The organism is Nocardia transvalensis (assembly GCF_015477765.1).
Taxonomy (GTDB): Bacteria; Actinomycetota; Actinomycetes; order Mycobacteriales; family Mycobacteriaceae; genus Nocardia; species Nocardia transvalensis_A.
Genome location: NZ_JADLQQ010000008.1, coordinates 1 through 56934, shown reverse-complemented (window position 1 = coordinate 56934; position 56934 = coordinate 1). Strand labels below are relative to the sequence as shown.

The 56934-nt window shown below is 67.9% G+C and carries 56 protein-coding genes, 3 tRNA genes and 1 pseudogene (1 of these 60 only partly in view); 26 read left to right on the top strand and 34 right to left on the bottom strand.

Annotation, left to right across the window (positions count from 1 at the left end; all coding sequences use genetic code 11):
- Window positions 1-259: the 5' portion of a trigger factor gene (tig, locus tag IU452_RS23810; protein WP_416382358.1), read on the bottom strand. The gene continues 1115 nt to the left of window position 1, outside the view; the window shows 259 of its 1374 coding nt (coding positions 1-259); the start codon lies at window positions 257-259; the stop codon falls past the left edge of the window.
- A 141-nt stretch (window positions 260-400) separates the two neighbouring features.
- Window positions 401-967 carry an FKBP-type peptidyl-prolyl cis-trans isomerase gene (locus IU452_RS23805; protein WP_195111376.1) on the bottom strand — a complete coding sequence of 189 codons (567 nt, stop codon included), beginning with the start codon at window positions 965-967 and terminating at the stop codon, window positions 401-403.
- Between the two features lie 141 nt (window positions 968-1108).
- Here IU452_RS23805 and IU452_RS23800 point away from each other — a divergent pair, with 141 nt between their 5' ends.
- The 4 genes from IU452_RS23800 to IU452_RS23785 all read left to right on the top strand — a co-directional run bounded on the left by IU452_RS23800 (window position 1109) and on the right by IU452_RS23785 (window position 8483).
- Entirely contained in the window at window positions 1109-3565 is a 2457-nt protein-coding gene (locus IU452_RS23800; RefSeq protein ID WP_416382366.1) for a phosphoketolase, read from the top strand.
- 136 nt (window positions 3566-3701) lie between these two features.
- A complete protein-coding gene (locus IU452_RS23795; protein ID WP_195111374.1) occupies window positions 3702-4301 on the top strand; it encodes a hypothetical protein in 600 nt (199 codons plus the stop codon).
- Between the two features lie 47 nt (window positions 4302-4348).
- On the top strand, window positions 4349-5911 hold the full coding sequence (locus IU452_RS23790) for a 3' terminal RNA ribose 2'-O-methyltransferase Hen1 (RefSeq protein ID WP_195111373.1): 1563 nt from the start codon (window positions 4349-4351) through the stop codon (window positions 5909-5911).
- Entirely contained in the window at window positions 5904-8483 is a 2580-nt protein-coding gene (locus IU452_RS23785; RefSeq protein ID WP_324192789.1) for a polynucleotide kinase-phosphatase, read from the top strand. The genes IU452_RS23790 and IU452_RS23785 overlap by 8 nt, the downstream gene beginning before the upstream one ends.
- Here the strand turns inward: IU452_RS23785 and IU452_RS23780 are convergent.
- The gene (locus tag IU452_RS23780) at window positions 8480-8890 is read right to left on the bottom strand and encodes a DUF6463 family protein (protein WP_195111371.1); all 411 of its coding nucleotides are present in this window, start codon (window positions 8888-8890) and stop codon (window positions 8480-8482) included. The genes IU452_RS23785 and IU452_RS23780 overlap by 4 nt on opposite strands.
- Before the next feature lie 149 nt (window positions 8891-9039).
- Between IU452_RS23780 and IU452_RS23775 the strand changes: the two genes are divergently transcribed.
- Window positions 9040-9630 (top strand): TetR/AcrR family transcriptional regulator, encoded by a 591-nt coding sequence (locus IU452_RS23775; protein ID WP_195111370.1) that lies wholly within the window; start codon window positions 9040-9042, stop codon window positions 9628-9630.
- A 4-nt stretch (window positions 9631-9634) separates the two neighbouring features.
- On the opposite strand, the gene IU452_RS23770 is transcribed toward IU452_RS23775, so the two are convergent.
- The 4 genes from IU452_RS23770 to IU452_RS23755 all read right to left on the bottom strand — a co-directional run bounded on the left by IU452_RS23770 (window position 9635) and on the right by IU452_RS23755 (window position 11286).
- Window positions 9635-10102 (bottom strand): NUDIX domain-containing protein, encoded by a 468-nt coding sequence (locus tag IU452_RS23770; RefSeq protein ID WP_195111369.1) that lies wholly within the window; start codon window positions 10100-10102, stop codon window positions 9635-9637.
- Between the two features lie 30 nt (window positions 10103-10132).
- Window positions 10133-10936: a DUF4389 domain-containing protein gene (locus tag IU452_RS23765; protein WP_195111368.1), complete on the bottom strand. Its 804-nt coding sequence runs from the start codon at window positions 10934-10936 to the stop codon at window positions 10133-10135.
- Between the two features lie 185 nt (window positions 10937-11121).
- Window positions 11122-11195 (bottom strand) — tRNA-Pro (locus IU452_RS23760).
- Window positions 11196-11215: 20 nt separating this feature from the next.
- Window positions 11216-11286: transfer RNA gene (locus IU452_RS23755), tRNA-Gly, on the bottom strand.
- A gap of 395 nt (window positions 11287-11681) precedes the next feature.
- Here IU452_RS23755 and IU452_RS23750 point away from each other — a divergent pair.
- Entirely contained in the window at window positions 11682-12686 is a 1005-nt protein-coding gene (locus tag IU452_RS23750) for a GGDEF domain-containing protein (protein WP_195111367.1), read from the top strand.
- A 33-nt stretch (window positions 12687-12719) separates the two neighbouring features.
- Window positions 12720-13592 (top strand): GA module-containing protein, encoded by an 873-nt coding sequence (locus tag IU452_RS23745; protein WP_195111697.1) that lies wholly within the window; start codon window positions 12720-12722, stop codon window positions 13590-13592.
- An 11-nt stretch (window positions 13593-13603) separates the two neighbouring features.
- On the opposite strand, the gene IU452_RS23740 is transcribed toward IU452_RS23745, so the two are convergent.
- Window positions 13604-14419 carry an Fpg/Nei family DNA glycosylase gene (locus IU452_RS23740; RefSeq protein WP_195111366.1) on the bottom strand — a complete coding sequence of 272 codons (816 nt, stop codon included), beginning with the start codon at window positions 14417-14419 and terminating at the stop codon, window positions 13604-13606.
- A 107-nt stretch (window positions 14420-14526) separates the two neighbouring features.
- Entirely contained in the window at window positions 14527-14997 is a 471-nt protein-coding gene (locus IU452_RS23735) for a ribose-5-phosphate isomerase (RefSeq protein WP_195111365.1), read from the bottom strand.
- A 258-nt stretch (window positions 14998-15255) separates the two neighbouring features.
- On the opposite strand from IU452_RS23735, the gene IU452_RS23730 reads away from it, so the two are divergent.
- On the top strand, window positions 15256-16146 hold the full coding sequence (locus IU452_RS23730; protein WP_228818694.1) for a M48 family metallopeptidase: 891 nt from the start codon (window positions 15256-15258) through the stop codon (window positions 16144-16146).
- On the opposite strand, the gene IU452_RS23725 is transcribed toward IU452_RS23730, so the two are convergent.
- Window positions 16143-16793, bottom strand: a complete 651-nt coding sequence (locus IU452_RS23725) for a DsbA family protein (RefSeq protein WP_195111364.1) — start codon at window positions 16791-16793, stop codon at window positions 16143-16145. The two genes, IU452_RS23730 and IU452_RS23725, sit on opposite strands and share 4 nt — an antisense overlap.
- Before the next feature lie 178 nt (window positions 16794-16971).
- On the opposite strand from IU452_RS23725, the gene IU452_RS23720 reads away from it, so the two are divergent.
- A complete protein-coding gene (locus tag IU452_RS23720; RefSeq protein WP_195111363.1) occupies window positions 16972-18192 on the top strand; it encodes an NAD(P)/FAD-dependent oxidoreductase in 1221 nt (406 codons plus the stop codon).
- A gap of 3 nt (window positions 18193-18195) precedes the next feature.
- Here IU452_RS23720 and IU452_RS23715 read toward each other — a convergent pair whose 3' ends face one another.
- Window positions 18196-19116: an AraC family transcriptional regulator gene (locus IU452_RS23715; RefSeq protein WP_324192788.1), complete on the bottom strand. Its 921-nt coding sequence runs from the start codon at window positions 19114-19116 to the stop codon at window positions 18196-18198.
- A gap of 110 nt (window positions 19117-19226) precedes the next feature.
- Between IU452_RS23715 and IU452_RS23710 the strand changes: the two genes are divergently transcribed.
- Window positions 19227-19907: an NAD(P)H oxidoreductase gene (locus tag IU452_RS23710; protein ID WP_195111362.1), complete on the top strand. Its 681-nt coding sequence runs from the start codon at window positions 19227-19229 to the stop codon at window positions 19905-19907.
- A gap of 9 nt (window positions 19908-19916) precedes the next feature.
- On the opposite strand, the gene IU452_RS23705 is transcribed toward IU452_RS23710, so the two are convergent.
- Complete coding sequence (locus IU452_RS23705; RefSeq protein WP_228818654.1) at window positions 19917-20741, bottom strand: phosphoribosylaminoimidazolesuccinocarboxamide synthase; 825 nt, start codon at window positions 20739-20741, stop codon at window positions 19917-19919.
- Between the two features lie 209 nt (window positions 20742-20950).
- Here IU452_RS23705 and pepN point away from each other — a divergent pair, with 209 nt between their 5' ends.
- The 3 genes from pepN to IU452_RS23690 all read left to right on the top strand — a co-directional run bounded on the left by pepN (window position 20951) and on the right by IU452_RS23690 (window position 24890).
- Window positions 20951-23539, top strand: a complete 2589-nt coding sequence (pepN, locus tag IU452_RS23700) for an aminopeptidase N (RefSeq protein ID WP_195111360.1) — start codon at window positions 20951-20953, stop codon at window positions 23537-23539.
- A 155-nt stretch (window positions 23540-23694) separates the two neighbouring features.
- On the top strand, window positions 23695-24300 hold the full coding sequence (locus IU452_RS23695; RefSeq protein WP_195111359.1) for a ClpP family protease: 606 nt from the start codon (window positions 23695-23697) through the stop codon (window positions 24298-24300).
- Window positions 24297-24890, top strand: coding sequence for a ClpP family protease (locus tag IU452_RS23690; RefSeq protein ID WP_195111358.1), 594 nt, complete (start codon window positions 24297-24299; stop codon window positions 24888-24890). The genes IU452_RS23695 and IU452_RS23690 overlap by 4 nt, the downstream gene beginning before the upstream one ends.
- Before the next feature lie 206 nt (window positions 24891-25096).
- On the opposite strand, the gene IU452_RS23685 is transcribed toward IU452_RS23690, so the two are convergent.
- The 5 genes from IU452_RS23685 to IU452_RS23665 all read right to left on the bottom strand — a co-directional run bounded on the left by IU452_RS23685 (window position 25097) and on the right by IU452_RS23665 (window position 28623).
- Window positions 25097-25567, bottom strand: coding sequence for a helix-turn-helix domain-containing protein (locus IU452_RS23685; protein ID WP_195111357.1), 471 nt, complete (start codon window positions 25565-25567; stop codon window positions 25097-25099).
- A 143-nt stretch (window positions 25568-25710) separates the two neighbouring features.
- Window positions 25711-26181 carry a DUF5130 domain-containing protein gene (locus IU452_RS23680; protein WP_416382357.1) on the bottom strand — a complete coding sequence of 157 codons (471 nt, stop codon included), beginning with the start codon at window positions 26179-26181 and terminating at the stop codon, window positions 25711-25713.
- Window positions 26168-26446, bottom strand: a complete 279-nt coding sequence (locus IU452_RS23675; protein ID WP_195111355.1) for a hypothetical protein — start codon at window positions 26444-26446, stop codon at window positions 26168-26170. The genes IU452_RS23680 and IU452_RS23675 overlap by 14 nt, the downstream gene beginning before the upstream one ends.
- A 31-nt stretch (window positions 26447-26477) precedes the next feature.
- Window positions 26478-28085: an alpha-amylase family glycosyl hydrolase gene (locus tag IU452_RS23670; protein ID WP_195111354.1), complete on the bottom strand. Its 1608-nt coding sequence runs from the start codon at window positions 28083-28085 to the stop codon at window positions 26478-26480.
- Between the two features lie 133 nt (window positions 28086-28218).
- Window positions 28219-28623, bottom strand: coding sequence for a globin (locus IU452_RS23665; RefSeq protein ID WP_195111353.1), 405 nt, complete (start codon window positions 28621-28623; stop codon window positions 28219-28221).
- Window positions 28624-29005: 382 nt separating this feature from the next.
- On the opposite strand from IU452_RS23665, the gene IU452_RS23660 reads away from it, so the two are divergent.
- Window positions 29006-29698, top strand: a complete 693-nt coding sequence (locus tag IU452_RS23660; protein ID WP_228818653.1) for an HNH endonuclease — start codon at window positions 29006-29008, stop codon at window positions 29696-29698.
- A gap of 1 nt (window position 29699) precedes the next feature.
- Here the strand turns inward: IU452_RS23660 and IU452_RS23655 are convergent, their stop codons facing one another.
- Window positions 29700-29954: a hypothetical protein gene (locus tag IU452_RS23655; RefSeq protein ID WP_195111351.1), complete on the bottom strand. Its 255-nt coding sequence runs from the start codon at window positions 29952-29954 to the stop codon at window positions 29700-29702.
- Window positions 29955-30058: 104 nt separating this feature from the next.
- Entirely contained in the window at window positions 30059-30631 is a 573-nt protein-coding gene (locus tag IU452_RS23650; protein ID WP_195111350.1) for a helix-turn-helix domain-containing protein, read from the bottom strand.
- A 76-nt stretch (window positions 30632-30707) separates the two neighbouring features.
- On the opposite strand from IU452_RS23650, the gene IU452_RS23645 reads away from it, so the two are divergent.
- Both IU452_RS23645 and IU452_RS23640 read left to right on the top strand, forming a co-directional pair.
- Window positions 30708-31448 (top strand): AzlC family ABC transporter permease, encoded by a 741-nt coding sequence (locus IU452_RS23645; protein WP_195111349.1) that lies wholly within the window; start codon window positions 30708-30710, stop codon window positions 31446-31448.
- 42 nt (window positions 31449-31490) lie between these two features.
- Entirely contained in the window at window positions 31491-31805 is a 315-nt protein-coding gene (locus IU452_RS23640) for an AzlD domain-containing protein (RefSeq protein ID WP_195111348.1), read from the top strand.
- Between the two features lie 125 nt (window positions 31806-31930).
- Here the strand turns inward: IU452_RS23640 and IU452_RS23635 are convergent, their stop codons facing one another.
- The 6 genes from IU452_RS23635 to IU452_RS23610 all read right to left on the bottom strand — a co-directional run bounded on the left by IU452_RS23635 (window position 31931) and on the right by IU452_RS23610 (window position 41635).
- Window positions 31931-32578, bottom strand: coding sequence for a hypothetical protein (locus IU452_RS23635; protein ID WP_195111347.1), 648 nt, complete (start codon window positions 32576-32578; stop codon window positions 31931-31933).
- Window positions 32579-32677: 99 nt separating this feature from the next.
- On the bottom strand, window positions 32678-33364 hold the full coding sequence (locus tag IU452_RS23630; RefSeq protein WP_195111346.1) for a hypothetical protein: 687 nt from the start codon (window positions 33362-33364) through the stop codon (window positions 32678-32680).
- Window positions 33365-33410: 46 nt separating this feature from the next.
- Window positions 33411-33863, bottom strand: a complete 453-nt coding sequence (locus IU452_RS23625) for an acyl-CoA thioesterase (RefSeq protein ID WP_267467641.1) — start codon at window positions 33861-33863, stop codon at window positions 33411-33413.
- A 293-nt stretch (window positions 33864-34156) separates the two neighbouring features.
- Window positions 34157-39055: an NAD-glutamate dehydrogenase gene (locus IU452_RS23620; RefSeq protein WP_195111345.1), complete on the bottom strand. Its 4899-nt coding sequence runs from the start codon at window positions 39053-39055 to the stop codon at window positions 34157-34159.
- A 348-nt stretch (window positions 39056-39403) separates the two neighbouring features.
- Window positions 39404-41080: an energy-dependent translational throttle protein EttA gene (gene ettA, locus IU452_RS23615; RefSeq protein ID WP_195111344.1), complete on the bottom strand. Its 1677-nt coding sequence runs from the start codon at window positions 41078-41080 to the stop codon at window positions 39404-39406.
- Between the two features lie 78 nt (window positions 41081-41158).
- Entirely contained in the window at window positions 41159-41635 is a 477-nt protein-coding gene (locus tag IU452_RS23610; RefSeq protein ID WP_195111343.1) for a single-stranded DNA-binding protein, read from the bottom strand.
- 223 nt (window positions 41636-41858) lie between these two features.
- Between IU452_RS23610 and IU452_RS23605 the strand changes: the two genes are divergently transcribed.
- Complete coding sequence (locus tag IU452_RS23605) at window positions 41859-42305, top strand: protease inhibitor I42 family protein (RefSeq protein ID WP_195111342.1); 447 nt, start codon at window positions 41859-41861, stop codon at window positions 42303-42305.
- Window positions 42306-42311: 6 nt separating this feature from the next.
- Here IU452_RS23605 and IU452_RS23600 read toward each other — a convergent pair whose 3' ends face one another.
- The 4 genes from IU452_RS23600 to IU452_RS23585 all read right to left on the bottom strand — a co-directional run bounded on the left by IU452_RS23600 (window position 42312) and on the right by IU452_RS23585 (window position 47472).
- Window positions 42312-43721, bottom strand: a complete 1410-nt coding sequence (locus IU452_RS23600; RefSeq protein ID WP_195111341.1) for a lipase family protein — start codon at window positions 43719-43721, stop codon at window positions 42312-42314.
- Between the two features lie 114 nt (window positions 43722-43835).
- Window positions 43836-44468, bottom strand: coding sequence for a TetR/AcrR family transcriptional regulator (locus tag IU452_RS23595; protein WP_195111340.1), 633 nt, complete (start codon window positions 44466-44468; stop codon window positions 43836-43838).
- Between the two features lie 14 nt (window positions 44469-44482).
- The gene (locus IU452_RS23590; protein WP_195111339.1) at window positions 44483-45412 is read right to left on the bottom strand and encodes a threonine/serine dehydratase; all 930 of its coding nucleotides are present in this window, start codon (window positions 45410-45412) and stop codon (window positions 44483-44485) included.
- Between the two features lie 23 nt (window positions 45413-45435).
- Entirely contained in the window at window positions 45436-47472 is a 2037-nt protein-coding gene (locus tag IU452_RS23585) for a cytochrome c oxidase assembly protein (protein WP_195111338.1), read from the bottom strand.
- 186 nt (window positions 47473-47658) lie between these two features.
- Between IU452_RS23585 and IU452_RS23580 the strand changes: the two genes are divergently transcribed.
- The 6 genes from IU452_RS23580 to IU452_RS23555 all read left to right on the top strand — a co-directional run bounded on the left by IU452_RS23580 (window position 47659) and on the right by IU452_RS23555 (window position 50766).
- Window positions 47659-47732, top strand: a tRNA-Arg gene (locus IU452_RS23580).
- An 801-nt stretch (window positions 47733-48533) separates the two neighbouring features.
- Entirely contained in the window at window positions 48534-49100 is a 567-nt protein-coding gene (locus IU452_RS23575; RefSeq protein ID WP_195111337.1) for a hypothetical protein, read from the top strand.
- A 98-nt stretch (window positions 49101-49198) separates the two neighbouring features.
- The gene (locus tag IU452_RS23570; protein WP_228818652.1) at window positions 49199-49624 is read left to right on the top strand and encodes a DUF488 domain-containing protein; all 426 of its coding nucleotides are present in this window, start codon (window positions 49199-49201) and stop codon (window positions 49622-49624) included.
- Window positions 49625-49677: 53 nt separating this feature from the next.
- Entirely contained in the window at window positions 49678-49896 is a 219-nt protein-coding gene (locus IU452_RS23565) for a hypothetical protein (protein ID WP_195111335.1), read from the top strand.
- A 189-nt stretch (window positions 49897-50085) separates the two neighbouring features.
- Window positions 50086-50496 (top strand): DUF7144 family membrane protein, encoded by a 411-nt coding sequence (locus IU452_RS23560; RefSeq protein ID WP_195111334.1) that lies wholly within the window; start codon window positions 50086-50088, stop codon window positions 50494-50496.
- A gap of 60 nt (window positions 50497-50556) precedes the next feature.
- The gene (locus IU452_RS23555) at window positions 50557-50766 is read left to right on the top strand and encodes a hypothetical protein (RefSeq protein ID WP_195111333.1); all 210 of its coding nucleotides are present in this window, start codon (window positions 50557-50559) and stop codon (window positions 50764-50766) included.
- 303 nt (window positions 50767-51069) lie between these two features.
- On the opposite strand, the gene IU452_RS23550 is transcribed toward IU452_RS23555, so the two are convergent.
- The 3 genes from IU452_RS23550 to IU452_RS23540 form a co-directional block, all read right to left on the bottom strand.
- Window positions 51070-52164, bottom strand: coding sequence for a lactonase family protein (locus IU452_RS23550; protein ID WP_195111332.1), 1095 nt, complete (start codon window positions 52162-52164; stop codon window positions 51070-51072).
- 186 nt (window positions 52165-52350) lie between these two features.
- Window positions 52351-52977 (bottom strand): alpha/beta hydrolase, encoded by a 627-nt coding sequence (locus IU452_RS23545; RefSeq protein WP_228818687.1) that lies wholly within the window; start codon window positions 52975-52977, stop codon window positions 52351-52353.
- A gap of 109 nt (window positions 52978-53086) precedes the next feature.
- Complete coding sequence (locus IU452_RS23540) at window positions 53087-53884, bottom strand: aminotransferase class IV family protein (protein WP_195111330.1); 798 nt, start codon at window positions 53882-53884, stop codon at window positions 53087-53089.
- A 64-nt stretch (window positions 53885-53948) separates the two neighbouring features.
- On the opposite strand from IU452_RS23540, the gene IU452_RS23535 reads away from it, so the two are divergent.
- Together IU452_RS23535 and IU452_RS23530 are read left to right on the top strand one after the other, a co-directional pair.
- On the top strand, window positions 53949-54308 hold the full coding sequence (locus IU452_RS23535; protein ID WP_195111329.1) for a MerR family transcriptional regulator: 360 nt from the start codon (window positions 53949-53951) through the stop codon (window positions 54306-54308).
- 36 nt (window positions 54309-54344) lie between these two features.
- Entirely contained in the window at window positions 54345-54995 is a 651-nt protein-coding gene (locus IU452_RS23530; RefSeq protein ID WP_195111328.1) for a formylglycine-generating enzyme family protein, read from the top strand.
- 41 nt (window positions 54996-55036) lie between these two features.
- Here the strand turns inward: IU452_RS23530 and pnuC are convergent.
- Window positions 55037-55621, bottom strand: a pseudogene (gene pnuC, locus IU452_RS23525) (nicotinamide riboside transporter PnuC); the annotation flags it as partial.
- Window positions 55622-55654: 33 nt separating this feature from the next.
- A complete protein-coding gene (locus IU452_RS23520; protein ID WP_195111327.1) occupies window positions 55655-56293 on the bottom strand; it encodes a class I SAM-dependent methyltransferase in 639 nt (212 codons plus the stop codon).
- A 528-nt stretch (window positions 56294-56821) separates the two neighbouring features.
- Between IU452_RS23520 and IU452_RS23515 the strand changes: the two genes are divergently transcribed.
- A partial coding sequence (locus IU452_RS23515; protein WP_195111326.1) for a 3,4-dihydroxy-2-butanone-4-phosphate synthase occupies window positions 56822-56934 on the top strand: 113 nt, incomplete at its 3' end.

Sequence of the window (56934 nt, the reverse complement as noted above, 5' to 3'; positions counted from 1 at the left end):
CCTTCACGTCGGAGGTGGTGACGGCCTCGCTGTAGCGCGCGGGCAGGGCGTCGTTGACGACCTGCTCGAGGATCGCGCCACGGCCCAGGCGGGCCTCCAGCAGCTTGGCCGGTGCCTTGCCCGGGCGGAAGCCGGGGATGCGCACCTGCTTGGCCAGCGCCTTGTAGGCCCGCTCGAAGTCCGGCTTCAGCTCCTCGAAGGGCACCTCGACATTGATGCGGACCCGGGTCGGGCTCAGCTGCTCGACGGTGCTCTTCACGGACATGCTCCTTGTTCGTTGTTCTCTGAGTTCTCTGTTGACGTCTTCGGTCCCCCCGATCGCATCCCGACCAGGTTAGTAGACCTGGCCGGGCAGCCTGTAATCGGCTGGGCGCAGCGACCTCAGGAGTTCACAGGTTTCTCAGCCGACCTTGACGGCGTCGGTGACGAACACCAACGTTTCGTTGGGTTTGACCGGGCCCTTGCCCTGCGGGCCGTAGGCCAGATCGGGCGGGATGATCAGCAGGCGGCGGCCGCCCTGTTTCACGCCGACCAGGCCGTCGTCCCAGCCCTTGATGACCGTGCCGCTGCCCAACTGCAGCGGGAGCGGTTGGCCGGAGTCGAAGGAGCTGTCGAGTTTCTTGTGATCCGACCAGGTGACCAGCGTGTAATTCATGCTCAGCTGCTGTCCGGCCGCCGCGCCCGGGCCGGTGCCCTCGACCAGATCCTTGGTGATCAATTTCTTGGGCGGGTCGCAGGTGTCGGGGATGGTGATGGTCGGCGCCTCACCGAAACCGCCGGTGGTCTTGACATCCTCGGCGGTGCATTCGCGTCCGTGCGTCGTGGGCTGCTCGGCCGCGGCCGAGGCGTGCGATGCCGTGGGCGACGGTGACGGCGCACTCTTGTCGTCACCGTTGCCGCAGGCAGTGAGCGCAACGGCGGCTGCCGCGAGCGCGGTCGAGCCGATGATCCTGGCCAGTGTCTGCATGGGCGGCAACCCTAATGGACGCGGCGCCCCCGATGGGCAGTGCCACGGTCGCCGCTGCCCGGTAGCCTGACTGACGAGGCACTCCCATCCCACCCGGCCCGTCCAGCGACGACCCATGTGAGGAGTCCGCGCATGACCCAAATGGCAAGTGCCGGTGGCGATACCTCGGCCGACAATGTCGGCAGTCACGGCGGTCGCACCGTCGCACCCGAGCCCTATCGGCTCCGAGACACGCCCGGTCCGCTCGATCACGATCGGCTCGCCGACCTCGACGCCTGGTGGCGGGCGGCGAACTATCTGTCGGTAGGGCAGATCTATTTGATGGACAACCCCCTGCTGCACACGCCGCTGGAACCCGAGCACATCAAACCGCGGCTGCTCGGTCATTTCGGCACCGTGCCCGGACTGAACCTGGTGTGGGCGCACGCCAATCGGGCGATTCTCGCGCGCGATCTGAACGCGGTCTTCGTCGCCGGGCCCGGACACGGTGGGCCGGGCCCCAACGCGTGCGGTTGGCTGGAGGGCACGTATTCCGAGCTGTACAGCCATGTTCCGCGCGACGGCGAGGGGATGCGGGAGTTCTTCCGGCAGTTCTCGTTTCCCGGCGGGGTGCCCAGCCACTGCGCGCCCGAGACGCCCGGCTCCTTCCACGAGGGCGGTGAGCTGGGGTATTCGCTGCTGCACGCGTTCGGTGCGGCGCTGGACAATCCGGATCTGACGGTGTTCTGCGTGATCGGCGACGGGGAGGCGGAGACCGGGCCACTGGCCGGAAGCTGGCATGCGAACAAGTTCCTGAATCCGGAGCGCGACGGCGCGGTGCTGCCGATTCTGGCGCTCAACCAGTACAAGATCGCCAATCCCACCCTGCTGGCGCGCATTCCGAAACCCGAGCTGCTGTCGCTGCTGCGGGGCTGCGGCTACGAACCGATCCTGGTCTCCGGCCACGAGCCGGCGGCGGTCCATCAATCGATGGCGGCGGCGATGGATGCCTGCCTGGATCGCATCGCCGACATTCAGCAGGCGGCCCGCGGGGGCACCGACGGCATCCGCCCGTTCTGGCCGATGATCGTGCTGCAGACCCCCAAGGGCTGGACCTGCCCGCCGCTGGTCGACGGCGACCGGGTGGAGGGCACCTTCCGCGCCCACCAGGTGCCGCTGCCGGGTGCACGCTCGGATGCGACCCATCGCGCGGTCCTGGAGCAGTGGCTGCGGTCGTATCGGCCCGAGGAGTTGTTCGACGAGCGGGGCTGTCCCGTCCCGCAATTGCTGCGGATGAATCCCGCCGGCGATCGGCGGATGAGCGCCAACCCGGTGGCCAACGGCGGTGCGCTGCTGCGGGATCTGCGGCTGCCCGATTGGCGCCAGTACGGCGTGGAGGTCGGCTCGCCGGGCGCGTCCAAGCACGAGGCGACGCGGGTGCTGGGCGGCTGGTTGCGCGATGTGACCGCGGCCAATCCGGACAACTTCCTCACCTTCGCCCCGGACGAGCTGGCCAGCAATCGGTTGCAGGATGTGCTGACGGTGACCGGACGCGACTGGCAGGCCGACATCGGCGAGGACGACGTGAAATTGGATCGCACCGGCCGCGTCGTCGAGGTGCTGTCCGAGCACATGTGCCAGGGGCTGCTGGAGGGCTATCTGCTCACCGGCCGCCACGGGGTCTTCACCTGTTACGAGGCCTTCATCCATATCGTCGACGCCATGTTCAACCAGCACGCGAAGTGGTTGGACGCCAGCGCCGCGGTGCCGTGGCGGCGGCCGATTCCGAGCCTGAACTATCTGCTGTCGTCGCATGTGTGGCGCCAGGACCACAACGGATTCACCCATCAGGATCCGGGCTTCCTCGATGTGGTGATGAACAAGAAGCCCTCGATCGTGCGGGTCTATCTGCCGCCGGACGCGAATACGCTGCTGTCCACCTACGACCACTGCCTACGCTCGCGGCATTACGTGAATGTGGTGGTGGCGGGCAAACAGCCGCAACAGGATTGGCTGTCGGTGCCGGAGGCCGCGGCGCACTGCGCGCGGGGTGCGGGCATCTGGGAGTGGGCCGGGCACAACGACGAGGTGGGCACCACGCCGGACGTGGTCTTGGCCTGCGCCGGTGACGTGCCGACGCTGGAGACCCTGGCCGCCGCGGCGATCCTGCGGGAACGCCTGCCGCAGCTGCGCATTCGCGTGATCAACGTGGTGGACCTGATGCGCCTGCTGCCGCGCGAGGAACATCCGCACGGCCTGCCCGACCGCGAATTCGACACCCTGTTCACCACCGACCGGCCGGTCATCTTCGCCTTCCACGGCTACCCCTGGCTGATCCACCGGCTCACCTATCGCCGCGCCAACCACCCCGGCCTGCACGTGCGCGGCTACAAGGAGAACGGCACCACCACCACACCTTTCGACATGGTGATGCTCAACGACCTCGACCGCTTCCACCTGGTCATGGACGTCATCGACCGGGTCCCCGGCCTCCGGACCCAGGCCGCGGGCCTACGCCAGGAAATGGCCGACGCCCGCCTAGCGGCCCGCTCCTGGACCCGCGAATACGGCGAAGACATCCCCGAGGTCGCCAACTGGACCTGGCCCCACCCCCGCTGACCCCCCTAATTTCCTGGCATGCTTTTCGCCAGGAACTCAATAAGAATGAAAGTTTTCCAGCAAAACGGGTCGGGCGGTTATAAGCTCCTGGCCGTACGGTCGGGGACGGCGGTATGGATGAGGATTGGAAAACCGCATGGAGCTGCGCAGTACCGGCACTGTGAACCCGGTCCCCGGGCCTGCCGATCCCGCCCCGACCGGCACGACCTCGTTCGCGCTGCGATTCATCGGCTACCTATATGCCGTGGGGTTGCGTGATGCCTTCGCCGACCTGATCGCCCGCCACGAACCGTTGCGCACGGTGTATCCGACGCCCGAGGCCGACACCGCACATCTGGTGCTGTCGGTGGCGACCGCGCCGGTACCCCGGCTGGTACCCGTCCCGGCCTCGCGCGCCGAAACATCCCGTGCGGTGGCGGAATTCGTCGTCCACGACTTCGAACCCGCCGAATCGGCGCCGGTGCGGGCCCAGCTGTTCCGCATCGTCGGCCGACCGGACGACGACCCCGAACATCTGTTGGTCGTGGTGATGCAGCGCCGCGCCGCCGACCGGGTGACCCCGGCCCGGCTGGCGCACGACCTGATGACCGCCTACGCCGCCCGCCGCCGCAATCTCCCGCCGCGCTGGGAGACGACGCGGCCGGCCGACCACCTGCACGTCCACGAGCTACGCCGGGTCGAACTCATCGAGCCCGCCGACGCGGGCCCGGCGGGGCGGTCGACGACCGGCGCCTGAGCCGGAAATCGGTTGCCGCCGGTACGTTGCCGGGCGACGATCGGTCGGTGTTGTTCACGATCACCTGCACCCGTCCGGACGGGGCCGACTGGCCCGCCACCGATCTGGGCTTTCTCCTGCACAAGAATCCCGCCCGGGTACAGGCGTTCGAACAGTCCTACGGCACCGCACACGTGCTGTATCCGGAGGCGACCGACCGGCGTTGCACCGCGGCGCTGCTGCTGGAGATCGATCCGATCCGTCTGGTGCGTGGAAAGTCCCGGAACGCACCGGAATTCAGCCTCGGCCAGTACGTCAACGACCGGCCGTACGCGGCGTCCTCACTGCTGGCGGTGGCGATTTCGACGGTATTCGGTACCGCGCTGCACGGCCGCTGCGCCCAGCGCCCGGAGCTGGCCGCCACCGCGCTGCCGTTGCGTATCGAACTTCCGGCCGTACCGTGCAAGGGCGGTCCGGAGGCGGCCCATCGCGTGTTCGCCCCGCTGGGCTGGCAGGTGACGGCCACACCGCTGCCGTTGGATCCGGCATTTCCGGAGTGGGGCGAATCCCATTACATCCGACTGGAACTGGTCGCGACGCTGCGCTTGGCCGAGGCCCTGTCGCACCTGTATGTCCTGCTGCCGGTGCTCGACGGCAGCAAGCACTACTGGCTGTCGCCCGACGAGATAGACAAACTCCTACGCGCGGGCGAAGGCTGGCTGGCCACCCACCCCGACCGCGCCTGGATCACCCGCCGCTATCTGGCCCGCCGCCACTCCCTGGTGCGCACGGCCCTGGCCCGCCTCGCCGAGATCGACGACACCGATCCGGCGGTGTTGGGCGCGGTCGAGGAGGCCACCGACGACGTGGACGAGCCGCAGGCAGTCGCAACGGAAAAGGCCGAACAGGAGGCGACCGTCGCGCAGAGGCAGCCGTCGCTGGCGGTGGCCCGGCGCGCGGCCGTCGTGCAGACCTTGCGCGAGCTCGGGGCCCGCCGGGTCGTCGACCTCGGCTGCGGCGAGGGCGCCCTGCTGCGAGAGCTGCTGGCACACAAGGAGTTCAGCGAGATCGTGGGAGTGGATGTGTCGATGCGCGCCCTGCATGTGGCGCAGCGGCGGTTGCAGCGGCTACCCGAACGGATGACCCAGCGGGTCCGGGTGCGCCAGGGTTCGCTCACCTACACCGACGCCTCCCTGCGCGGATACGACGCCGCGGTCCTCATGGAGGTCGTCGAGCACATCGATCCGCCCCGGCTCGCCGCACTCGAGTATGCCGTCTTCGGATCGGCAGCACCCGGCGCGGTGGTGGTGACGACTCCCAACGGCGAGTACAACACGCTCTACGACGGATTGCCGGCCGGAAGGTTCCGCCACCACGATCACCGATTCGAGTGGACCCGAGCGGAATTCGCCACATGGGCCGAACGTGTTGCCGAGACGTACGGGTATACAGTGCGTTTCGAGCCGATAGGGGCCGTCGATCCCGTGTTTGGATCTCCCACGCAAATGGCGGTGTTCACCCGTTCCGGTGCTGCACCCACCGATGCGGTCGAGATCCCCGCGCCGGTGGGTACAGATCCGGACCGACGGCGGGCCGAAACGATGGGGGTTGAGGAGGGGCGTCGTGACTGAATTGGCTGTGCCGGAGTTGGCGTTGGTGGTGTTGGTGGGGTGCACAGGGTCGGGGAAGTCTTCGTTTGCGCGGAGGCATTTTCCGGGGACGGCGATTGTGTCGTCGGATGTGTGCCGGGGGATCGTCAGCGATGACGAGAACGATCAGGGGGCGACCGAGGATGCGTTCGCGCTGCTGCATCACATTGTGGGCGTGCGGCTGCGGCGTGGGCTGCGGACCGTTGTCGATGCCACGAATGTGCAGCCGGTGGCGCGGCGGGAGTTGGTGCGGGTGGCGCGCGAACACGATGTGCTGCCGGTCGCCATCGTGCTCGACGTGCCCGACCAGGTGTGCCTGGAGCGCAACGCCCACCGGCCCGACCGGGCCCATCTGGGCCGCCATGTCGTCGCCCGCCAGCAGCGCGACCTGCGGCGCAGTCTGCGCTCGCTGGAGCGCGAGGGCTTCCGCAAGATCCATGTGCTGCGCGGGGTCGAGGAGATCGAGACGGCCACGATCGTCGACGAGAAGGCCTGGAACGACAAGCGGGAGCTGACCGGCCCGTTCGACGTGATCGGCGACGTGCACGGATGCCGCGCCGAATTGGAGACCCTGCTCGGCACGCTCGGCTACCGGCTGCGCCACGACGACGGCGGCCGCCCGATCGACGCCGACCATCCCGAGGGCCGCACCGCGGTATTCGTCGGCGACCTGGTCGACCGGGGCCCGGACACCCCCGGTGTGCTGCGCTTGGTCATGGGCATGGTGGCGGCCGGACATGCGTTGTGCGTCACCGGCAATCATGAACACAAGCTGGTGCGCGCACTGGACGGCAAGAAGGTCCGCATCGCCCACGGACTGGCCGAATCGCTGGCCCAGCTGGACACGGAAACCGAGGAATTCCGTAAGGCCGCCCACGAATTCTGCCGCGGCCTGGTCAGCCACTACGTCCTCGACGGCGGCAACCTCGTGGTGGCGCACGCCGGGCTGAAGCAGGAGTACCACGGCCGCGCGTCGGGCCGGGTGCGCTCGTTCGCGATGTTCGGCGAAACCACCGGGGAGACGGACGAATACGGGCTGCCGGTGCGCTATCCGTGGGCCGAGGACTACCGCGGCCGCGCCATGGTGCTGTACGGGCACACCCCGGTGACCGAACTGCGCTGGGTGAACAACACGCTGTGCCTGGACACCGCGGTCGTGTTCGGCGGACGGCTCACCGCTTTGCGCTATCCGGAGCGCGAACCCGTTTCGGTTCCCGCACAGCAGGTTTGGTACGAGCCGGTACGTCCGCTGCAGGCCACCACCGTGGCGACAGGCCAGGGCGTGGTGCGCCGGGATCCGGGCGTGCTCGATCTGGACGACGTCATCGGCCGCCGCGTGGTGGAGACCCGCCACCTCGGCCGCGTCGGCGTGCAGCAGGAGAACGCCGGTGCGGCCCTGGAGGTGATGAGCCGCTTCGCCGTCGACCCCCGCTGGCTGATATACCTCCCGCCCACCATGTCCCCCTGTGCCACAGCGGATTCCGGCGCTCTGCTCGAACATCCGGCGCAGGCATTCGACTACTACCGCGGCGAAGGCGTGTCGACGGTGGTGTGCGAGGAGAAGCACATGGGTTCGCGGGCAATCGCCGTGATCGCCCGCTCCGCCCGGGCTGCCCGCGACCGCTTCGGCATCACCGACGGCAGCTCCGGCGCGCTCTATACCCGCACCGGTCGTCCGTTCTTCGACGATCCGGACCACACCGAGGCCGTGCTGGCCCGCGTGCGCGCCGCGGCCGAATCGGCCGGATTGTTCGAGGAATTGGGTACGCCCTGGCTGGCGCTGGATACGGAGCTGATGCCGTGGTCGGTCAAGGCGATGGGCCTGCTGCGCGACCAGTACGCCGCCGTCGGGGCCGCCGCCCGCGCCGCCCTGGACACTGCCACCGAGGTGCTGACCGCGGTCGCGGCCCGAGGCTTGGACGTCGGCGACCTCGCCGACCGCACGGCGGCCCGCCGCGCCGACGCCGAGGCGTTCACCACCGCCTACGGTCGCTACTGCTGGCCGGTGGACGGCCTGCGCGGGTTGCGCCTGGCACCGTTCCAGATCCTGGCCGCCGAGGGCACGAATTACGCTGCCCGCGACCACGGCTGGCATCTCGAGCGCCTCGACGCCCTGGTCGCCGCCGACCCCGAGCTGTTCACCACCACCCGCCGCGTCACCGTGGATCTGTCCGCACCGGAGGGCGAGGCGGCCGCGACCGCCTGGTGGGCCGAGCTGACCACCGCCGGTGGTGAGGGCATGGTGGTCAAGCCGTTCGACGCCTTGGTGCGCGGAACGTCCACCGGCAGCGGCCGTCTCGTGCAGCCCGGGGTGAAATGCCGTGGCCCGGAATACCTCCGGATCATCTACGGCCCGGAATATCTGCGTCCGGACAACCTGAAGCGCCTGCGCGCCCGCGGCCTCGGCCGCAAACGCTCGCTGGCCCTGCGCGAATACGCCCTCGGCCTGGAGGCGCTGGACCGTTTCGTCACCGGCGAACCGCTCTGGCGCGTCCACGAGGCCGTCTTCGCCGTCCTGGCCCTGGAATCCGAACCCGTCGACCCGCGCCTCTAGGCGCTCTGGGCGGCTCGCGGCACGGCGTCGCCGCGGCGTGCGGCGCGCCGGGCTGCGACCAGCAGCAGGATGGTTGCGACCGCGAAGATCGGCGAGGGCGTGGGGCCCTCGATGATGAAACCGATGACGGTCCAGACCAACAGCGTCCACCCGAGAAACGCCGGCGGCGTGATGCCGCGGCGGTCCATCCACAGGACGAGCAGGCCGATCAGAACCATCGACGGGCCGAAGCTGTTCAAAGACAACCAGTACGCGCTGTTCGCCGGGCTCATCGCGGAGAGGTCCTCCCCCCAGAGCTCCCCGCTGAACCAGTCTCCGGCGTAGCGCCCGGCATGTTCCAGCGTCAGGGCGAGGATTGTGTGCGCGGCTCCGAACAGCGCGATGATCCAACCAGCCCACTTGATCATGTGAACTCTCCGTTCTCTGCGCGCCACCGCGCTCCGTCCGGGCCGTCTCGGCAACCCGGTCCGACTCTGATATACGGTGGCGTATAACAACGAGGCTAACGCCTGATATACGGTGGCGTATAGAAGGAAAAAGGTGAGAGGAGTCACCGATGGGCGTGGCCCGCACGCCGCCCGAGGCGTGGATCGAGCAGGGCTTGCAGACACTGGCCACACGCGGTGTGGGCGCGGTCCGGATCGAGGTCCTGGCCAAAGAGATGGGCGTGACCAAGGGCGGGTTCTACGGCTACTTCACCGATAGGCAGGCACTGCTGGAGGCCATGCTGGACGAGTGGGAGCGCCAGAGCACCGACGAGGTCCTCGGCCGCGTCGCGGCCGAGGAGGACCCGCGGACCAAGATCCTGCTGGCCAGCCAACTGCCCGTCTGGGATCGCCTGATGGCGATCGACCTGGCGATCCGCGACTGGGCCCGGCGGGACGAGGCGGTGGCCACGCGGCTGCGCCGGGTGGACGATCGGCGGATGGCCTGGCTGCGCGAGACGATCGGCAGCTTCTGTTCCGACCCGGACGAGGTCGAGGCCCGCAGCCTGCTCGCCTTCTGCCTGGCCCTCGGCAATCAGTTCCTGACCGCCGACCACAACGGCCGCACCCGGGACGAGGTCGTCGCCCGCGCATCCGAGATCGTGCTCGACCTCTCACCGCGGACAGCATCGGCCGAGCAACGGCCCGAGCCGAATTCCTGACCGATCAGCCCAACTGCTCGGTGAGCCGATCCAGAAACGGCCGCTGCCCGGCGACGAGTTTGTCGCGGGCGAACTCGGGCGCGAACCACTCGGCACGGTCGATCTCCGGGAACTTCCGGAACCGTCCCGAACGCGGCGGCCACTCCATCTCGAAGGTCCCCGGAATCACCTGTGCCGGGTCGAGATCGCCTTCCACCGCCCACACGACGACCCGTTTGCGGCTGCGCCCGCTGCCGTACTCCGCCTCCCCCAACGCAATCCACTCCCCCTCCGGCACCGGCAGCCCCAACTCCTCGGCGAACTCCCGCGCCGCGGCCACCCGCGCGTCCTCGGTGTCGGGCTCGTACTCGCCCTTGGGAATCGACCAGGCCCCGGCGTCCTTGCGCGCCCACAGCGGCCCGCCCATATGCCCGAGCAGCACCTGCACCTCGGGTTGCCGCCGAAAGAGCAGAACTCCCGCGCTGAACTTCATGCTTCAGCAGTCTGCCGCACCGGCAGACGGCTACCGCCCGGACGCCTCGGTCACCTCGCTCGAGGAGTCGCCGGAATCGTCATCGGACGACACCGAACTGCTGGTCCCTTGCGCGATAATGCCGAGGATCAAGAACACCACCAGCAGCACCTTGCCCGCGGTGGACACCAGCAGAGGACGGGTCGGGCCGGCCGACGGCACGGCAGGCATGCCCATGGCCGGTGCCCGGTCTCCGAAGATGCCCCACGGATAGGTCGGGGTCAGCAGGGACATGTAGACCATCGTCCGGAAATGGAACCGCAGCACCGCCGCCGTCGCCTCGAACAGTGGCCCCGGCTGGCGGCCGAGGATCAGCGTGATCAACCACAGGATCAGACCCGCCGTCCACCACCCGGCGACCAGCAGATCGCTCACCACCAGCACCGGTATCCCCAGGATGAGGCGAAACAGCACCGCGAGCCGGTTCAGCGGGGTCGGCTCGGGAAACCACGGCCGGACCGGATACTCCTGCGGCATCGTGTCGAAGGTGAACGGCGGATACGCGTCGACCAGCAGCAGCACATAGGCCTCCACCCGCACCCAGTAGGCGGCCACACTGCGCAGGAATTCACTGCACCAGTCCGGCAGGCGGCCCAGGATCAGCGCGGCGAACCAGCCGATGATCACCACCACGGTGGCGGCAATACCCAGCAACCAGACCACGATCAGCTGCGGCAGGGCCAGCAGCAGGCGCAGCAGAATGGTCCACCGGCGCTGCCGCTCGGGCGGAAGGACATCCAATTCCACCGGCAGTGGTGAATCGCCAGCAAACAGCGGTTCCGACGCGATCGTCATCCTGCACCTACCTTCGCAGCCGAACGAAAGACCTCATCCCTCTGACAAAGGCGACCGGCACGCGGCGGGAGGCGCCGCGGCGGATCAACCGAGACCCACAGTAGGCAGGAGGCTAGCAAATCGCGGGAAACCACGCCGGACGGGCCGGAATCCACGGCGGCCGGATGAGAAGAAGTCGAACCGAGTCGGGGTGACAGGATTTGAACCTGCGACCCTCCGCTCCCAAAGCGGATGCGCTACCAAGCTGCGCTACACCCCGAACTACCCCGGAGGGGTCGGAGCGGGCGACGGGAATCGAACCCGCACCATCAGCTTGGAAGGCTGAGGTTCTACCATTGAACTACGCCCGCAGGCATACGACATCGATGGGATCGCCACGATGCCGTCTGCGCCTGAGACTGTACCGAACCTCACTGACCGAACGCCAATCGGCTCGTCGACCGCCGCATGCCCGACCTCTGATCGGCGAGTTGTGCGCGACACGCTGGCATGCGGTGTAACACAAGTGGCGCGGGATCGATCACACTCTCGATCGCCATTCGCGAGACATCGGAACAGGTTGCAAAACATCGTTTTTCGATGTCGGGTGGCTTGCTAGGATCCTTTTTGCCGGACGGGGGTATCTGGAAAGGGGGCGGTGAGCGTGCGCCGATGGTGTACTGGACCGCATGGCAGTGAGCACGATCCGGAGGGCGTGACCGGCGGGGGCGCCGGCGCAGACACCGTCTGCGCGGGGTGAGCGCCGATGCCCGCCGAGCTGGATACGCAGACCACCGCGGCCATCGCCGCGACCGCACGGGACTGGACCCGCGCCGTCTACACCGGCAGCGGCCTGACCGTGCCGCCCGAACATCTGGAACAGGTATTCGCCGGGATCATCGAGGAACTGCTGCGGCTGGCCGGGTCGGAACCGTTCCCGGTGCCGGCCGCCCGCGCCATCGGCCGCCGGCTCGTCGAGGCGCCGTTCGACCGGACCCGGATGCTGGCGCCGGCGACCCGCGCGCTGCTGGGTTTCGCACCCGGCGAGCCGGGTTCGCTGGTCGGGACGCGGTGGCCGTTCGTGGCCAGCCATGCCATCGATGCCTATGCCGAGGCTATGCAGCAGCGTGCGCTGGCCCAGCAGAAACGCAATCTGACCGAGGCCGTCACGGTACGGGTGCAGGAGATCGCGGCCCTGCAGCACCGGCTGCGGCACGAGGCCACCCACGACGCGCTGACCAATCTCGCGAACCGGTCACTGCTGCAGGAGCGGGTCCGGCTCATGGCGACCGACCGATCGCGCGGCGTCGGGCTGCTGCTCTTGGATCTCGACGATTTCAAGCAGATCAACGACGGCCACGGTCATGCGGTCGGCGATGAAGTCCTGGTGGAGATCTCGCGCCGGCTGCGCGCGGCCTGCCCGGACGAGACGGTCGTGTGTCGTTACGGCGGAGACGAATTCGTGCTCGCGCTGCCCGCCCGCCGCAATACCCTCGGCGAGGTCGCCATGCGGGTCCTCGCGGCGCTGCACGATCCGGTGCGGACGGCGGCCGGGCCGGTCCCGGTCTCGGCCAGTATCGGCACCGCATTCTGTCCGGCCGGGCGCTCCTGCGACTTCTCCGACCTGCTACGCAGCGCCGACCGCGCGATGTATTCGGCCAAGACGGCGGGTAAGCGGCGATTCGCGCTGTCGGAGATCGACGGGGATTCGGTCGAGCCGGGTGGTTTCGTGGCCGCCCGGCTGAGCTACGACGCGGCCGTCGCCGGGTGAGCAACAGCACAGCAATCATCACGGGCGCGTAGGCTGGGTGATGTGTCGCTTTTGTTGATCCTTCTGGTCGTCGTACTGGTGGTATTCGTGGCGGTCATCCTCGTCGGCCGCTCGTCACGCAATCGCGAGGCGGCGCGATTGGCCGATGCCAAGGCCGACGCCCGCCGACTCATCGAACGGCTCGGCGGACAGGTCTACAACCTGACCGGCACCGACGAGGCATCCAAACAGGCCCTCGCCGACGCCGGTGAACGGCTGAACGCGGCCGGTTCCCAGATCGAGCAGGCCACCACTGTGACGCAGGCGCGGCTGGCCAAGGAGACCGCGGTGGAGGGGCTTTACTACGTGCGCGCCGCTCGCACCGCCATGGGCCTGGATCCCGGACCTGCGGTGCCGGAACTGGACGGCCAGCGCTCGGCCGGCAAGGTCACCGAGGAGCGCTCCATCGACTTCGAGGGCCGGCACATCGAGGCCTCGCCCAACCCGTCGCCGCAGACCCCGAACTACTACCCCGGCGGCCGTGTCGCCGGTCGTCCGGTGCCCGCCGGCTGGTACTCCGAACCGTGGTGGAAGACAGCGCTGGTGGCCGGTGCCTGGGGTGTGGGCTCGGTGCTGCTGTTCGACGCCCTGTTCAGCGGGATGTCCGGAGTTGCCTACGGCGCAACCGGATTCGAGAACGGTTACGGCCAAGGCTTCGACGCCGGATTCGATGCCGGGCAACAGGCCGACGCGGGCCAGGGCGCCTACGACCCCGGCGCCGCCGATCAGGGCTCCTTCGACCAGGGCAGCTCCGACCAAGGCGCCTACGACCAGGGCGGTTTCGACAACGCCGACTTCGGCAGCGGATTCGACGGCGGCGGCTTCGACAGCGGTTTCGACGGCGGGGGCTTCGACGGAGGCTTCTGACCGTCTCCTGATCAGCTCGGTTGGCAGGTGGGGCACCAGAACAGGTTTCGGCCGTCCAGGACGGAATGCAGGACGGTGGAACCGCAGATTCGGCACGGCTCGCCCGCCCGCCGGTACACGTAGGTGCGTGGTTTGCCCTCGGCGTAGGACGGTGCGCCGCGATCGTGTTCGGGGCGGACGACCACGATCTTGCCGCGCCGCACCCCGGTACGCATGAGGGCGACCAGGTCGGTCCACAGCTCGTCCCAGTCGGCGGCGGTCAGCTCGCGGCCGGGCCGGTGCGGGGAGATTCCGTGGCGGAACAGCAATTCCGCCCGGTAGACGTTGCCGACCCCGGCGACCACGGCCTGATCCATCAGCAACGCCCCGATCGGGCGGGCCGAACGGCGGATGCGCTGCCAGGCTCGGTCCGGATCGGCGGTGCGGCGCAGCGGGTCCGGGCCCAGCCGCGCGGTCAGCGCGCCCACCTCCGGCTCGTGCAGCACCTCGCACGCGGTGGGTCCGCGCAGGTCCGTCCCGTACAGCTGCGCGGCGGCCCGCCCCGCCCCGATCATCCGCATCCGCACCTGACCGACCGGATCCGACAGCGGCGCAGGCGATTCGGTGAACGTCCCGTACAACCCGAGATGCACGTGCACGACGAGCCCCGAATCGTAGTAGTGCAGCAGATGTTTCCCCCACGCCTCGGCCCGCACCAGCACCCGCCCATCCACGAGCGCGGCCCCGTCGGCGAAGCGCCCCTGCGGGCTCGACACCCGCACCACGCCCCCGGCGAACCGCCTGTGATGCAGCTTCGCCAGCCGATGCAATGTATGTCCCTCGGGCATGGGTGGGATCACCTCCGTGCGCGGACAGCCGCACCCTTTCCCGCGCTTCGCACCCGCTGCGAACGGCCACAGCGGGTGCGAATGCGAAGAAAGGGTGCGGCGATCGGTCAGTTGCCGATGGCTGGGGCCTCGCCTGTCTTCTCGTACTCGGAGATGATGTCGATGCGGCGCTGGTGGCGCGCCTCGCCCGACCACGGGGTGGCGATGAAGGCGTCGACGATGGCCAGTGCGTCCTCGAGCGAGTGCATCCGGCCGCCGATGCCGATCAGCTGCGCATTGTTGTGCTCGCGCGCCAGCCGCGCGGTCTCCACGCTCCACGCCAGCGCACACCGGGCGCCGGGGACCTTGTTGGCGGCGATCTGCTCGCCGTTGCCGCTGCCGCCGAAGACGAGGCCGAGGCTGCCCGGGTCGGCGACCACCCGACGGGCCGCGTCGATGCAGAAGGCCGGGTAGTCGTCGGCGGCGTCGTATTCGCGGGCGCCGCAGTCGAAGACCTCGTGGCCGGCTCGCTGCAGGTGGTCCTTGACGTGGTTCTTCAGTTCGAAACCGGCATGATCGGCACCGAGATATACGCGCATGCCTGTGATTGTGTCAGGCGTCCGAGAGATGGCTCACCTCGGGATGAGCGGCCCGTCACTAGAGTGCACGGCATGCAGTCCGACGATCAGTGGGGACAACCATCGCCGCAGCCCGGGCCCTCGCCCGGGTGGAATCCCGTGACCGGGATGGCGGGCTGGGATCCGCGCCTCGGCCCGCCCGGGTGGGGCCCGCAGCCGCCGTACGCCCCGCCGCAGATCCCGCCCCATCAGCACACCCGCGGTCTGTCGCCGTACGGGATGCCCGCGCGGCACAGCTGGGAGAACGCGCTGCTGGTGGTGGTCATCATGCTGACCGTCGTGGCGTATCTGTTCGTCGTGCTGCTGCTGTTGATCGGCTACGTCGACCAGTACGTCGTGGCGTTGATCCTGGCGCCGGTGCTGCTGTGGTTCGGCCGTGGCGCGAACTATGCGATGCAGCGGGCCAATGCGGTCAAGATGTCGCCCACCCAATTTCCGGAGGGCTACCGGATGGTGGTGGAGGCGGCGGGCCGCTTCGGCATGAAGACGGTGCCCGATGCGTATGTGGTGCTGGGCAACGGCCAGATCAATGCCTTCGCCTCCGGGCACGGATTCCGCCGCTACGTGGTGGTCTACAGCGATCTGTTCGAGGTCGGCGGGCAGGCTCGCGACCCCGAGGCGCTGGCGTTCATCATCGGGCACGAGGTCGGCCACATCGCCGCCGGGCACACCTCCTACTGGCGGCAGCTGGGCATGTTCCTGGTGCCGTTCCTGCCGGTCCTCGGCGATGCGCTGCTGCGTTCGCAGGAGTACACCGCCGACAACCACGGCTTCTGCAACCGGTATGTGGGGGCGCCCGGCGCGATGCGGGTGCTCGCGGGCGGCAAGTACCTGAATTCGCTGGTGAATTTCGACGAGATGGCCAACCGCGCGCCGCAGGAGAAGGGCTTTTTCATCTGGGTCGTCAACGCCGTCTCCAGCCACCCCGTATTGACCTGGCGCATGTGGGCGCTGCGCGACCGCAGCCAGCACGGGCGCCTGTTCCTGCGCCCGAGCGCGCCCACGGCGCCGCACTATGCCACCCCGCCCGGCTACCCGCCGCCGGCCCATCCCCAAGCCGGCGGCGGATACGGGGAGGTCCCGGCCCTACCGCCACAGCAGCCGCACTAGTCGAACCGGTATTCCTCGGTGCGGGTGCGCTTGAGTTCGAAGAAGTGCGGGTAGGAGGCGAGGGTTACCGAGGCGTCCCAGAGCTTGCCCGCTTCCTCGCCGCGGGGGATGCGGGAGAGCACCGGGCCGAAGAAGGCGACGTCGTTGATGTGGATGGTGGGGGTGCCGACATCCGGGCCTACCTTGTCCATCCCGGCGTGATGGCTCTTGCGCAGGGCCTCGTCGTATTCGGTGCTACCAGCGGCCCGGGCGAGGTCGGCGGGCAGGCCCACCTCGGCGAGGGAGTCGGCGATGACCGCGGCCAGCTTCTCGGCCCGGTTCTCCCGCTTGTATTCGGCGCTGCGGTTGTGGATGCGGGTGCCCATCGCGGTGTAGAGCGGCGACAGCACCTTGTCACCGTGTTGCTGGGCGGCGGCGATCAAGACCCGCACCGGAGCCCAGCCGCTCTTGGCCAGCTCCGCGTACGGCTCTTCGTGCGCGCGGTCCTCGTTGAGCACCGCCAGGCTCATGACGTGGAAGCGGGTCTCGATATCACGGACCTTCTCGACCTCGAGGATCCAGCGGGAGGTGATCCAGCACCACGGACACAGCGGGTCGAACCAGAAGTCCACGCGGTCCTTGGTGCCGGTTGTGGTCGCGTCGCTCAAGTCGTCGTCCTCTCGCACAGTGAAGCGTCGGCGGCTCGTCGCCGCCTCGAATTTGATCAACAACGGAAACTTCCGGATATTTCCCGAGCGGGCGGATCGACCGCAGTAGGGTCGAAGCCTGTTCCGGTATTGCTTTCGGCCGGGATCGACCTGGTTGCCGTTGCACGGAGGTTCATCCATGACCACTCAGTCCAGGTTCGTCATCGTCGGCGGCGGGCTGGCCGCGGCCAAGCTCGCGGAAGCGTTGCGCGCCAACGACTTCGCGGGGACGCTCACCCTGATCTCGGAGGAGGAGCGGCTGCCCTACGAGCGCCCGCCGCTGTCCAAGGAACATCTGCTGGGCAAGAAGGCGCTGCCCGACTTCACCGTGCACCCCGGCCACTGGTATCGCGATCACCACGTCGACGTCCGGCTCGGCTGCACCGTGACGAGTATCGACCGCGCCTCGAAAACCGTTGCGCTCCCGGACGGTTCGACCCTCCCCTACGACAAGCTCGCCCTGGCCACCGGCTCGCGGCCGCGGCGGCTGCCGGTGCCCGGCGCCGACGCCGACGGCGTGTACATGCTGCGGACCATCGAAAACTCCGATGCCCTGATCGACCTGTTCGGCTCGGCGCGGCGGCTGGCGGTGGTCGGCGCCGGATGGATCGGCCTCGAGGTCGCCGCGGCCGCCCGCATCGCGGGGCTCGAGGTCTCGATGTTCGAGGTCGAGCAGGTGCCGCTGCAGGCCGCCCTGGGTACCCAGATGGGCGACGTGTTCGCGCAGCTGCATCGCGAGCACGGGGTGAATCTGCTGTGCGGGGCGAAGGTCGCCGAAATTCTCACCACCGAGGGCAAGGCCACCGGGGTGCGCCTGGACGACGACACCGTCTTCGCGGCCGATGCGGTGCTGGTGGCGGTGGGCGCGCGGCCGAATGTGGAGCTGGCCGCCGACGCCGGGCTGGAGGTGGACGGCGGGGTGCTGGTGGACGAGAGCCTGGCGACCGGCGACCCCGATATCGTGGCCGTCGGCGATATCGCCAACCAGCAGCATCCGGTGCTGGGACGGCGAATCCGCGTGGAGCACTGGGCCACCGCGCTCAACCAGCCGGCGGCGGCCGCGCTGACCATGCTGGGTAAGCCGTCGACCTACGATCGGCTGCCGTATTTCTTCACCGACCAGTACGACCTGGGCATGGAATACACCGGCTACGTCGACCCGGCGCAGTCCGCCACCGTCGTCGTGCGCGGCGACCTGAACGGCCGCGAATTCGTGGCCTTCTGGCTGGATTCGGGCAATCGGGTGCTGGCAGGGATGAACGTCAATGTCTGGGATGTCACCGATCGCATCAAGGAGCTGATCCTCGCGGGCAATCCGGTGGACCCCCAGCAACTTGCCGACACCTCGATCCCACTGTGACGGTCACGCCGTCCGGAACGCCGAAGGGCTCACTCCCCGATAGCGTTTGAACGCCGCGCTGAATCCGAACGGGTCGGCATACCCGACCGTCCGGGCCACCTGCGCCACGGTCAGTTCGGAGTCGGCGAGCAGTTCCTCGGCCTCGTCCATGCGGTATTCGGTGAGATAGCGCAGCGGCGGCTCGCCCATCACCTCGCCGAAACGCTTGGCGAACAACGCTCGCGACACCCCGGCCTCCGCGGCCAGCGCCGCCACCGTCCACGGCCGGGCCGGGCGGTTGTGGATGGCCTCCAGGGCCGGTCCGACCACGGGATCGGCCAAGCCGCGATACCAGCCGGGCGCCGCGGCACCGGCCCGGGCGAACCACGACCGCAGCGTGCACACCAGCCCCCAGTCCAGCAGCCGATCCATCAGGGCCTGCGCCCCGGCCGGCTGCTCGGCGGCGTCGATCGCGGTCGCCTCCAGCCAACCGCACACCTCCGGGTCGTCCCCCACCACCAGCGCGGGCGGCAGCGTCCGCAGCAGGCGCTCGTGCCGACGGCCCGCCGCCCGGTAGGCGCCGACGATCAGGAACGACGCCCCCGCTTCGCCTGCGGCCCGGTGTATTCCGCGCAACTGCCGCAGATCCCGGGCGCCGTCCAGGAAGCAGGCGATCTCATATTCCTCGTGCGGCCGGTCCACCGACTCGGGATGGTCGGCAAGCAGGAACGGTTCGGGCCCACGCACGATCGCACTGTCACCGGGGCGCACCGGAATCCGGCTGCCGTCCGCGAGCAGTAAGGTGCCGCCGCCGAGCAGCACGGTGACCATGGTGAGCGGGGCGCGGTCGGCGAAGCGAATGGTCCATGGCGCCTCCAGCACCGCATGGGTGACCACCGACCCCTCCGCGCGAATGCCGCCCAGCAGTGCACTCAAAGGATCCACTCGGTCCAGAGTAGACGATCTCCTATCTGCCAGAGCGTTTCTCCCATGGATCGTCCACGCGAGAGCCGGTGTACTCGACAGCACAGTCATTCGATCCGTAGGAGGACTCCGTGCCGCAGACCGCAACAGCACCGACCGCGCTCGTGGTCGTCGCCCATCACCGCTCCGATTCGCTCAGCGCACATATCGCCCGCCGTGCGACGAGTCGACTGGAGGCGGCCGGATATCGCATCGACCTGCTCGATCTGCAGGCCGAGGGCTTCGATCCCCGGATGACGGTGGCCGACGAGCCCGAGTGGGGCAACCGGGACAAGGCCTATTCGGCGGAGGTGCGCGAACATTGGCGGCGCCTGCTGGCCGCCGAGGTGGTCGTCGTCGTGTTCCCCATCTACTGGGTGAGCGTCCCGGCGCTGCTCAAAGGATGGATCGATCGGGTGTGGAACTACGGATTCGCCTATGGCCGAAGCAAACCCCGGCTGGCCGGTAAGCGCATCCTCTGGTTGGGCCTGGCCGGTGCCGCGGGCGACGATCCACTGGTCGACACCATGACGACGATGCTCGACGCCCAACTCGGCGAGGGCCTGGCCTACTACTGCGGGTTCAGCCACTCGACGGTGCGCGTGCTGCCCGATGCCGAGGACCGGCCGCAGCGCGTGGACTCCGCGGGCAATTTCGTGGTCGGCGAGCAGCGCACCGGCGCCGCGCGTGCGGCGCACTACGCCGAATTCGAGAACACGGCCGACGGCTACGTCGATGCGTTCCTGACCGTCGGCGAGCGCGTCCCGGCGTGATCGGCCGGATCAGCGCCACTCGCGGCCGGTGATGCGCTCGTAGGCCTCGACGTACTTCCGGCGCGTCGCCGCGACGATATCGGCGGGAATCTCCGGACCCGGCGGTTCCTTGTCCCAGCCGGTCGAGGTCGCCCAGTCCCGGACGAACTGCTTGTCGAACGAGCGCTGAGGGCGGCCCGGCTCCCATTCGTCGGCGGGCCAGTATCGCGACGAGTCGCTGGTCAGCACCTCGTCGCCGAGGGTGAGGACATCGCCGTCCCAACCGAATTCGAGTTTGGTGTCGGCGATGATCACCCCGCGCTCGGCGGCGTAGGCGGCACCGCGGGTGTACACGTCGAGGGTCAGCTCGCGCAGGCGCTCGGCGACCTCGCGGCCCTCCTGCGCCACCACATCCTCGAAGGTGATGGGCTCGTCGTGGCCCTGTGCGGCCTTCGTGGTGGGCGTGAAGATGGGCTCGGGCAGGCTGTCGCCCTCCCGCAGGTCCGGCGGCAGCGCGATCCCGGACACCGAGCCGGTGCGCTGGTACTCCTTCAGTCCGGACCCGGACAGGTAGCCGCGGGCGATGCATTCGACCTGGACCATCTTCAACGGCTTGGCCCGGATCGCACGGCCGGCGAACTCGGCGGGCACGTCGGTGGTGGACAGGATGTGGTTGGGCACATCGGAGAAGTACTCGAACCACCAGTTCGACAGCTGGGTGAGCAGCGCGCCCTTGTCCGGAATCGGTGTCGGCAGCACCACGTCGTACACCGACACCCGGTCCGAGGCGACCAGGATCAGCGAATCACCATCCTCGTACAGGTCACGCACCTTGCCTGCGTGGATGTGCTGCAACTGTCCTCCTCCGATACCTGCCGCTGCGACGACGCCCCAGCCTACCGAGGTGCCGGTCGGCGGCGGCGCCCGGATATGTACGCGCCCGAATGGAAGTTCACGTGGCATTCTGGGCAGCGTTGCGCCCGCACCCGGGCCACCCGCCGACGGGTGCCGGACCCGCACGACAGGCAGTCCGGCACAGTTCTCCGACCAGCGAAGGAGTGTCCTTGTCCGCACCGAACCTCACCCGTGATCAGGCGATCGCCCGCGCCGCGACGATCAGGGTGGAGAACTATCGCGTCGAACTCGATCTCACCGGCCAGCCCACGGGTCCGGACACCGGATCCGCCGACACCTTCTTCTCGCGGTCCACGGTGACGTTCACCGCCACCCCCGGTGCGGAAACCTTCGTCGACATCGTCGCGGCGGGCGTACGCTCGGCGGTCCTCAACGGGGAGCCGCTCCGGATCGACGACTACGATGAGTCGAAGGGGCTGACCCTGACCGGTCTGGCCGAACGCAACGAGCTGGTGGTGGAGGCCGACTGCGAGTATTCGCACACCGGTGAGGGTCTGCACCGGTTCGTGGATCCGACCGACAACAAGGTCTATCTGTATTCGCAGTTCGAAACCGCCGACGCCAAGCGGATGTTCGCCTGCTTCGACCAGCCCGACCTCAAGGCGACCTACGACATGGTGGTCACCGCGCCGCAGGACTGGGAGGTCATCTCCAACGGGGCCTGCATCGAGACCCGCAAGCTCGGCACTGTCGTGACACACACCTTCGCCACCACCCCGCGCATGAGCACCTATCTGGTGGCGCTGATCGCCGGGCCCTACGCGAAGTGGACCGACACCTACACCGACGAGCACACCACCATCCCGCTCGGCATCTACTGCCGGGCCTCGCTGGCCCAGTACATGGACGCCGAACGGCTGTTCACCGAGACCAAGCAGGGTTTCGGGTTCTATCACCGCAATTTCGGGGTGCCCTACGCATTCGGCAAGTACGACCAGCTGTTCGTGCCGGAATTCAATGCCGGGGCCATGGAGAATGCGGGTGCGGTCACCTTCCTCGAGGATTATGTGTTCCGCTCCAAGGTGACTCGCGCCTCCTACGAGCGCCGGTGCGAGACGGTGCTGCACGAGATGGCGCACATGTGGTTCGGCGATCTGGTCACCATGAAGTGGTGGGACGATCTGTGGTTGAACGAGTCGTTCGCCACCTTCGCCTCGGTGCTGTGCCAGTCCCAGGCCACCGAATACACCAGCGCCTGGACCACGTTCGCGAATGTGGAGAAGTCGTGGGCATACCGGCAGGATCAGCTGCCCTCCACGCATCCGATCGCCGCCGATATTCCGGATCTGCACGCGGTGGAGGTCAACTTCGACGGCATCACCTACGCCAAGGGCGCTTCGGTGCTCAAGCAGCTGGTCGCCTATGTGGGGCTGGAGCCGTTCCTGGCCGGACTGCGGGCCTACTTCGCCGAGCATGCCTACGGCAACGCCACTTTCGACGATCTGGTGGGTGCGCTGGAAAAGGCTTCCGGGCGTGACCTTTCCGGCTGGGGTGCGCAGTGGTTGAAGACCACCGGCCTGAACATCCTGCGTCCCGACTTCGAGGTGGCCGACGGCAAGTTCACCCGGTTCGCCGTGGTGCAGGAGGGAGCCGAACCGGGTGCCGGTGAGCGGCGCGTGCACCGGCTGGCCATCGGCGTCTACGACGAGCGCGACGGAAAGCTGGTGCGTACCGAGCGCGTCGAGCTCGATGTCGATCCGGCCGAGCGCACCGAGGTGCCGGAGCTGGTGGGCGTGGAGCGCGGCAAGCTGGTGCTGGTCAACGACGACGATCTCACCTACTGCTCGGTGCGGCTGGATCCCGAGTCGCTGGACACCGTGGTGGCGCGCATCGCCGATATCGCCGAATCGCTGCCGCGGACGCTGTGCTGGTCGGCGGCATGGGAAATGACCCGCCAGGCCGAGATGCGGGCCCGCGACTTCGTCGCCCTGGTGCAGCGCGGTGTGGGTGCCGAGTCGGAAATCGGTGTGGTGCAACGACTTCTGCTGCAGGCGCAGACCGCGCTGGCCAGTTACGCCGAACCGGCCTGGGCGGCGGAATCCGGCTGGCCGCAGTTCGCCGACCGGCTGCTGGAGCTGGCCCGAGAGGCCGCGCCGGGGTCGGATCATCAGCTCGCGTTCGTCAATTCGCTCACCGGAGCGCTGTTGTCGCCCTGGCACATCGAGGTGCTGCGCGAGCTGCTCGACGCCGATCCGGCGACGGTGGGCCTGCCCGGCCTGGTGGTCGACACCGACCTGCGCTGGCGCCTGGTGCAGGCGCTGGCCGCCGCCGGTGAGATCGACGCCGAGGGCCTGGAGACCCCGTTCATCGACGCCGAACTGAAGCGCGACCCGACCGCGGCCGGGCGCCGCCAGGCCGCTGCGGCCGCGGCCGCCCGCCCCCAGGCCGAGGTGAAGGAAAAGGCCTGGGACACGGTCATGAACGACGATTCGCTGCCCAACATCACCACTCGCGCCATCGTCAACGGCTTCGCCCCGGTCGGCCAGTCCGAGCTGCTGCTGCCCTACGTCGAGCGGTACTTCGCGGAGATCCCGGCGATCTGGGAACGTCGCTCCAGCGAGGTCGCCCAGACCGTCGTCGTCGGCCTGTACCCCCACTGGGCCATCTCCGACAAGGCCGTAGCCACCGCCGACAGGTTCCTCTCCGAAGACCACCCCCCGTCCCTGCGCCGCTTGGTCACCGAAGGCAAGGCAGGCATCGAACGCTCCCTGCGCGCCAGGGCATTCGACGCCCGCTGACCCCTCGCCGAACGCGCCCCGTGCACCCGCCCGGGGCGCGTTCGCGTATCCGCGCCACCTGCCATGACGCCAGGCCCCGCCTCGCTGCTGTGGGCAGATCTGCTGTGGGCAGCGTGGGGCGGCTTTTCCGGCAGGGGTCGGGCACGGTGGGAAACATGACCGAAGAAAACAAGGCTCCGCTGTTCAGTTGGCGGGCAAGGGAACAACTGCTCAGTCGCCGCATTCTGGTCCTGGACGGCCCGCTGGACGACGACAACGGGACGCTGCTGACGACGCAGATCCTGACCCTCGCGGCCGAGAATCCGGAGGCGGGGATTTCGCTGTGGATCCACTCCCCCGGCGGATCGGTGTCGTCGATGCTCGCCATGCGCGACACGATGCGGTTGGTGCCGTGCCCGGTGTCGACCCTGGTGCTCGGAACCGCTTACAGCGCTGGGCAATTCCTGCTGTCGTCCGGCGAGAAGGGGCTCCGCTTCGCGCTGCCGCACTCGCGGGTGCTGATGCATCAGGGCTCGGCCGGTATCGGCGGCACCGCGGGCGATGTGGAGATCCAGGCCGATGATCTGCGGTACACGGTGAAAACCGTGCTCAGCCTCATCGCGGAGGACACCGGTCAGACCTACGAACGGGTCTACGAGGATTCGCTGCACGACCGCTTCTTCACCGCGGAGCAGGCACTGGAGTACGGATTCGTCGACCGGATCGTCGACTCCTTCGGCCAGGTCATGCCGCAACGGCAGAAAGTAGGTATTTCGGCATGAGCAGCTACACGATTCCCAATGTGATCGCCCAGCATCCGCGCGGCGAGCGGATCATGGACGTCTACTCACACCTGCTCACCGAACGGATCATCTATCTGGGCACGCCGATCGATGCGGGCGTTGCCAATGCGCTCATCGCCCAGATGCTGCACCTGGATGCCGACAGCCCGGGCCAGGACATCAATCTGTACATCAACTGCGAGGGCGGCAACGACCTGTCGGCCATGCTCTCGGTGTACGACACCATGCAGTACCTCAAGTCACCGGTGGTGACCACCTGCGTGGGCCAGGCCATCGGTGTCGGCGGAGTCCTGCTCGCCAGCGGTGCGCCGGGACGCCGCAACACGCTGCCCCACGCCCGAGTGGTCCTGCACCAGCCCGCGGCCCAGGGCCGGGGCGCGATCCCCGACCTCATCCTGCAGGCCGACGAGCTGGCCCGGATGCGCGCGCAAATCGAATCCATCCTGTCCGAACACACCGGCCAGACCGTCGATACCCTCCGCCACGACACCGACCGCGACCGAGTCTTCACCGCCCGAGCCGCCCTCGAATACCGCTTGGTCGACAACATCCTCGGCCCCCGCGACTGATCCCGGCCAAACCCGCCGGGATAGAGGGAAATCCGCTCAGAAGGGTCCGGGATATAGGGAGAGGAAACCTCCGGGGAGGGCGATCTCCCATCACCCCGGAACCCACCTCGTTCGTAGGCGGACCATCAACTCCCCGGCGAGGCGCCACCTCGTTCCCTGTCTCCCCGGCCCCGAGGCCGGGGAGACAGGGATCTCGGGGCCGGAGATCAGGCGACCAGGGCGAGGAGGGTCGGCTCGGGGCGTCGGCCGGAGGTGGACCGATCGACGGCGAACTGGTTCATACCGTCGAGTGGCTCGGCCCCGGGGACGACCGTCAGCGTCCGCACCGCATCGCGGCGTGGGGCGGCGGGGCGGGCCAGGGCGCCGCGGCGCTGGCGGCGGAGGTCGTCGGCGACCTGTTCGGTAAGGCCGACCAGGTCGGTGCCGAGGGCACCCGCCAGGGCGGCGATCATCTCGCTCGACGGTTCCTTGCGGCCGCGCTCGACCTCGGACAGGTATTGGGGCGAAACGCCTGCTCGCCCAGCGGTTTCCGCGAGGGTCTCGCGCTGCTCCTGGCGCAGGGCCCGCAGGCGGCGGCCGAGCACCTCTCGCCAGAGGGGCTCGCGAACCCGCTGGGGGGCCCGCGGCTCGTCCTCGCGTCCGCCGGGGATCGACTGAAGTCTCGGATGCTCGGCCATACCCAGAGCCTAAGGTCCCCTCCCGTCGGTCCGCCCCCTCATTACGCTCAGGGCGTACAAACGCACCCCTTCCGTTGCTCCGCACTCGCTGCGGACGTCCGGAGCGAGTGCGTGGGAACGGAAGGGGTGCGAAGAAGAAGGACCTAGGCCGGGCGGCCGATGGCGGCGGCCATGACGCGGACCGCGGAGACCAGGCCGTCGATCAGCTCGCCCTGACGCAGCGAGGCGAGGGCCGCGGTCACGCCGAGCTGGCAGATCCGATCGTTCACGCGGTCGGCGACGTCGCGGCCGGAGCGCACCTCGACGGCGTGGTCGTTCGGCGAGACAGCGATGAGCACCGAACGCGCCGCCTCGGGGGTGGCCGGGAACAGGGCATCGACGCCCGCGGCCGGGTCGGCACCGAGGTCACCGATGTAGATGTTGAAGCGCACCTTGGTGCTGCGGGTGGCCTCGGTGAGCGTGTTGTCCATCAGCAGCCGTTCCCGATCGCTGAACGGCGCCTCCTTGAACACGTCACCGGCCTCGTGCACGCCGGATACGCGCCCGCTGCTGGTCACAGCCCATCCGTGCGGCAGGTCTGACTCGACCACCGCAGGCCACTTAGAACTTGCCACTTGCCCGGCCTCCGATCAGGTCCGCTCCGGCGGATTCGATAGCCGCATGGTTGCCATGCGAGGTCTCTGCGTAATGGTGGCCCGAACCGGTCACCTCGTCGGTCGCACTCCACAGCACCGGGTCCGCGGTCCACTTGTCACCGAGGTTGTAGTGGACCGGCTTCTCGCCGGGCAGCGGCTTGCCGAGGAACGACAATCCGGCGATCACCGCGTAGATCACCAGCGGGATGCCGACAAAGATCAGCACTGTCTCGAGAATGCTCACAGCCCAACGGTAGACGATGCGAGTAAACGCCTCACACCAGCCACGCCGCCGCGTCGGCGGGCAGCTGCCGGCCCTCGATCGGGGCGCTGGCCAGCAGAACCTCTCCCGGCGGCAGCGGTATCGGCGCATCGGAGGCATTGAGCGCGCAGATGAGCCCGCCGTCGCGCCGGAAGGCCAGACATCCGGGCGGGCTGCCGTACCAGTCCAGTCCGGACCCGGCGAATTCCGGCCGCACGGCACGCAATTCGATCGCCATCCGATACAGCGACAATGTCGAATTCAGCCGCTCCAACTGGGCCTCGACGGTCAGCTCGGCCCATCGCGGCGGAATGGGCAGCCACGAGCGCGGACCGGTGGTGAAGCCGAACGGCGGCCGGTCCCCCTCCCACGGCATGGGCACCCGGCAGCCGTCGCGCCCGCGATCGGTGTGTCCGGACCGTTCCCACACCGGGTCCTGCAGCACCTCTTCGGGCAGATCGTCGACATTGGGCAGGCCCAGTTCGGACCCGTTGTAGATGAACACCGCGCCGGGCAGCGCCAGCTCCAGCAGGATCATCGCCCGCGCCCGGTCCACCCCGACCGCGCCACCGCCGTAGCGCGTGACCTCGCGGTCGATGTCGTGATTGGACAGCGTCCAGGTCGCGCTGGCACCCACCCACGACACCGACTGGATCGAATTGTCGACGGCCGCACGGATTTCCGCGGCGTCGAAGGGTGTCTCGGCGAGTTTGAAGTTGAATGCCAGATGGAGTTCGTCCGGGCGGACGTACTCGCCGAAGCGGGTGTTGTCGTTGGCCCAGACCTCGCCGATCGCCACGGCCTCGGGGTACTGGTCGAGCACCTTGCGGATCCGGCGGTGAATGTCGTGCACGCCCGGGTTGTTGAACCGGTAGTCATCGTCGTCGAGGTGGAACATGCCCGTCGGGACCGGATCCATATCCGGCAGGCCGTCGGGTTTGGCCATGCCGTGCGCCACGTCGATGCGGAAACCGTCGATACCGCGATCGAGCCAGAACCGCATGGTCTGCTCGAAATCGGCGACCACCTCCGGGTTGTTCCAGTTCAGATCCGGCTGTTCGGCGGCGAACAGGTGCAGATACCACTGGCCGGGTCTGCCGTCGGGCTCGATGATCCGCGTCCACGCCGGTCCGCCGAAGACGCTCGGCCAGTTGTTCGGTGGGAGCGAGCCGTCGGGGCCACGGCCGTCGCGGAACAGGTAGCGGGATCGCTCCGGGCTGCCCGGTCCGGCGGCCAGCGCGGCGGTGAACCACGGATGCCGGTTGCTGGTGTGATTGGGCACCAGATCCATCGTGACCCGGATCCGGCGGTCGTGCGCCTCGGCGATCAGCTCGTCCAGCGCCGCCAGATCGCCGAACAGCGGGTCGATATCGCGCGGATCGCTCACGTCGTAGCCGCCGTCGGCCATCGGCGACCGCATCACCGGGCAGATCCACAGCGCGTCCACGCCGAGCAGCTCGAGGTAGCCGAGCCGGTCGCACAGACCGCGTAGATCGCCGACGCCGTCACCGTTCGAATCGGCGAACGAGCGCGGATACACCTGATAGAACACCGCCGACCGCCACCACGGATCGAGCGTCGCTGCCGGAACCGCCGGGTCCTCCGCTGATGAAGGTGTCACAAACGGTAATAGTGCCAAACTTTTCCGCTAAAAGCCGCCCGAGTGGGCAACCGATCTCAGCTCGAGCAAATCAGTAGCAGACCTACCTGGTCCGGGAAACCCCTTGGGTTGCACGGAAATCTGCGCGATAGCGTCAGAAGGGAGCATTGACCAGCGAATTCGCCGCCATTTCCAGATAGTCGAGTAGCGCGCGCCGATGCTCGTCGTCGAGCACCTCCGGCTCGATCTCGGCGACCGCGATCCGCATGCAACGCAGCCACGCGTCCCGCTCGATCGGGCCGATCCGGAACGGCATGTGCCGCATCCGCAGCCGGGGATGGCCGCGCTCATCGGAGTAGGTCCGGGGCCCGCCCCAGTACTGCTCCAGGAACATCCGCAGCCTGCGCTCGGCGGGTCCGAGGTCCTCCTCGGGATACAGCGGCCGCAGCACCTCGTCGTCGGCCACCTCCCGATAGAAGGCCGCCACGAGCCGCCGGAACGTCTCCGCCCCGCCGACCGCCTCGTAAAAGGATGTCGCCGTCTGCTCGCCGGAAGTCATCAACCCTCTTATCCGTAGCTTGTCCCCACCCCGCTCCATTGTGCCCGCTCTCCGGACCCCGGCCTCCGGCCGGGGAACCGAGAAAGGCTCCGCCGGGCCCAGGAACAGGAGGCTCCGCCGGGCCCGGCAACAACTCGGCACCCAATCGGAATCGTGTCGTGCTCGGTGGGGCCGCCGGTACGACCGCATTCTGAGATCACCAGCTGAACGACGCAAACGACGCGGCATGGGACATACCACCCCCGGGTGTAACCCGGCGTTCACGAACAGCACAGACGGAATGTGTCAAATCAGCTGGCAAAGGTGACGGTTCCATGGTCAACTGGGTGGCAGTGTCTGCCCAGATACCACACGAACCGGACAATACGAATTCGGGGTTCCCATGAAGCAGCGGCACGGCGCCCGGTCACACGAGGCGCGAACACACCGACAACTCCAGCCCGCCGACGTCCACAATCGTGGGTCGGGGGCTACTCCGCTGCATGTCCTGTCCGAGAAACATTCTTATCCGGGTGCTACTCAGCACCGTTCTTCCGAATCCCCGCCGAGCGCCGCCCCCTGGGTGAAGCGCCGGGTGCTGCTTCTGAACGCCACCTACGAGCCGCTCACCGCACTGTCCGCGCGCCGCGCCGTCGTGCTGCTCATCTGCGACAAGGCCGATCCCGTCCACGACGATCCCGGCGGTCCCGTGGTCCACTCCGCCGGCGCGTCGGTGGCCCTGCCCTCGGTGATCCGCCTGCGCAACTACGTCCGCGTGCCCTATCGCGCCCGGGTCCCGATGACCCGTGCGGCGCTGATGCACCGGGACCGATATCGCTGCGCCTACTGCGGCGGCAAGGCCGAGACCATCGACCATGTGATTCCGCGCAGCCGCGGCGGCGCACATTCCTGGGAGAACTGCGTCGCCTCCTGCGCGCCCTGCAATCACCGCAAGGCCGACAAACTGCTCAGCGAGCTGGGCTGGACCCTGCGTCAGCCGCTCGTATCACCGAAGGGCCCGCACTGGCGGCTGCTGTCGACCACCGCCGACCTGGATCCGGTGTGGTTGCAGTACCTCGGCGAGGGCGCCGCGTAATCTACCGCGGCACATCCCGGCGCCGGGCATATCGCAGCAGCAGCCAACCCGCACCACCGAAGACCGCCAGCAACGCCCAATGCACGAGCGTCGCACCCACCGCGGTCGGCCCGCCCCACGACCGGGCCAGTTCGTCGTGCGACGCCGACGCGGCCCAGATCCCGTAGTACACCGCGTAAACGAGGGCATAACCACACAGCAGGTAACCGACCAGACGGCCCACGCCCCGCCCGAGGGCACCCATCGCCTTGCTCATGGTCTCGATCCTGTCCGGCCGACCGAGCCGAATCGACCGGGCCACCACCCGATTCGGGGGTTCGGTTCACCCCACCCCCGGCCCGGACCCGCGATGCCGCGGTCTCAGCTGTATTCGCTGGCCTGGATGCCCCAGGTGCCCGGTTCGAGGGCCTGGAAGATGTGCGGCTGGTCGCCGGGATAGCGTATGTAGTCGCCGGGATGCAGCTCGGCCGGGTCGTCGGCGGGGCCGACGAGGGCGCGACCGGCGGACAGGATCAGATGTTCGATCTCACCGCGGAGATGGGGTTCGGACTCCCGCGGATGACCGGGTTCGGCGGCGACGAGGTAGATGTCGCGGCGCGCATGCGGCGGACAGGCCGCCAGCAGGGTCGCCTGATAATCGGCGTGCGCGGAGGCCAGCATGGGCCCCTCCCCCGCCCGGATCACCTGCACCTGCGGCCGCGGTGGATCCAGCAGCCGCGAGAACGGGATGCCCAGGGCGACGCACAGCGCCCACAGGGTTTCGATACTCGGATTACCGGTGCCGGATTCGAGCTGGGAGAGTGTGGATTTCGCCACACCCGCCCGGCGGGCAACCTCGGTCAGCGACATGCCGGATCGCGCGCGTTCCCGGCGCAGCGCGGCGGCAATGGCCTCCTGCGGTGGCGCGGACTGTGCGCCGTCGTGCTCGGACATAGTGGCCTCAGACAGTACCTCGGTCGGGCGGGAAGCTCATTGACGAATCCCGGCTCGAGTGTTCACTATAGAAGACGTGCGTTCGATATGGCGAACACTGGATCGCAGTGACCTGACCGGAATCGCGGCCGTCTGCCTGGCGGTCGGGGTGATCGGCGTGTCCTACGGCGCGACCTCGATCACCTCGGGTCTGCCGGCCTGGCTGCCGATCCTGCTCAGCGTGCTCGTGCTGGCGGGCGGCGCGGAGTTCCTGTTCGTCGGCATCGTATCCGCCGGCGGCAGCATGATCGCGGCCGTGCTGATCGGACTGCTGGTCAACGCCCGGCACCTGCCCTACGGACTGGCGCTGCCGGAGGTGGTCGGCACGGGCTGGCGGCGACTGGTCGGCACGCATGTGATGAACGACGAAGCGGTGGCACTGGCCCTGGCCGAATCCGACCGCGACCGCCGCCACGCCCGGTACTGGGTGTGCGGAATCGGTGTGCTGCTGGCGTGGCCGCTCGGTGCGCTGTTGGGCGTGGCGATCGGCGCGGCCGTGCCGGACCCGGCCCGATTCGGCCTGGACGCGGTCTTCCCCGCGGTGCTGCTGGCCTTGGCGGTACCGGCGCTGCGGAACAAGGCGACCCGGCGAGCCGTGGTGGTAGGCGCGGCCATCGCGGCGGTGACCGCCCCCTTCCTCACCGCCGGCCTGCCCGTTCTGCTGGCACTGCCCGCCGCACTGCTGGCGTTCGACCGCAAACGCCCGGCCACGACGGAAGAAGCCGTCGCGCAGTCCCCCGCGCCGGAGCCCGCCCACTCCAGCGCAACACCCGAATAGCCCCTTCCCCCAGACCTTTCGACGACTTCGAGGCCCTGTTCAGTGAGTACGACATTGATTGCCGGAGCGATCGCCCTCGCGGTCGGCACCTACGCCATCCGCTTCGCGGGCCCCCTCCTGCGCCGCCGCATCAACGTCCCACCCCACATCACCGAGCTCCTCGAGGCCGGTTCGGTGGTCCTGCTCACCGCCCTGGCCGTCACCGAACTGATCCCGTCGGGCCACGCTCCTGGCTTCGCCCTGCCCGCGGGCGCCGTCGTCGCCCTCGTCCTCGCCTGGCGCCGCGCCCCACTGATCGTCGTCGCCCTCGCCGCGGCCGCCACCACCGCACTCCTCCGCGCCGTCGGTGTAGCCTGACTTCGACGCAAGCGTGTAACCGCCTGGCTATCAATACATCTCAACGCCCGCCCGCATCCGGCCGCGAGCTGCCGGCCTGGGTGCGACTGCGCAGGGCAAGTGCCCCCCGTTCGGATTCGACAGTCTCAGACGGTGTCCCAGTGTGAGTTTTCGTATCGCTTTCGCAGGTCGCGGCTGGCGAACACCGCGCTCACACCTGTCTCGTGCTCGAGTTCCGTTCGTGCCGCGGCGATCTCGTCCAGCGCTCGGCGCCGCTCGAGCGCCCGCTGGTGCTGAAGCCGTTCGTGTTCGCGGTGCTGACGTGCCAACACAGTCGTCAGGCTGCGGATTTCGGTGGCGCGAGTGGCAACGTACTCGAGCTCGGCCGGCCCAGCGGGCGTCCGGCCGTCGAGCAGGCTGGAGCATTCGAGAACCATGAGATGGCCGACGCCGGCAGCCTCCGCGGACATCCCGACGCCCGGAAGTGTCGCGGTGTAGACGAGCTCGTCGTACGCATCGGCAAGACGTGCGAGTTCCGGCGACGCGAGATCGAGAATGTCGTGAGAAGCGATGAAGTGCTGCCAGCGACGCGCTTGCCGACGGGCGCGCCACCGGGGCGTCAAGGTCCAGCACGGTCCATAAAACGTCAGCGCGCATCCGATCGCGCCGACAAGACCGAGCATCACGTTGTGCAGTGCGAGGCCCGCGCCCACGGTGGCGATCCCGCCGAGGAGCGGGCCCCGGCTGTGCGGTCGGCAAGCATTCGGATCAGCAGCGGCACGCGGAATCTCCACCCTCTCCAGCCTTTGCCCGGAGCGGATCGGTAGCACCGCAATCCGCATGCGACCCTGCACACATCCAGGCTAGACCGCCAAGACGGTAGCGACTACGTCTCAGCGCGGGGTCAGGGGCATGCCGGGGCCGCGGCGGCGGGCGACCGAGCCGTAGCGGGCGTCGAGGCGGAGCCAGGTTCGGGTGGCACGGACGCGGACTATTTCGGTGGGGGCAATGCGGCGGGAGTCGGCCTTGTCGCCGGAGTGGGGGATGAAATCCATGGCGGTGAGGGCGAAGACGACGCGCATGGGGACCTCGATCTCGTCGTCGTTGCCGGTGACGGTGAGGACGTTCTGGTCGAGCAGGGAAGCGGGCGGGCCGTGGCTGCTGCCGTGTTCGGCGGCCAATTGCACGCCGCGTTCGGCCAATTCGACCAGGGCGCGAGCGGGCACGTCGTCGACATGGGTGAAGCCGGTGGTGGGCGGCAGCGCGGAACGCCAGGCGGAATCCATCGAATAGCCCAGATCGATCGGACCGCCCGCGCCCGGGCTGCTCAATCCGGCCAGGATCACATCGCCGCCCACCGTGACATCGTCGACGCCCAGGTCGGCGACCACGGTGCGCACCGCCAGCGCCTCGAAACCCGTTGCGGCCCATGCCGTGACGTAGTGGACACCGCGCCTGCGCAGCCGGATCACGGCGGCGGGGTCCAATCGGATCGCGCGTGTGACAAAGGTGGCCAAATTTTCCCGCTCGGCGGGGTCGCGCACGCGCAGCACCCGCTGGTCGGCGTATTCGTTACTCATCTCTCCCGCTGGTCGCTCCGCGCCGGTCCGTCCGAGATCCGAGGGCTCAGTCAGTCTTCCACTGGGCGAGGTATTCGCGTTCGACCGTGGTGAGGCGGCGCAGCCGCTGGGTGTCGATATCGAACGCGGCCAGCTGAGTGGAGGCGATCACCGCCGGTGGCGAGTCCGGGGCGACACCGTTGGCACGCACCTCGTAGCCGATGGTGAAGTCGACCGCGCGCATCTGCTCGATCCACATCGCCACATCCAGCGGGGTGTCCTCGTGCCGCAGCTGTCCCTTGTACCGCACGTGCAGATCGACCATCACGCAGCCCGTGCGCAGCCCGGAGGTCGGGCGGTCGTCGAACAGCCACGGAATCCGGGCCTCCTCCAGCAGCGTCACCATGCGCGCATGATTGATGTGCTGGAACGCGTCCATATCCGACCAGCGAACCTCGACCTTGGCATGAAACCGCCGGGGAAGCACGACGGTACCGTGCGCCGCCCCGCTCTCGGTCAGCGATCCGACACTCGTCAACGCGATACCTCCGATCAGGGTGTGCGGCCCGGACAGCTGCCACCGGCGTGAACCGTACGGTTACCCAGTATGCAGCGTTACCCGCCACCCTTCCCCCCGTGCCGCGGCCACCCGCCCCACACCCCATTCATCGCCCCTGCTCATCCCCCTGTTTCGCACCGAGCTGTGAGCTTCGTCGGAGGCGCGTCGCCCACCCGTCTGTCCCTTCCTCAAAAGCACGACGCAGGGACAGACGAGACGGGCGGGTCACTGGTGAGGGGGTGGTGGGGGAAGGGTCAGCGGGGGACCTCCGATTGGGCGCCGACGCCGCTGACCATGCTGCGTACCTGGCGGGCCGCTACCGACAGGGTGGCCAGGTCGTGGGTGCCGGACTCGAACAGCTCCGACAGGCCGGCGCGGGCGCGGCCCAGGCGGGACTGGTTCTTCGACTCCCAGTACGCGATCTTCTCCTCGGCGGTCTCCTCCGGGTCGCCGGCCGACAGCACATCCAAGGTCAGCGAGCGCAGCGACCCGTACATGTCGTCGCGCAGCGCGAGCCGGGCCAGCGCATGCCAGCGGTCACCCCGCTCGAGGTGACTGACCGCCTGCAACAGCCAATCGATCTTGAGGTGCTCGTTCAGCGCGTAGTACAGCGCGCCCACCTCCTCACCGCTGCGCTCGGTGATGTCGGCGATATCGATGACATCCAGCAGCGGGAACAGGTTGAGCAGGCCGAACACCTCGGTCGCCAGCTCCTCGGGCGCACCGCGGGCGATCAGTTTCGCCGACTGCTCCTCGAGGGTGTCGATATGGTGGCCACGCAGCCAGCCCGGCACCTTCGGCGCCAGCTCCCGCACCTTCCCGGCGTAGCGGTGGATCTCCGCGCCGACCGCGATCGGCTGGGGCCGATTACTCAGCAGCCAGCGCGAGGCGCGGTCGAGAGTGCGCTTGGTTTCCAGCTCCAGCTCGTCCTTGACCGCAATGGAGGTGCGGGCGGCCCGGATGCGATGCCAGATCGAGTGCAGATCGAAGATCTTGCCCGTCGCGGCGAATGCGCGCATCGCATCTCCGGCGGTGGCCCCGATCTCCTCCGACAGCCGGAACGCGTAGGTGATGCCGCCGAGGTCGACCATTTCGTTGACCATCATGGTGGTGACGATCTCGCGACGCAGCCGGTGCTTCTTGATGGCCCCACCGAACCGCTCGCGCAGCGGGGTCGGGAAGTACTTCGGCAGCCGAGCCGAGAAGTACGCGGTGTCGGGCAGATCGCTGTCGAGCAGATCGGCCTTCAACGCCAGCTTCACATGTGCCAGCAGATTGGCCAGCTCCGGCGAGGTGAGCCCGCCGCCCTGCTCGAGCCGCTGCTTCATGTCGGCGTCCGACGGCAGCGCCTCGAGTTCGCGGTCCAGGCCGCGGCGCTGCTCCAGCTCCTCGATCAGGCGCATGTGCACATTCAGCATCCGCGGCGCCTCGGAGCGCGACATCCCCATCAGGAAGTTCTGCGAGACGTTGTCCTGCAACACCATGTCGGCGACCTCATCGGTCATCGACGCCAACAGCGGATTGCGCTCGGATGCGGGCAGTTCTCCGCTGGAGACCACCCCGTCGAGCAGCACCTTGATGTTGACCTCGTGGTCGGAGCAGTCCACACCCGCCGAATTGTCCAGCGCATCGGTGTTGCACTTACCGCCGTGGCGGCAGAACTCGATGCGGCCCAGCGCGGTCACGCCGAGGTTGCCGCCCTCGCCGATCACCTTGACGCGCAATTCGTTCGCGTTCACCCGCACCGCATCGTTGGACTTGTCACCGACATCGGCATGGGATTCGCTACTGGCCTTGATGTAGGTGCCGATGCCGCCGTTCCACAGCAGCTGAACCGGCGCCAGCAGGATCGCGCGAATCAGTTCCGGCGGCGACAGCGTCGCCGCATCGTCGGCCAGCCCCAGCGCCTGCCGCGCCTGCGGGCTGAGCGGGATCGCCTTCACCGTGCGATCCCACACCCCGCCGCCCTCGCTGATCAGCGAGGTGTCGTAATCGGCCCACGACGACCGGGGCAGCGCGAACATCCGCTGCCGCTCCCGAAACGACCGCGCCGCATCGGGATTCGGGTCCAGGAAGATGTGGCGGTGGTCGAAGGCGGCCACCAGCCGAATGTGCTCGGACAGCAGCATGCCGTTGCCGAATACGTCACCGGACATGTCACCGACGCCCACGACCGTGAAGTCCTGAGTCTGGGTGTCGATATCCATCTCGGCGAAATGCCGTTTGACGCTCTCCCACGCACCCTTGGCCGTGATGCCCATCGCCTTGTGGTCGTAGCCCGCCGACCCGCCCGAGGCGAACGCGTCACCGAGCCAGAACCCGTACTGTTGGGCCACCTCGTTGGCGATATCGGAGAACGTCGCGGTCCCCTTGTCCGCGGCGACCACCAGATACGTGTCGTCGGAGTCCCGGCGCACCACCCGCGCGGGCGGCACCACCCGCCCCGTCGCATGGTCCACATTGTCGGTGACGTCGAGCAGACCCGAGATGAACGTGCGATAGCAGGCCACGCCCTCGGTCTGCAACGCCTGCCGATCCGCCGCCGGATCGCCGGTACCGGCCGGCGGACGCTTCACCACGAAGCCGCCCTTCGCACCGACCGGGACGATCACCGCATTCTTCACCGCCTGCGCCTTCACCAGGCCCAGGATCTCGGTGCGGAAATCCTCCAGGCGATCCGACCAGCGCAACCCGCCGCGCGCGACCGGACCGAACCGCAGGTGCACACCCTCCACCCGCGGCGAATACACGAAGATCTCGAACTGCGGTCTGGGCCTGGGCAATTCGGCGATCTCGCGCGGCTCCACCTTGATCGACAGGTACGGCCGGGACCGTCCCTCGTCGTCGACGACGTAGTAATTGGTTCGCAGGGTCGCCTTCACCAGGCCGAGAATGGCGCGCAGGATCCGGTCCGCGTCGAGGCTGACCACCTCGTTGATCCGCTCGCGCACCGCGGTCTCCAACTCACCGGCCCGCTCCGGTGCCGCCGCATCCGGATCGAACATGGCCGCGAACAGCTGCACGAACAGCCGGGCCACATCCGGCGAGGCCAGCAGCACGCGAGCGATATTGGCCTGGCTGTAGGGAAAATCGGCCTGCTGCAGATATTTCGAATACGCCCGCAGGATCGACACCGACCGCCAGTCCAGCCCGGCCCGCAGCACCAGCTCGTTGAGCGGGTCGGCCTCGGCGCGCCCGTACCACAGGGCGTCGAACGCCTCGGTGAATCGCTCCCGCAGGCCACGGACCTGCGCGTCGAGCACATCCAGCCGGTCCGAGGTCTCCACCAACTCGGCATCCATGTTGCGGTCCAACGACTTCCGCAGCAGGTCGGGGCGGGCCTGCAGCCCGAAGTCGTAGATCCACGCCTCCTGGCCGTCCTCGAACTCCAGCTGGTAGGGCCGCTCGTCGACCACCTCGACGCCGAGGCTCTGCAACAGCGGCAGCACCTGGCTCAGCGAGATCCCGGCGCGGATGTAGAGGCTGAACCGCCAGGAACCGGGCTCGGATTCGGGGCGCCGGTACAGGTGCTGGTCGATCCTGCCCGGATCCAGCCGCTCCATCCGCACGATATCGGCCAGGGCCCGGCTCGCCTCGAAGTCCTCCTTGTAGGCATCGGGTAATGCGGCCGAATACCGCTGCACCACGCTCGGATCCAGCACCGCGGAGGTGGCGCCCTCGTCGCGCAGGTGGTCGTCCCAGGTGCGGCTGGCCTCGGCCAGCATGGCCTGGATCCGCAGCCGGTTGGTCTCCGAGGCGTCGACCCGGGTGCCCGGTTCGGGCAGCCGGACCGTGAAATACACGCTGGCGAGTTCGCTTTCGGATACGCGGGCCGAGTAGTCGATCGAGATACCGCCCAGCTCCCGCACCAGAATGTCTTGCATCTCCAGCCGGACCCGAGTGGTGTAGCGGTCGCGAGGCAGATAGACCATGCAGGCCACGAATCGGCCGTAGGTATCCGAGCGCAGGAACAGGCGCACCTGCCGGCGCATGCCGACGTTCAGGACGGCGCTGGCCGTGCGGCGCATGGTCTCGGTGTCGGAGGAGAACAGCTCGGTGCGCGGGAACGACTGGATCACCTCGAGCATGGCCTGCCCGGAGAACGAGTCCAGGTCGAAGCCGCTCTCCTCGATCACCGAACGCACCCGGCGCTCGATCACCGGGATGTCGAGCACGTTCTCGTGCATGGCGGCCACGGTGAACACTCCGATGAACAGGTGCTCACCGGTGATGGCGCCGGTGGTGTCGAATTCGGCGACACCGATGAAGTACGGATACACCGACCGGTGCACGGTGGCAGGCACCAGGCCCTGGGTGAGCATCAGCAACTGGCGGTTGCCGCCGTTGACCGGCACCCGGAAATCGGTGCCCACGTCGGGCCGCAGCACGCCGAGGCAACTATCCGGTACCACAACGGATTTCGCCCCGTCCGCGGACGCCCGGCGCTGATAGCGCGCGTAGCCGAGCACCGTGAAGTGGCCGGCGCCCAGCCACCGCAGCAGATTCGCGCAGTCGACCAGGTCGGTCGGGCTGAACGGTGCCGTCCCGGCCCCGGCCGCCTTCTCGAGTTCGTCGGCCAGCCGATCCTGCACCGCGCGCATCGGCTCGGTGTCGCCGATGACCTGGCGGACGTCGGTGAGCACGTCCGGTATCTCGGCCTCGACCCGCCGCAGCAGTTCCGGGCTGGTGGAGGGATGCAACTGGACGTGCATCCACGATTCGCGCAGCCCGGTCACGCCGTTGCCGTCCACCTCGTGCGGGGCCGCCGACTCCAGCCGACCCTCCGAGTCACGCTCCACCTCGAAGATGGGGTGGATGATCTCGCTGATGCTGATGCTCATGCGGCTCAGCGCCGAGGTCACCGACTCCACCAGCAGCGGCATGTCGTCGGTGACCATCTGCACGGCAGCCCCGAGGCCGGACCCGTCGTCCGGGTAGTACACCCGTACCCGGGCCGCCCCCGGCGGGCGCTGGATGGCCAGTTCGATGTGCCTGCGGAACACCTGGAGTGAACTCCCGGTGATCGCGCAGTCGACGTCGCCGGCGTCCACGTGGCGGAAGTATGCCTCCTCGAGGGTTGCGAGCTCACCGCGCAACTGCTCCGGCAAACCCGCGACCCACGCCGCGCTGGACAATTCGGACGAGACCGTCATTTTCTTCGCCAACTCCCTCGGATTCGGTTCCGTAACAAAGTGACGCCGTGGTCGAGAGTAGCTGGGTGCCGGAGAAGGCGGGAGTGAAACTTTCCAAACCCCCCAGTAATGTCCGAACGCCCATGCGGGCCAGTGGTACTAGATCACCCACGTACCACCGGAAGTAGCTGGTGGTACGCGATAGACATTGCGCCGTCGCTCAATTGGCGCCCGACGCAGTGCGTCGGCTCACGCTATTCGCCTGTGGGTAACCGAGCAGTAGCCAGCTCCTTGCTAGTTCCCGGCTGCGCCGGGATGGGGAGTACTCGTCCGGGGAATCCGAGGTCCCGCCGGACGAGTACCCGGATATCAGTCGCGGGTGAGCTTGCGGTGGGTGACCCGGTGCGGACGCGCCGCCTCCGGACCCAGCCGATCGACCTTGTTGGCCTCGTAGGCCTCGAAGTTGCCCTCGAACCAGAACCACTTGGCCGGATTGGTGTCGTCACCCTCCCAGGCCAGGATGTGGGTGCAGGTCCGGTCGAGGAACCACCGGTCGTGCGAGATGACCACGGCGCAGCCGGGGAAGCTCTCCAGCGCGTTCTCCAGCGAGCCGAGGGTCTCGACGTCGAGGTCGTTGGTGGGCTCGTCGAGCAGGATCAGGTTGCCGCCCTGCTTGAGCGTCATCGCCAGGTTCAGCCGGTTGCGCTCACCGCCGGAGAGCACACCGGCCGGCTTCTGCTGGTCGGGGCCCTTGAAGCCGAACGCCGAAACGTAAGCGCGCGACGGCATTTCCTGATTGCCGACCTCGATGTAGTCGAGGCCCTCGGAGACCACCTGCCAGACCGTCTTGTTCGGGTCGATCCCGGCGCGGTTCTGGTCGACGTAGCTCAGCTTGACGGTCTCACCGACGCGCACGGTGCCGCTGTCGGGCTGCTCGAGGCCCACGATGGTCTTGAACAGCGTGGTCTTACCGACACCGTTGGGGCCGATGACGCCGACGATGCCGTTGCGCGGCAACGTGAACGACAGATCCTTGATCAGCTGGCGGTCGCCGAAGCCCTTGTCCAGATGCTCGACCTCGACCACCACATTGCCCAGGCGCGGGCCGTGCGGGATCTGGATCTCCTCGAAGTCCAACTTGCGGGTCTTCTCGGCCTCGGCCGCCATCTCCTCGTACCGGTCCAGGCGGGCCTTGTTCTTGGCCTGGCGAGCCTTGGCGCCCGAACGCACCCACGCGAGCTCGTCCTTGAGGCGCTTCTGCAGCTTCTGGTCCTTCTTGCCCTGGACCGCCAGGCGCTCGGCCTTCTTCTCCAGATAGGTGGAGTAGTTGCCCTCGTAGCCGATGGCGCGACCGCGGTCGAGCTCGAGGATCCAGCCGGCGACGTTGTCGAGGAAGTACCGGTCGTGGGTGACCGCCAGCACCGCGCCCTCGTACTGGGCCAGGTGCTGTTCGAGCCAGAGCACGCTCTCGGCGTCGAGGTGGTTGGTGGGCTCGTCGAGCAGCAGCAGATCGGGCTTGCTGAGCAGCAGCTTGCACAGTGCCACGCGGCGGCGCTCACCACCGGAGAGATTGGTGACCGGCTCCTCCGGCGGGGGGCAGCGCAGCGCGTCCATCGCCTGCTCGAGCTGGGAGTCGATATCCCACGCATCGGCGTGGTCGAGATCCTCCTGCAGCTTGCCCATCTCCTCCATGAGCTCGTCGGAGTACTCGGTGGCCATGAGCTCGGCGATCTCGTTGAAGCGGTCCAGCTTCACCTTGATCTCGCCGAGGCCCTCCTCCACGTTGCCGCGGACGGTCTTCTCCTCGTTCAGCGGTGGCTCCTGCTGCAGGATGCCGACCGTCGCGCCGGGGGCGAGCCAGGCCTCACCGTTGTTCGGCTGGTCCAGTCCCGCCATGATCTTCAGCACGCTCGACTTACCGGCGCCGTTCGGACCGACAACGCCGATCTTGGCGCCGGGAAGGAAGTTCAGCGACACGTCGTCGAGAACGACCTTGTCGCCGTGCGCCTTGCGAACCTTGCGCATTTGGTAGATGAACTCAGCCATGTGCGAAAGCCTATCGGTAAGTGGTTTTCTGATTCCGCCCCACCGCCGGTCGGCAGCGCGGCGCGCGAACCTGCGGGTTCAGGCGGTTCGGAGTTCGTCTGCGGACGTGCCGACACCCTGCTGTTCGGCGGCCGGGCGCTCCTCCCCGCGACCCACCCCCGGTCCAACGTCCGACTTGTCCGCAGAGTTCCTGGGACCGTGCCGCACCACCGCCGCCGAGCAGCGTCCGAGGTCCGGGCCGAGCGCGGCGGCCAGCATCTCCAGGTCACGCCGTTCCATGCCGTTGCGGGTGCGGTACTCGGTGGTGCGCAGCTGGCCGTAGGCGATGATCGGATCGCCGCGGCGCAGCGAGGCGTCGACCCCCGCCACCAGCCGGCGCCAGCAGTTGACGGTGAGAAACAACGTCCCGCCGTCCACCCACTCGCCGCTGTCGCGGTCGTAGCGCCGCGCCGTACTCGCCATACGGAACGACACCACCTGCTCGCCACCCGGAAGAATGCGCCGCACCGGATGCGTGACCACATTGCCGATAACGGCGATATGAGACTCATACATGATTCCACCCTTGACATTTCGACGTCGCGATACTTGGCGCAGACTGATCCCGCGTGTTCCCGTGAACCGCAACCCCCTCGGCTCGGGGGAACACGTCCAAGCCTCTCCCGGCCCCACCCGCCCCGGAAGCCCGAATTCGACTTTTGTGGACAACCCTCCGCTTGTGGACAAGATCGGCCACAGTCCCATCGCCCACACGCTGCGGTGGATATGCTGGAGGGCCATGACAGCCACGAAGAAGAGGGCGGGGGCGGCTGCTCGGTCGGTTGCGGCCGTGGCGGCCGCGCTGGTCGCCGTCGGGTTTGTCGTGTTCGGGCCGATCGAGGATTCGGTGCGGCCGGTGGGAAATGAGACAACCTTGCAGACCGTCACCGAATCCGACAACGGGCGATCGGTCGACCTGCAGGTCGGCGATGTGATCGCGGTGCGGCTCGCGGGCGACGCCGACGACGGGTACGGCTGGCTGTGGAGCCGGCCGGACGCCGGTGTCGACGGCGTCCTGCATCGTACGGCCGGCGACACCCGTCCGGACGGGTCGGCCACGGCCACCTTCACCGCCAACGGTCCCGGCACGGTCGATATCGAGGCGTATCAGCGCTGCGAACCGCGGCCGGGGACCATGTGCATTCAGTCGGTGAAGACGTGGAAGGTGACCGTCACCGTCCGCTGATACGGCTCAGACCGGCATGCCGAGGGCCGAGGCCAGGGTCTGCCCGATGGCATTGGCGAAGGCGGCCACGGCGCCGGGGTCGGCGAATTGGGTGAGGACGTCGCGGTTGCGGCAGCCCTCGGGCGCCGGGACGCCGTTGAGGCGGTCGTTCAGCCACAGGGCGGCGCTGGCGGTGCCGGACACCGCGGCAATGCCGTGCTCGCTCAACAGATCCCGGGTGTAGGCGACGCGGGCGGTTCCGGTCCTGCAATAGGTGTCGTAGAGCCGGTCGACCGAGTTGATCGGCATGACCTCGTCGAACGGTGACTGGTAGATGTACACCGGAGCATCCGGCGTGCGATTGCCGAGGGCGAGTTCGTTCAGCACGCCCTGCACCTCGGGCGCCATCAGCGGGTCGCCGGGATAGTCGAACAGGCCCTTGATGTTCACGAACGGGAATGCCGCGAATTGCAGTGCGACGCATTGGTTCTCGTGGGCCAGCCGCACCGTCTTACCGAGCGGATTCATGTACCGGTCGATGAACGCGTTGACCTCCGGATACTCCCGCGCCACACCGAACAGCCCGCCGAGCACCGCCCCGCCGAACGTCGACGTGCCGTTGTTGTAGTCGACGGCGTCGCGAATATCGGCCATGAGCCCGCCGACCGCGGAGCCGACCAGGTTCAGTTCGGGCGCATACTCGGGCTGCAGCTCGGCGGCGTGCGAGGTGGGAATGGCGCCACCGGAATATCCCCACAGCGCGACACGGGTAGCGGCTCCGGAGAGCCCCGCCTGCTCGAAGTTCTCCGCCGCACGAATTCCGTCGAGGGTGATGCGAGCCCCGAGCGGACCGACCGCATACGCGCCGTTCGGACCCTCGTGATCGGGCACGACCACCGCGTGGCCCAGCTGCAACATCGCCTGGACCTCCACGAATTCGAGCTGGATCACGTTGTTGAGCGGGTTCGGCAGCGACCCCATCTGCAATGCGTACGACGGGGCGCAGTTGATCGACAGCGAGTCCTCGGCGAACTGGAACGACAGCAGGCTGCGCTGTCCGGTCGCGGGTGGGCGGTGAGGCACGATCACCGTCGCCACCGCCGCGATCGGTTCCCCGCGTGTGTTGGTGCTTCGGTACGACAGCTGCCAGGCATTGACATTGAGCGGGATCAGCCAGAAATTCGCGAGATTGACCCGCCGGGCCGCCAGGATCTCCCCCGGCTGCGCGGCGGCCACGCGAGCCGGATCCGGTTGGTAGAAGGCCGGATCCAGGTACGGCGGGGCGGGCGGAACGGGAAACGGCAGTGGGGGCGCCACGGGCACCGGATCGGCGACCGCCACAGGCACGACGGCCGGGCATGCCGCCAGGGCCAGACCGGCGGCCAACGCCAGGGTGGTGTGGGCGAGGACAGTGCGGAAGCCGAGTGCCGCGGCCATGGGAACTCCTCGATGAGCATTCGGCACGCTACGCGGGCCGAAAATCTAAAAAGAGAACTTTTCCTCTCTAAGTTGAGGAGCAATCTACGGCGCGATGAGCGGGTGTGTCAACGGTCACTTTTGCGGATCGAATACCGCCTCGTACGTGGTCACCAGTTGGAGGACCATGTCGAGAACCGACTCGTCGAGATCCGGCCGATCGTAGACACCCCGCACCACGGCCTGACCCGAGAACACATGCAGCGCAGTGAAAAACAGCGGCTCCCGCACATGCTCGGGGAAACGCCGCAGCAACCCGGAGCCTTCGACCTCCGCCAGCATGGCCGCGTACATCCGGCCGACCGCCGGGGTGATCCGCGCGTGCAGTTCGCGATCGGAGCGGGCCGCGACGAACACCTCGCGCAGCGCGATCGCGGGCGCGGAACGTTGCGCGTCGCGCAGGAAGCGCAGCGCCGACGCGAGTGCGTCGGTACCTTCGCCGACCTCGGCGAGCAGCGCGCGGAATACGGCCAGCTGGCGGGCGACGATCTCTTCCGCGGTGGCGACGATCAGATCCAGACGGCCCTCGAACTGACGGAACATCGCGCCCACCGACAACCCGGCACGCTCGCAGATCTCCTGGACCGTGGTGCGGTGATAGCCGAGTTCGCCGATCGCCTGGATGGTGGCGTCGATCAACTTGGCCACCGTGGCCGCCCGGCGTTCCTCCTGGGTACGCCGCGGGCGCGAGGTCGAATCAGTCGTCACGCCTCACACTAGCTCTAGAGCGTGGCCGGATCGGTATTCGCCCCGCACAGCACGACCACCGGCCGCTCCCCCGGTTCGGGCACGTAGGCACCGCTCTGAATTGCCGCCAGCGCCGTCGCACCCGCCGGTTCGACCACGATGCGGAATTCGCGCCACAGGTATTCGCGGGCCATCGCGATGGCGTCGTCGGTGACCAGGACCGAGCCCATCCGGTAGCGCTGGGCTACTTCGAAGGCGATGCCGCCGATTCTGGTGGCGCCCAGGGCATCCGCGGCAATGCTGTTGACGTGGACGTCGACGGCACGGCCCGCCGCGAGGGCCGAATGCAGGGTCGGGGCGCCCTTGGGCTCCACCCCGACCACGTGCCCGCGGCCGCCGAGGGCCGCGGCGATCCCCGCCGCCAGACCACCGCCGCCGACGGCCACCAGCACCGGCGGGCGGCCGCGGACCTGGCGTTCGATCTCCAGGCCCACCACACCGGCCCCGGCCACGACGGCGGGCAGGTCGTAGGCGTGCAGTTGCACCGCGCCGCGTTCCTCGGTGAGTTCGTCGGCGTAGCGGTGCGCCTCGGCGTAAGTCGTTCCGTGCCAGAGCACTTCGGCACCGTAGGCCCACATGGCGGCCACCTTGGTGTGGGGCGCCGATTCCGGGACCACCACGGTGCACGGGCGCCCCAGCACGGCGCAGGCCAGCGCGGCCGCGATGCCGGCATTGCCGCCGGAGGCGATGACCACCGGCCGCCGGTCCTCGCGCGCCTCGAGCAGGGCGTTCAAACTGCCGCGCACCTTGAAGGTGCCGCCGTGCTGCAGATATTCGAGTTTGAACGACACCTTGACCGGTCCGTGCGGGCCGGTCACCTCGGTGTGGAACATCGGTGTCACCCGGACCCGATGTCCCAGGCGCAATTTCGCCGCGCGCACGTCGGAACGATAGAGCCGCTTCATTTTTCGCGACGGGGGCACCGCGGTCACCGAGCCCCCCGGTCCCGCTTGGCCAGCTCCTGGAACATGGCGTTGTGGGCGGCCAGGGCGGCGTCGTGATCGCGGTCGGCGGCGCGGTCCAATCGCTGTGCCAGCCGATGATCGCTGCGCGACCACTGCACCAGCAGCGCCAACATCACCACCACCAGCGGAATCTCACCGCTGGCCCAGGCCAGGCTGCCGCCGGTGTGCTGGTCGCCGAGCAGATCGGAGTTCCAGCTCAGGCCGAGGGAGCGATAGAACCAGCCGCCCATCACCGTGGTCATGCTCATCAACGCGACACCGAAGAAGGCGTGGAACGGCAGCGAACCGAACACCATGCCGACCTTCGTCAAGGGTTGTACCTGACGGGGTTTGGGGTCGATGCCCAGCACCACCCAGTAGAAAAGGTATCCCGACACCAGGAAGTGCAGATTCATCGCCAGATGGGCGCCGTGCTGATCCAGCACCCTGTCGAAGATCCCGCCCAGATACAGCGCATAGAAGCCGGCGACGAACAGGGCCGAGGCGATCACCGGCTGAGTCAGGAACCGCGACACCGGATTGTGCACCGCGGCCAGAATCCATTCCCGGGGGCCGGGCGGGGCGTCACGGCCGGCCGCGGGCAGCGCCCGCAGCGACAGCAGCACCGGGCCGCCCAGCGCGAACAGGATCGGCGCCAGCATCGACAGCAGCATGTGCTGGGACATGTGCACGCTGAACATGGCCGGGGCGTAGCGGCCCACGCCGGAACTGGTGGCAATCAACAACACCGCACAACCGCACAACCAGGAGACGGTACGGCCGACCGGCCAGGCGTCGCCGCGGGCGCGCAATCGGCGCACCCCGGCCAGATACAGCAGCGCGAGCACGAGGGACAGCGTTCCGAAGATCAGATCGAAGCGCCAGTCGAACAGGATGCGCGTCACCGTCGGCGGCCCGGCCAGGTCGTAGCCGAGCTCCACCTCGGCGGGCGAGGGGATGCGGCGCAGATCCGGCGGCGGCGTGCGACCGAGGCCGACCGCGAGCCCGACGGTGGCGGCGAACACCAATATCTCCACACCGGCATAACCGATGAGCGCCGAGCGGTCGCGCGGGTCGGCGGCCAGCGCCGGAATCGACTTGCGGCGCTGCAGGAATCCGATCAGGCCGAGCGCGCACAGGGCCAGCGTCTTGCCGATCACCAACTGCCCGTAGGTGGTGGTGAACAGCTCACTCCACGGCACCCGCACCCACGCATTGATCACGCCGCTGGCCGCGACGACCACGAACGCGCAGGTCGCGACGATCGAGAAGCGTCGCGCCGCCAGGCCGGTGTGCACACCCCCGCGCAGCGCATAGGCCAGCACGGCGAACAAGCCACCGACCCACACCGCCATCCCGACCAGATGCAGGATCAGGCTGTTGGTCGCGACATCGTGGGCGCCGCCAGAGGAGGAGTGTCCGGTCAACGCCACCGGCATCAGGCACAGCAGCGACAGTCCGAACAGCACCGGCGTCCAGCCCCAGCGCAGGGCCAGTCGGCACCCGATCGCCAGCGCGATCGCCAGGAAAGCCGTTGCCCGCCAAGACCCGGCGACCTCCACCTTGGGGATGGCATGCCAGATCTGTTCTGGGCGAAGGATGCTGCCGACGGGTTGCCCGGTGGTGTCCGACAGCGTCAGCGGCACCAGCAGCACGGCCGCGACCGCCCAGACGAACGCGGCGTTCCCGGCTCGCCGCAGCGCACGGTAACCGCCCACGTCGAGCAGGCCGCTGTGCTGGGGCGGTGTCAGGAAGGCGGAGAACAGCAGCGATCCGATCGCCAGTGCCCCGGCCAGGTCGGCAACGGCCCGGACCGCGGGCAGACCGTAGGTGGTGAGCGGGCCCGGATCGGGAATGCCGAGCAGGGTCAGTGCGTGCGCCGCCGACAGGCCCACCACCAGCGGGGCGACCAGGGCCGCGACGGCCACCGCGACGGCCGTCAGAATTGCGAACGTCGTCCCCGACTCCGACCGGGTTTCCTGATTGTCAGGTTCGACGGACGGGTCCTGCGGTGACGACATGGATTCAGCCTAGTTCGGTCACGGGCCTCGCGATCCCCCACCCTGATCCTCGCCGAACCGGGTTTGTGACCCACCTGACATGCGGCGCGATTGCTCACCGAGAACCAGGATCGACCTGGACGGTCGCTATAATCAACTCGCTGGACACTGTGCCGAGAACGCGGCATGGTGTGTGGTGCCTGCTTTGCCTCCGTAGCTCAGTTGGATAGAGCAAGGGCCTTCTAATCCCTAGGTCGCAGGTTCGATTCCTGCCGGGGGCACGTACAACGCTGTCTGCCTTATGGCAAATGGCGCGTGGAGAAGACATGGAGAGTCGGGACCGCAGGTCCCAGCGTCAGACTCTGCACCCGGCTCCTCCTCTCCGATCGCTCGCCGGACCATCGATCACCCCGCCCTCGGCACGGCAGGAACTCGACCGAACAGCCGACGCGCTCAGGGGTGTGGTTACACCCCCAAAGCACGCTTTAAACATTCGACTTCGGCCCGGAGCCGGATGGTCCGAAATCGCAGGCTCACAACCAGCCGGTTCCCGCGCCCGCCAGACACTGATCCCTCGACACGCCAGGGACGACACGCCAAAAGCTTCTCCGGGGCAGCATCTACCCGGCAAATACCCCTGTCCGAGCCTCCCTGCGAAGGCGAACACCCCTAGCGTGAGTGAACAGACGCGCGTGGCAATGACGATCGAAGGTGATCGGCTCGCCCGCGCCCCCTGTCAGCCGTCGGAATCGTTGTATCTCACCGCATTCAGGGGGTTCGGGTCACCGCCCTCGGCTGAAGTGTCGCTGGTCAGCACTCTCGGCGCTTCGTATTGAATGTGATCTGAGTAACACGATTGTTGCTGCTGCGATAGTCCGGTACGCGACCTGGTACCGCCGACAGCTCGATTCACATCATCGGTGGTACGCCGCACCCGGCGCACTCGAACAGACACCGGGGGCCGTGGCATCTGCACGGCGAGAACGGTGCATCCGGCCCGCCGCGAGTGAAGGCCGGTGTAGAGCACGGCCTGCACCCAACATCCGAGCCACCTCATCTGGGTGCATCAAAAAGGAAAAACAATGAGCACCAAGAAAATCGCCGCTGCTGTCGTCGCGGCCGCCGGACTCGCTGGCACGGCCGCCGTGGCGGTCCCCGCGTCCACCGCAGCCGCAGATTTCCCAGCGTTCTTGACCTGTACGGAAACGCAGGACGTGACATACGATCCACCGCTGACCAACACAGTGCGTGAGACGAAAGCCACCGTCACGCGGGGGCTTGGCACCGAGGCCGATGTGCCCGTTCCCTGCCTCGGAGTGGGTACGACCATCATCTGGGGGGAGAGCGAGGACAAGTCCACTCAGCCCAGAAGCTGCCTAGAGCTGACTGCCCCGGGTGCGACCCAAGTGGAGGCCACCATCCGCTGGAGTGACGGCAGCAAGAGCACGTTCCGCAGCACCACCAGGACGGTAGTCCGAGGAGAAGGCACCACCGTCCTGCAGAACACCGGGACGATCGTGAGTGGTCAGTTCGAGGGTCAGCCGGCGGTGGAGACGCTGGCCGCGCCCAACCCTGATCTCACCGCATGCAAGGGCGAGGGCATCCGCAGTCTGACATTCGAGGGTGACTTCACCATAGCGCCCGGATAAGTCCGCAAACCCGGGTGGTCCCGTCGCCACACAGTGGTGACGGGACCTTTCAGATGTCGTTCATCCCCTATCCGATGTGTTACGGAGTCAGTGCTTGGATGAGCCCCAAAGTATCAGTGGCACAACCGATATCGACCATCCCCGCCACCCTGTCCACCTTCTCCGGCCGTACCGGTTCCGCCGACTCGGGTCCGGCGGCAAGGAAGGCGGTCACGAAAACACACCGGCGGCCGGCAGGCTCCGAATCCGGGAGGGCGAAGCGCACATCGCCGTTCTGGCACGCCCTGGACGACGTGCTCCACCAGGCAGCCTCGACCAACACCGCCATCATGTGCGCCGAAGCCCGCTGGGAGCGATGCCACCGGCGCATGGTCGCCGACGCCGCCATGCTGATCCGCGGCGCCCAGGTGCTCCACCTGACCCACGACGGCGAACTCGAACCGCACGTGCCACGCCCCGAGGCCCGCGTCGACGGCGATCTGCTCGCCTACGACGTCACCCGCACACTGGCCCGCACTACCTAGCCCCTCGTCGCGCAGGAGAGCCGGACATATCGACAGAAGAAGCCGCGGCCCCGGTGATCGTGGCGGGGGCCGAACCCACCGGCCTGACACCCGCCGCGGAGTTGTATCGCGGGGGTGCCGAGGTGCTACTGCTCGATCAGCGCGGCATCGTGGATCGTTTCCTCGCCGCCGGCCGCCGGACGCAGCTGGGAAACTTCGCCGGGATCGTGCTCGACTATTCGCCCCTTCCCACCCGCTCCCCCTACACGCTCAACATCACACCATCACGGTGATGCAGGCGGCTCGGCAAGCCGAGACCTATCGTGTGGGGCGGGTGCTGCTGGCCGGCATTCCCACAGCCCGCATGACGTGAACTGCACAAATGGTTCGCTCGTGACGCTTTGTGAAGTACTGTTCCTAGGGAATATCGGATTTGATGCAATCGGCGAGCAGAGTTCCACACCGCTTACGGAGGGACTGCCATGGCACACAATTCGCAGAGCGAGCATCCGATGCGGTTCGGGATAGCGGCGGGAGTATCAATAGCCGCCGCGGTCCTGCTGATGACCGTCGGGGTGCTGTCGATTCTCGAGGGTATTTCCGCGGTCGCCGACGACGACCTGCTCGTGCTCGGTTCCGACTACATCTACAAGCTCAACACCACCGGGTGGGGCTGGATCCACATTGTGCTCGGGATTCTCATGATCGCCTCGGCGATCGGCCTGCTGATCGGTGCCACATGGGGACGCGTGGCCGCGATGGTGTTCGTGGCCGTGTCGATCGTGGGCAACTTCCTGTGGCTGCCCTACTACCCGGCCTGGTCGATCCTGGTGATCGTGCTCGACGTCGTCGTCATCTGGGCGATCGCCACCTGGCGTGCCGAGGCGGTCTGACCGGCGCGCAACAGGAACTAGGGCTAGTGCCCCGTTACCCGCTCTAGGAAGGCGCATCCAATGGGCTCGGTAGAACTAGGATCGGCGCTTATCGGTATCGGCTCCACGGTTCTGACCGCGATAGGCGGCGGGCCAGCGCTTCTCGCCCTCGGCTCCGCGGCTCTGACCGCGGTGGGCGTCCTGGCCGGGATAGCGGCCAACGTCATCGGGATTCCGGCCAGCATCATTGCCATCCTTCTCGGACTGGGATTGCTGCCGCCGCGTCCGTGAGAAATCGGCTACCTACTGCCGAACCCGACCGAGACCCACCTACCCAACCTTCTCGTAGCCTCAAACGTGACATGATGGCTGTCTGTAGTCGCCCTTCGCGAACCCCGGGGGAGGGACTGTGCCCGGTGGCAACGAGAACCGCAGGCGCATTGTGCGGGCTACCTCGAGGCGGTCTGTCACACCCCCGTCGAAACGCCGCGAGTCGATGCAACGGCTCGGGCGCCTTTTGGGAACCAAGACAGCCGCTCTAACCTCTCCCCGGAGTTCGACGGGCGACGCGGCAGCTGCGTGCGTCGGACGTGTCTATTCGCTCGTCATTCGGGGTCGGATCGCGACGGCGTCGAATGCGGGAGCGGTTCCCCGTGAGGGGTAGGGCGAGTCGGCGATCTCCTCGGGTGGGCCTGTGGCGATGGTGAATGCCGAGACGGTGTTGCCGAAGAAATTACCGGTGTAGAGGTGCTGGCCGTCTGCTGTCACGACCACCCCGGGACCCAGGCCGGAACCGGTCCGTGGACCCAGCGCGGTCAGGGCGCCGTCGTCGCTGATGGCGAAGGTCCATATGCCGGCCTCGGTGGGGTCGGGCTCGGGCTGGCTGGCCACGCTCGTCACGTAGAGGCGCGTGCCGTCGGGCGTGATCGCCACACCTTCCGGCGTGCGTGGGGCGGGGAACGGCTGCCCCGGAACCGGATTCACAGCACCGTTGCGGCGGATACGGAACGCGTACACGTCGTTGGTGCCGGAACAAGCGATGTAGAGGAAACGGCCGTCCGGCGTGAGGGCCATCCCGGTGCCCCCGCCGCCGATCGCGACCGGTGGCCGTGGGCGATCGAGCGTGCCGCCGGGCAGGATGGGGAAGACCACGAGTGCGTCCGGTCCGGCGCTGTCCGGCAAGCCGTGGCTGACGAACAAGAACCGGCCGTCGCGACTCACCACCACGTTTCGTGGATCGGGCTGCCCAGTAGGGGTGGTCCCGGCCAGTACCGGCGCACCGCTTCCGCGCACGCGAAAGGCCGAGACAGTACCGCTGCCGATATCCGCCGTGTAGAGCGAACGGCCGTCGGGCGCGACCACCATGCCGAACGGGGACTGCCCGCCGGTGGGCACCGGGGAGAACCCGGTGAGACCACCGGCACGGTCCACCGCGTAGGAGTAGACGGCATCCTCCTCGAGGGCGACGAGATAGGCGAAGCGCCCGTTCGGGCCGAACTCGAGGCTGCGGGCACCCAGGCCGGTGGGCACCGGATCGCCGAACGGTGTCAGGCCGCCGTCGGCGCGGACGGTGAAGATCGCGATGTTGTGCGGGCCGACCTCGCCGTCGAAGTCCCGGCCGCTGTTGGCGACATAGACCTTGTCCGCCCGGGTAGCCTCGGCGGCGGAGGACGGCGTGGGAGTGGACATCAGCGCCGCCGCACGTACCGTGCTCGCACGCCGGAATCCCGTAAGTCCAACGGCAGGATTGCTTTTCGGCGGGCCGCAATCATCCACTCATCCTACCGGGACGTCGTCACAGGAGCACCCGACACCATGTAGCGGACGATCCGGCCCGCATGTCATGCGTATCTTGATAATTCGACGCTGTGACGCTCACAAGTCGGTGAACCACGCGACGATCTCCGCCACGAACGCCGCCTTCCACGCGGGTTCCGACATGGCGTGGCGAGCGCCGGACAAGATGTGATGGGTGCCGTGCCGGGCGGCCGCCAGACACGCCGTGATCGCGCTGTGCGGGATGAGCTCATCGTGCTCCGATTCCAGCACCAGCGTGCGGCCGGAGAACTCGGCGAGGTTGTGCAGCGCGAGGTCGGTGTCCACCAGGTGGCGCAGGGGCTCGCCGACGTGCACGGCAGGCGCACGCAGCAGGAGGCGTTGCACCGGTCGCTCGCCCAGGAGCACGCACGCGAGGTACGCACCGTAGCTGGCCCCGCAGACCCCGACTCGGTCGACGCGCTCGGCGAGCGCGTCATACGCAGCGAGGACGTCCTGCCGGTGTACTTCCCGGGACATCGCCTCCCGGTCTCCGGGGCTATCGCCGTGCCCGCTCAGATCGAACGTCAGGCAGGTCAGGCCGAGGCGCTCGCGAACCGCCTCCGCCCGTGGCCCGTAAGACCGCCGCGCGCTCTCGTACCCGTGGATGAACAGCACCCCGGCGGATGCCCCGTCCGCCTCGTACAGATCGCCTGCAAGCTCTCGCTCGCCCGACCGGATCGTCATACCTGTCACGGCGGCGAGCATGCCACGGCGGGCTCCGACGCCCTGAACCGAGTGTCCGGCAAGTGGAATGCGGGGAGAATGCCCAGACCGTCGATATGTGTCTGCCGCTTCAGAACTCGGTGAGCGGTTCCGACCCGTAGGCGCGGTGCAGCAGATCGACGAACTTCGGAGCCGGGGGCAGGGGCGCGGTTCCGATTCGATGAACTGCGATACCCGGGGTCCACGAATTCATGACTACGGCTCCGGACAGGGAGGGTACGTCGGCGGGTGTGATCGCCTCGACGCGCTGCGGTACGCCGAGGCGGTCCAACTGCCGCCGGACGATCCCCATCGTGGTCCCGATCAGCATCTGCGCCTCGGGCCACAGCACCGCGGTGCCGTCCCAGAAGGCGAGATTCCAGATCGTGGCCTCGCTGAACCGTCCCTGGCGGTCGACGAATGCGGCGTCGTCGAAGCCCGTGCCGACGGCCCGCCGCAGAGCGTAGGTCTTGGCCGTTTCACCGACGTGCTTCACCGCGGGTAGAAATCGCTCATGTTCGATGGTCGCGAGAGTCAACGGGCCGGAGGGACCGGAGGCGGGCGGGCTGGTACGAACCAGCATCCGGAGTTCCCCCTCGGTCGCGGTGAATTCGCCTGGGGCGGAATAGACGATCGCCGTCAGGGAGACATCGGGACGACCGGCCCGCACCGCGGCGCGCAGATACGACCGCACCCGATCCTCGGCCAGTGTCCGGCCGAACATCTCCGTCGACGCCGCATGCAGTCGCGCCAGATGCAGATCCAGCCCGCGCACTCGACGATCACGCACTTGCATGGCGGTGAAATGGGCGTAACCCGCGAAGGCGAGTGGCGCCAGATCCTCGACGGTCACCGCCCGACCATTCTGCTGCACTACGTAATCGGTCATATCGGTACCGTAGGATCTGACATGGATGTGAGTTTCAAGCGAGAGTGAGGCGGATCACGCAGTGATGAGGATCGGGGACCTGGCTCGCGTCACCGGTGTCAGCCCACGCCTGCTGCGCTACTACGAAGAACAGGGCCTGCTCACGTCGGATCGATCGAACGGCGGCCATCGCCGATACGCCGAGAATGCTCCGGAGATCGTCGGCCACATCCGCTCCCTCCTGGCCGCCGGACTGTCCTCCGCCGTTATCCGTGAGATCCTTCCCTGTGTCGAGGGGCCCGGACCAGAACTGGAACACTGCGCGGCCCCCATTCTGCGAGACCAGTTGCGCGGCATGGACGATAAGATCTCGGCACTGCTGCACGCGCGGTCCGCGCTCGCGGGTCTGCTCGCCCTGTCGGCAGACGGTGGCGGAGATCTGTAGCATCAGTTGCTTGTGAACGCTCGCGTAGGAATCGAGATGGTCGACATCTCGGCGGGGCGGGTGGAGCTCTCGGATCGGCGGACCCAGCGCCGGTGGCCGGTCGAGGTCGACCCGTACCAGTTGGCGGTCGTTCCGGTTACGCAATCGCAGTATGCCCTGGTTACCGGCCAATGGCCGAGTCAATCCCGAGGCGACCGATTGCCTGCGGACAGTGTCTCGTGGAACGACGCGGTTCGCTTCTGTAATGCGTTGTCCGAATATGCCGGTCTGACACCGGCTTACCGCATCGCGGCCGATGGCGAGGATGTCGACCGAATCGCGTCGGCGGACGGGTATCGCCTGCCTACCGAGGCCGAGTGGGAGTACGCGTGCCGCGCGGGCACTACCGGGCCGAGGTACGGCCGGCTGGACGAAATTGCCTGGTATCGCGGGAATTCCGGGGATCACGTGCACGAGGTCGGTACCAAGCAGCCCAATGCGTGGGGGCTGTACGACATGCTCGGCAATGTCTGGGAATGGTGTTGGGAGAGGTACGACCCCGACGTGTACGGCAGTTACCGGGTGCTTCGCGGCGGCGGGTGGTTCGACGAGCATTGGAGTTGCCGGGCGTCGGTGCGCCGCCGCAGCCATCCCACGCTCCAACTCGATGACGTCGGATTCCGAATCGCGCGTTCAGCACCGCACTGATCGGCGGATCGGCTCGGAGCCGATGTGTTTCTCAGCGCGCGCTGCCAGCGCTGGAAACCGATCAGAACCAGGACGAAGAAGACGATATAGGCGGCGCCGGACACATACAGTCCGGATTTCAGGGACAGGGGCACTCCGACGACATCGACGAGTATCCAGATCACCCAGAAGTCCACCAGCAGACGGCTTTCCGCGAAGGTCGCGACGGCGCCGCCGACGAAAACATAGGCGTTCGCCCACGGGGACCATGCGATGTGCAGCCAGGTGAGGTGCATGAACAGCTCGGCCACCGCGACGGTGCCCACCGCCAGCGCGGCGAGCAGGAACAGTCGCTCGCGGCCGCTCGCCGACCGCACCTGCAGCCCGTGGTCGTCCGTCCGGCCGCGGCGCCAGGCGACCCATCCGTAGCAGGCCAGCACACAGAACAGCACCTGTTTGAGCGCATTGCCGGGTGCATGCATGGACAGCGAGGCCGCCAGCAGAAGCAGTGCCCCGATAAGTTGGAACAACCACGTCCACAGCGTCTTCCGCATCGCCAGCCAGAGCACCGCCAACGACAAGATATTGCCGATCAGGTCCGTCCACAGAATGCGCTCGCCGAAAAGCTCGAATCCGGCGCCGAACATATTTCCCCCTCCTCGATGCCTCGGCTCCGAGGGTCAATTCGCCCGGCGCAGCACCGCGATATACAGGTCGGTCTCGTCGCGGACGCTCTCGACCGCCAAACCGGTCCGTTCCGCCAGCGTCGCGAGGCCCCGATCGTCGGGAAGCGTGTGCCGGGTGATCTCGGGCTGCGCGGCGTGCAGGCCCTCGACGAATTGTCGGCCCAGCGGATGGCTGATCACCACCCGCCCTGCGGCGGAAAGCAATTCCGCGCAGCGCCCGAGTGCGGCCTCCTGGTCCCAGACGTTCCCGAACATGCCGTTGCAGAAGATCGCGTCGAACGGCCCGCGGTCGAGTGGGAAATCAATGATGTCGACCATCAGGTACTCGGCGTAGGAAACCTTGCGCCGAGCGGCCTCGGCCATGGCTGTGGAGAGGTCGCATGCCCACAACTCGACGTCCGGCACGATCTTCGTGATCCTGTTCGCCAGCACACCGGCCCCGGAACCGACGTCGAGAACCCTCGCGCCCGCGGGCACCCGTCCCGCGGCCACGATCGCGTCCAGTCGGGAGTCGAGGACCTCGTCGGTAGGCGTTGTCTCGAAGATTTCGGCGAGTGAATCGAACTCGGCGGCCTGAGCGATGTTGTGTTGGACGCGGTCGTCGGACGCATTCTGCATTGTTTCCTCGATCATTGTTTACTCGGTACTGCGAACATTGCAATGAATCGGTGTGAGCTATTTCGGCTGGAAGCTCCCCTCCGGCCGATGGGTCGGCCATACCCTGTCGGATCCAAACTAGAACAAGTTATCCACACCTGTCCAGCAGAGGACACCATCACACCACCATGCGCCCCGCCGTTTGCTGCCGGTATCTGCACAGTCAAAGACTCGGTGCCACAGCAGAATTCATGGTACACCCCTGGCGAGGTCTATCATCGCGACGCGTCGTCTTAGCGGGGCGGGACCACGGCGTCGATTAGCTCCCGACAGCGGTTGAAGCACCAGCGTACAGCCCTTTTCGTCGTCGACGCGTATGTGCATTGATGGACAAACCTATATAACGTGTTCTAATCTGGAGCCGTTCGAAGCGCCCGGTGCGACCTCTTTAGCGAATAGCACTCCGCTGCAGCGATTTCGGCGGAATGCACGCCGACCGCGAGTACGCATCACAAGACGGGATCGTTCGGAGGGCGTCGAAGTTGGGGAGGGAGCACAGCAGACGTGACCAGGTTCGACACCATCGAGCGCGCCGTTGCCGATATTGCCGCTGGTAAGGCGGTTGTCGTTGTCGACGACGAGGGCCGTGAGAACGAGGGCGATCTCATCTTCGCCGC

Bases quoted from the DNA above. Each gene is read 5' to 3' on its own strand.
- IU452_RS23805 (WP_195111376.1), bottom strand. From the start codon at position 967: ATGCAGACACTGGCCAGGATCATCGGCTCGACCGCGCTCGCGGCAGCC.
- IU452_RS23800 (WP_416382366.1), top strand. From the start codon at position 1,109: ATGGCAAGTGCCGGTGGCGATACCTCGGCCGACAATGTCGGCAGTCAC.
- IU452_RS23795 (WP_195111374.1), top strand. From the start codon at position 3,702: ATGGAGCTGCGCAGTACCGGCACTGTGAACCCGGTCCCCGGGCCTGCC.
- IU452_RS23780 (WP_195111371.1), bottom strand. From the start codon at position 8,890: ATGATCAAGTGGGCTGGTTGGATCATCGCGCTGTTCGGAGCCGCGCAC.
- IU452_RS23775 (WP_195111370.1), top strand. From the start codon at position 9,040: ATGGGCGTGGCCCGCACGCCGCCCGAGGCGTGGATCGAGCAGGGCTTG.
- IU452_RS23770 (WP_195111369.1), bottom strand. From the start codon at position 10,102: ATGAAGTTCAGCGCGGGAGTTCTGCTCTTTCGGCGGCAACCCGAGGTG.
- IU452_RS23765 (WP_195111368.1), bottom strand. From the start codon at position 10,936: ATGACGATCGCGTCGGAACCGCTGTTTGCTGGCGATTCACCACTGCCG.
- IU452_RS23750 (WP_195111367.1), top strand. From the start codon at position 11,682: ATGCCCGCCGAGCTGGATACGCAGACCACCGCGGCCATCGCCGCGACC.
- IU452_RS23740 (WP_195111366.1), bottom strand. From the start codon at position 14,419: ATGCCCGAGGGACATACATTGCATCGGCTGGCGAAGCTGCATCACAGG.
- IU452_RS23735 (WP_195111365.1), bottom strand. From the start codon at position 14,997: ATGCGCGTATATCTCGGTGCCGATCATGCCGGTTTCGAACTGAAGAAC.
- IU452_RS23730 (WP_228818694.1), top strand. From the start codon at position 15,256: ATGCCCGCGCGGCACAGCTGGGAGAACGCGCTGCTGGTGGTGGTCATC.
- IU452_RS23720 (WP_195111363.1), top strand. From the start codon at position 16,972: ATGACCACTCAGTCCAGGTTCGTCATCGTCGGCGGCGGGCTGGCCGCG.
- IU452_RS23695 (WP_195111359.1), top strand. From the start codon at position 23,695: ATGACCGAAGAAAACAAGGCTCCGCTGTTCAGTTGGCGGGCAAGGGAA.
- IU452_RS23690 (WP_195111358.1), top strand. From the start codon at position 24,297: ATGAGCAGCTACACGATTCCCAATGTGATCGCCCAGCATCCGCGCGGC.
- IU452_RS23685 (WP_195111357.1), bottom strand. From the start codon at position 25,567: ATGGCCGAGCATCCGAGACTTCAGTCGATCCCCGGCGGACGCGAGGAC.
- IU452_RS23665 (WP_195111353.1), bottom strand. From the start codon at position 28,623: ATGACTTCCGGCGAGCAGACGGCGACATCCTTTTACGAGGCGGTCGGC.
- IU452_RS23660 (WP_228818653.1), top strand. From the start codon at position 29,006: ATGAAGCAGCGGCACGGCGCCCGGTCACACGAGGCGCGAACACACCGA.
- IU452_RS23655 (WP_195111351.1), bottom strand. From the start codon at position 29,954: ATGAGCAAGGCGATGGGTGCCCTCGGGCGGGGCGTGGGCCGTCTGGTC.
- IU452_RS23650 (WP_195111350.1), bottom strand. From the start codon at position 30,631: ATGTCCGAGCACGACGGCGCACAGTCCGCGCCACCGCAGGAGGCCATT.
- IU452_RS23630 (WP_195111346.1), bottom strand. From the start codon at position 33,364: ATGAGTAACGAATACGCCGACCAGCGGGTGCTGCGCGTGCGCGACCCC.
- IU452_RS23620 (WP_195111345.1), bottom strand. From the start codon at position 39,055: ATGACGGTCTCGTCCGAATTGTCCAGCGCGGCGTGGGTCGCGGGTTTG.
- ettA (WP_195111344.1), bottom strand. From the start codon at position 41,080: ATGGCTGAGTTCATCTACCAAATGCGCAAGGTTCGCAAGGCGCACGGC.
- IU452_RS23610 (WP_195111343.1), bottom strand. From the start codon at position 41,635: ATGTATGAGTCTCATATCGCCGTTATCGGCAATGTGGTCACGCATCCG.
- IU452_RS23605 (WP_195111342.1), top strand. From the start codon at position 41,859: ATGACAGCCACGAAGAAGAGGGCGGGGGCGGCTGCTCGGTCGGTTGCG.
- IU452_RS23600 (WP_195111341.1), bottom strand. From the start codon at position 43,721: ATGGCCGCGGCACTCGGCTTCCGCACTGTCCTCGCCCACACCACCCTG.
- IU452_RS23590 (WP_195111339.1), bottom strand. From the start codon at position 45,412: ATGAAGCGGCTCTATCGTTCCGACGTGCGCGCGGCGAAATTGCGCCTG.
- IU452_RS23585 (WP_195111338.1), bottom strand. From the start codon at position 47,472: ATGTCGTCACCGCAGGACCCGTCCGTCGAACCTGACAATCAGGAAACC.
- IU452_RS23575 (WP_195111337.1), top strand. From the start codon at position 48,534: ATGAGCACCAAGAAAATCGCCGCTGCTGTCGTCGCGGCCGCCGGACTC.
- IU452_RS23570 (WP_228818652.1), top strand. From the start codon at position 49,199: ATGAGCCCCAAAGTATCAGTGGCACAACCGATATCGACCATCCCCGCC.
- IU452_RS23560 (WP_195111334.1), top strand. From the start codon at position 50,086: ATGGCACACAATTCGCAGAGCGAGCATCCGATGCGGTTCGGGATAGCG.
- IU452_RS23555 (WP_195111333.1), top strand. From the start codon at position 50,557: ATGGGCTCGGTAGAACTAGGATCGGCGCTTATCGGTATCGGCTCCACG.
- IU452_RS23550 (WP_195111332.1), bottom strand. From the start codon at position 52,164: ATGTCCACTCCCACGCCGTCCTCCGCCGCCGAGGCTACCCGGGCGGAC.
- IU452_RS23545 (WP_228818687.1), bottom strand. From the start codon at position 52,977: ATGACGATCCGGTCGGGCGAGCGAGAGCTTGCAGGCGATCTGTACGAG.
- IU452_RS23540 (WP_195111330.1), bottom strand. From the start codon at position 53,884: ATGACCGATTACGTAGTGCAGCAGAATGGTCGGGCGGTGACCGTCGAG.
- IU452_RS23535 (WP_195111329.1), top strand. From the start codon at position 53,949: ATGAGGATCGGGGACCTGGCTCGCGTCACCGGTGTCAGCCCACGCCTG.
- IU452_RS23530 (WP_195111328.1), top strand. From the start codon at position 54,345: ATGGTCGACATCTCGGCGGGGCGGGTGGAGCTCTCGGATCGGCGGACC.
- IU452_RS23520 (WP_195111327.1), bottom strand. From the start codon at position 56,293: ATGATCGAGGAAACAATGCAGAATGCGTCCGACGACCGCGTCCAACAC.